At 64.4% G+C, this 56,203-nt stretch carries 53 protein-coding genes (3 of these 53 only partly in view); 35 read left to right on the forward strand and 18 right to left on the reverse strand.

Translation table 11 applies throughout. The features are described 5' to 3' along the window. The 5 genes from ACN9M3_RS12720 to ACN9M3_RS12740 all read left to right on the forward strand — a co-directional run. A protein-coding gene (locus tag ACN9M3_RS12720; RefSeq protein ID WP_426322847.1) for a TonB-dependent receptor domain-containing protein crosses the window boundary here: on the forward strand, positions 1-469 show its 3' end. The gene continues 2,441 nt to the left of window position 1, outside the view; only the last 469 of its 2,910 coding nucleotides appear in the window; its start codon lies beyond the left edge, outside the window; the stop codon is at positions 467-469. A 1-nt stretch (position 470) separates the two neighbouring features. After that, entirely contained in the window at positions 471-4,241 is a 3,771-nt protein-coding gene (locus tag ACN9M3_RS12725; RefSeq protein WP_426171191.1) for a pectinesterase family protein, read from the forward strand. Next, the gene (locus tag ACN9M3_RS12730) at positions 4,238-6,052 is read left to right on the forward strand and encodes a glycoside hydrolase family 28 protein (RefSeq protein WP_426322849.1); all 1,815 of its coding nucleotides are present in this window, start codon (positions 4,238-4,240) and stop codon (positions 6,050-6,052) included. Before ACN9M3_RS12725 ends, ACN9M3_RS12730 begins: the two co-directional genes overlap by 4 nt. Continuing rightward, a complete protein-coding gene (locus ACN9M3_RS12735) occupies positions 6,049-7,608 on the forward strand; it encodes a DUF5060 domain-containing protein (RefSeq protein WP_426322851.1) in 1,560 nt (519 codons plus the stop codon). Before ACN9M3_RS12730 ends, ACN9M3_RS12735 begins: the two co-directional genes overlap by 4 nt. A 122-nt stretch (positions 7,609-7,730) precedes the next feature. Next, entirely contained in the window at positions 7,731-8,822 is a 1,092-nt protein-coding gene (locus tag ACN9M3_RS12740) for an SMP-30/gluconolactonase/LRE family protein (protein ID WP_426322853.1), read from the forward strand. Here the strand turns inward: ACN9M3_RS12740 and ACN9M3_RS12745 are convergent. Beyond that, positions 8,795-9,043, reverse strand: a complete 249-nt coding sequence (locus tag ACN9M3_RS12745) for a hypothetical protein (RefSeq protein WP_426171196.1) — start codon at positions 9,041-9,043, stop codon at positions 8,795-8,797. The genes ACN9M3_RS12740 and ACN9M3_RS12745 overlap by 28 nt on opposite strands. Positions 9,044-9,125: 82 nt before the next feature. Here ACN9M3_RS12745 and ACN9M3_RS12750 point away from each other — a divergent pair, with 82 nt between their 5' ends. Genes ACN9M3_RS12750 through ACN9M3_RS12760 form a run of 3 tightly spaced genes read left to right on the forward strand, consistent with a single transcriptional unit; the run spans position 9,126 to position 13,522 of the window. Then, the gene (locus ACN9M3_RS12750) at positions 9,126-11,024 is read left to right on the forward strand and encodes a TonB-dependent receptor plug domain-containing protein (protein WP_426322855.1); all 1,899 of its coding nucleotides are present in this window, start codon (positions 9,126-9,128) and stop codon (positions 11,022-11,024) included. Between the two features lie 24 nt (positions 11,025-11,048). Beyond that, positions 11,049-11,645 carry a YfiR family protein gene (locus tag ACN9M3_RS12755; RefSeq protein WP_426171199.1) on the forward strand — a complete coding sequence of 199 codons (597 nt, stop codon included), beginning with the start codon at positions 11,049-11,051 and terminating at the stop codon, positions 11,643-11,645. Further along, complete coding sequence (locus ACN9M3_RS12760) at positions 11,645-13,522, forward strand: ATP-binding protein (protein WP_426322857.1); 1,878 nt, start codon at positions 11,645-11,647, stop codon at positions 13,520-13,522. The genes ACN9M3_RS12755 and ACN9M3_RS12760 overlap by 1 nt, the downstream gene beginning before the upstream one ends. A gap of 152 nt (positions 13,523-13,674) precedes the next feature. On the opposite strand, the gene ACN9M3_RS12765 is transcribed toward ACN9M3_RS12760, so the two are convergent. Then, a complete protein-coding gene (locus ACN9M3_RS12765; RefSeq protein WP_426171203.1) occupies positions 13,675-13,860 on the reverse strand; it encodes a hypothetical protein in 186 nt (61 codons plus the stop codon). A 174-nt stretch (positions 13,861-14,034) separates the two neighbouring features. Here ACN9M3_RS12765 and ACN9M3_RS12770 point away from each other — a divergent pair, with 174 nt between their 5' ends. The 14 genes from ACN9M3_RS12770 (at position 14,035) to ACN9M3_RS12835 (ending at position 26,634) form a co-directional block, all read left to right on the forward strand. Beyond that, positions 14,035-14,172: a hypothetical protein gene (locus ACN9M3_RS12770; RefSeq protein ID WP_426171205.1), complete on the forward strand. Its 138-nt coding sequence runs from the start codon at positions 14,035-14,037 to the stop codon at positions 14,170-14,172. 67 nt (positions 14,173-14,239) lie between these two features. Next, on the forward strand, positions 14,240-14,599 hold the full coding sequence (locus ACN9M3_RS12775) for a hypothetical protein (protein ID WP_426322860.1): 360 nt from the start codon (positions 14,240-14,242) through the stop codon (positions 14,597-14,599). A 5-nt stretch (positions 14,600-14,604) separates the two neighbouring features. Continuing rightward, positions 14,605-15,468, forward strand: a complete 864-nt coding sequence (locus ACN9M3_RS12780; protein ID WP_426171208.1) for a class I SAM-dependent methyltransferase — start codon at positions 14,605-14,607, stop codon at positions 15,466-15,468. Positions 15,469-15,624: 156 nt separating this feature from the next. Then, positions 15,625-15,762 (forward strand): hypothetical protein, encoded by a 138-nt coding sequence (locus tag ACN9M3_RS12785; protein ID WP_154668206.1) that lies wholly within the window; start codon positions 15,625-15,627, stop codon positions 15,760-15,762. An 82-nt stretch (positions 15,763-15,844) separates the two neighbouring features. Beyond that, complete coding sequence (locus ACN9M3_RS12790) at positions 15,845-16,819, forward strand: TOMM precursor leader peptide-binding protein (RefSeq protein WP_426322863.1); 975 nt, start codon at positions 15,845-15,847, stop codon at positions 16,817-16,819. 3 nt (positions 16,820-16,822) lie between these two features. Next, a complete protein-coding gene (locus ACN9M3_RS12795; protein WP_426322865.1) occupies positions 16,823-18,151 on the forward strand; it encodes a YcaO-like family protein in 1,329 nt (442 codons plus the stop codon). Then, a complete protein-coding gene (locus tag ACN9M3_RS12800; RefSeq protein ID WP_426322867.1) occupies positions 18,148-19,014 on the forward strand; it encodes a SagB/ThcOx family dehydrogenase in 867 nt (288 codons plus the stop codon). The genes ACN9M3_RS12795 and ACN9M3_RS12800 overlap by 4 nt, the downstream gene beginning before the upstream one ends. Then, positions 19,011-21,335: an ATP-binding cassette domain-containing protein gene (locus tag ACN9M3_RS12805; protein ID WP_426322869.1), complete on the forward strand. Its 2,325-nt coding sequence runs from the start codon at positions 19,011-19,013 to the stop codon at positions 21,333-21,335. The genes ACN9M3_RS12800 and ACN9M3_RS12805 overlap by 4 nt, the downstream gene beginning before the upstream one ends. Continuing rightward, positions 21,332-22,441: an ABC transporter permease gene (locus ACN9M3_RS12810; protein WP_426322871.1), complete on the forward strand. Its 1,110-nt coding sequence runs from the start codon at positions 21,332-21,334 to the stop codon at positions 22,439-22,441. Before ACN9M3_RS12805 ends, ACN9M3_RS12810 begins: the two co-directional genes overlap by 4 nt. A gap of 23 nt (positions 22,442-22,464) precedes the next feature. Continuing rightward, complete coding sequence (locus ACN9M3_RS12815) at positions 22,465-22,908, forward strand: DUF2141 domain-containing protein (protein ID WP_426323744.1); 444 nt, start codon at positions 22,465-22,467, stop codon at positions 22,906-22,908. Then, a complete protein-coding gene (locus tag ACN9M3_RS12820; RefSeq protein ID WP_426322873.1) occupies positions 22,908-23,582 on the forward strand; it encodes an ABC transporter ATP-binding protein in 675 nt (224 codons plus the stop codon). Before ACN9M3_RS12815 ends, ACN9M3_RS12820 begins: the two co-directional genes overlap by 1 nt. Continuing rightward, positions 23,579-24,808 (forward strand): ABC transporter permease, encoded by a 1,230-nt coding sequence (locus tag ACN9M3_RS12825; RefSeq protein ID WP_426322875.1) that lies wholly within the window; start codon positions 23,579-23,581, stop codon positions 24,806-24,808. The genes ACN9M3_RS12820 and ACN9M3_RS12825 overlap by 4 nt, the downstream gene beginning before the upstream one ends. 3 nt (positions 24,809-24,811) lie before the next feature. Further along, positions 24,812-25,522 carry an outer membrane lipoprotein-sorting protein gene (locus ACN9M3_RS12830; protein ID WP_426171219.1) on the forward strand — a complete coding sequence of 237 codons (711 nt, stop codon included), beginning with the start codon at positions 24,812-24,814 and terminating at the stop codon, positions 25,520-25,522. Then, positions 25,519-26,634, forward strand: a complete 1,116-nt coding sequence (locus ACN9M3_RS12835) for a hypothetical protein (protein WP_426322877.1) — start codon at positions 25,519-25,521, stop codon at positions 26,632-26,634. The genes ACN9M3_RS12830 and ACN9M3_RS12835 overlap by 4 nt, the downstream gene beginning before the upstream one ends. An 85-nt stretch (positions 26,635-26,719) precedes the next feature. On the opposite strand, the gene ACN9M3_RS12840 is transcribed toward ACN9M3_RS12835, so the two are convergent. Further along, positions 26,720-28,102 carry a M16 family metallopeptidase gene (locus ACN9M3_RS12840; RefSeq protein WP_426322879.1) on the reverse strand — a complete coding sequence of 461 codons (1,383 nt, stop codon included), beginning with the start codon at positions 28,100-28,102 and terminating at the stop codon, positions 26,720-26,722. A 3-nt stretch (positions 28,103-28,105) separates the two neighbouring features. Beyond that, on the reverse strand, positions 28,106-29,422 hold the full coding sequence (locus tag ACN9M3_RS12845; RefSeq protein WP_426322881.1) for a M16 family metallopeptidase: 1,317 nt from the start codon (positions 29,420-29,422) through the stop codon (positions 28,106-28,108). 98 nt (positions 29,423-29,520) lie between these two features. Here ACN9M3_RS12845 and ACN9M3_RS12850 point away from each other — a divergent pair, with 98 nt between their 5' ends. Both ACN9M3_RS12850 and ACN9M3_RS12855 read left to right on the forward strand, forming a co-directional pair. Further along, entirely contained in the window at positions 29,521-32,415 is a 2,895-nt protein-coding gene (locus ACN9M3_RS12850) for a CheR family methyltransferase (RefSeq protein WP_426322883.1), read from the forward strand. Positions 32,416-32,443: 28 nt separating this feature from the next. Further along, entirely contained in the window at positions 32,444-32,926 is a 483-nt protein-coding gene (locus ACN9M3_RS12855; RefSeq protein ID WP_426171228.1) for an acyl-CoA thioesterase, read from the forward strand. A gap of 60 nt (positions 32,927-32,986) precedes the next feature. Here the strand turns inward: ACN9M3_RS12855 and ACN9M3_RS12860 are convergent, their stop codons facing one another. From ACN9M3_RS12860 to ACN9M3_RS12870, 3 genes are all read right to left on the reverse strand, one after another. Next, positions 32,987-33,178 (reverse strand): hypothetical protein, encoded by a 192-nt coding sequence (locus ACN9M3_RS12860; protein ID WP_426171229.1) that lies wholly within the window; start codon positions 33,176-33,178, stop codon positions 32,987-32,989. A gap of 19 nt (positions 33,179-33,197) precedes the next feature. Next, entirely contained in the window at positions 33,198-36,068 is a 2,871-nt protein-coding gene (locus tag ACN9M3_RS12865) for a bifunctional diguanylate cyclase/phosphodiesterase (protein WP_426322886.1), read from the reverse strand. Between the two features lie 61 nt (positions 36,069-36,129). Continuing rightward, positions 36,130-36,903 carry a transferase spermidine synthase gene (locus ACN9M3_RS12870; RefSeq protein ID WP_426322888.1) on the reverse strand — a complete coding sequence of 258 codons (774 nt, stop codon included), beginning with the start codon at positions 36,901-36,903 and terminating at the stop codon, positions 36,130-36,132. Positions 36,904-37,057: 154 nt separating this feature from the next. On the opposite strand from ACN9M3_RS12870, the gene ACN9M3_RS12875 reads away from it, so the two are divergent. The 7 genes from ACN9M3_RS12875 to ACN9M3_RS12905 all read left to right on the forward strand — a co-directional run bounded on the left by ACN9M3_RS12875 (position 37,058) and on the right by ACN9M3_RS12905 (position 42,534). Further along, a complete protein-coding gene (locus ACN9M3_RS12875) occupies positions 37,058-37,333 on the forward strand; it encodes a hypothetical protein (protein ID WP_426171234.1) in 276 nt (91 codons plus the stop codon). Positions 37,334-37,354: 21 nt separating this feature from the next. Next, positions 37,355-38,524: a GGDEF domain-containing protein gene (locus ACN9M3_RS12880; protein ID WP_426322890.1), complete on the forward strand. Its 1,170-nt coding sequence runs from the start codon at positions 37,355-37,357 to the stop codon at positions 38,522-38,524. A gap of 65 nt (positions 38,525-38,589) precedes the next feature. After that, positions 38,590-40,044, forward strand: a complete 1,455-nt coding sequence (locus tag ACN9M3_RS12885; RefSeq protein WP_426323746.1) for a Ppx/GppA phosphatase family protein — start codon at positions 38,590-38,592, stop codon at positions 40,042-40,044. Positions 40,045-40,086: 42 nt separating this feature from the next. Continuing rightward, positions 40,087-40,599 carry a hypothetical protein gene (locus tag ACN9M3_RS12890; protein ID WP_426322892.1) on the forward strand — a complete coding sequence of 171 codons (513 nt, stop codon included), beginning with the start codon at positions 40,087-40,089 and terminating at the stop codon, positions 40,597-40,599. Between the two features lie 83 nt (positions 40,600-40,682). Continuing rightward, on the forward strand, positions 40,683-41,438 hold the full coding sequence (locus ACN9M3_RS12895) for a GNAT family N-acetyltransferase (RefSeq protein ID WP_426171239.1): 756 nt from the start codon (positions 40,683-40,685) through the stop codon (positions 41,436-41,438). 71 nt (positions 41,439-41,509) lie between these two features. After that, positions 41,510-41,980, forward strand: coding sequence for a DUF1348 family protein (locus tag ACN9M3_RS12900; protein WP_426322894.1), 471 nt, complete (start codon positions 41,510-41,512; stop codon positions 41,978-41,980). 2 nt (positions 41,981-41,982) lie between these two features. Next, positions 41,983-42,534: a TetR/AcrR family transcriptional regulator gene (locus ACN9M3_RS12905; RefSeq protein WP_426322896.1), complete on the forward strand. Its 552-nt coding sequence runs from the start codon at positions 41,983-41,985 to the stop codon at positions 42,532-42,534. 67 nt (positions 42,535-42,601) lie between these two features. Here ACN9M3_RS12905 and ACN9M3_RS12910 read toward each other — a convergent pair whose 3' ends face one another. From ACN9M3_RS12910 to ACN9M3_RS12935, 6 genes are all read right to left on the reverse strand, one after another. Beyond that, positions 42,602-42,889, reverse strand: a complete 288-nt coding sequence (locus ACN9M3_RS12910; RefSeq protein WP_055934583.1) for a hypothetical protein — start codon at positions 42,887-42,889, stop codon at positions 42,602-42,604. 135 nt (positions 42,890-43,024) lie between these two features. Beyond that, on the reverse strand, positions 43,025-43,705 hold the full coding sequence (locus ACN9M3_RS12915) for an ABC transporter ATP-binding protein (protein ID WP_426322898.1): 681 nt from the start codon (positions 43,703-43,705) through the stop codon (positions 43,025-43,027). 3 nt (positions 43,706-43,708) lie between these two features. Next, entirely contained in the window at positions 43,709-44,497 is a 789-nt protein-coding gene (gene phnE / locus ACN9M3_RS12920) for a phosphonate ABC transporter, permease protein PhnE (protein WP_426171246.1), read from the reverse strand. Then, on the reverse strand, positions 44,494-45,339 hold the full coding sequence (locus tag ACN9M3_RS12925; RefSeq protein WP_426322901.1) for a PhnE/PtxC family ABC transporter permease: 846 nt from the start codon (positions 45,337-45,339) through the stop codon (positions 44,494-44,496). The genes phnE and ACN9M3_RS12925 overlap by 4 nt, the downstream gene beginning before the upstream one ends. A gap of 3 nt (positions 45,340-45,342) precedes the next feature. Then, entirely contained in the window at positions 45,343-46,164 is an 822-nt protein-coding gene (locus ACN9M3_RS12930; RefSeq protein ID WP_426322903.1) for a phosphonate ABC transporter ATP-binding protein, read from the reverse strand. A gap of 3 nt (positions 46,165-46,167) precedes the next feature. Further along, positions 46,168-47,034, reverse strand: a complete 867-nt coding sequence (locus ACN9M3_RS12935) for a putative selenate ABC transporter substrate-binding protein (protein WP_426322905.1) — start codon at positions 47,032-47,034, stop codon at positions 46,168-46,170. A 109-nt stretch (positions 47,035-47,143) separates the two neighbouring features. Here ACN9M3_RS12935 and egtD point away from each other — a divergent pair, with 109 nt between their 5' ends. Both egtD and egtB read left to right on the forward strand, forming a co-directional pair. Beyond that, positions 47,144-48,148 carry an L-histidine N(alpha)-methyltransferase gene (gene egtD / locus ACN9M3_RS12940; protein ID WP_426322907.1) on the forward strand — a complete coding sequence of 335 codons (1,005 nt, stop codon included), beginning with the start codon at positions 47,144-47,146 and terminating at the stop codon, positions 48,146-48,148. Further along, positions 48,141-49,325 carry an ergothioneine biosynthesis protein EgtB gene (egtB, locus tag ACN9M3_RS12945; protein ID WP_426322909.1) on the forward strand — a complete coding sequence of 395 codons (1,185 nt, stop codon included), beginning with the start codon at positions 48,141-48,143 and terminating at the stop codon, positions 49,323-49,325. Before egtD ends, egtB begins: the two co-directional genes overlap by 8 nt. A gap of 94 nt (positions 49,326-49,419) precedes the next feature. Here the strand turns inward: egtB and ACN9M3_RS12950 are convergent, their stop codons facing one another. From ACN9M3_RS12950 to leuA, 4 genes are all read right to left on the reverse strand, one after another. Beyond that, complete coding sequence (locus ACN9M3_RS12950; protein WP_426171255.1) at positions 49,420-50,037, reverse strand: hypothetical protein; 618 nt, start codon at positions 50,035-50,037, stop codon at positions 49,420-49,422. 19 nt (positions 50,038-50,056) lie between these two features. Continuing rightward, the gene (locus ACN9M3_RS12955) at positions 50,057-51,124 is read right to left on the reverse strand and encodes a HAMP domain-containing protein (RefSeq protein ID WP_426171257.1); all 1,068 of its coding nucleotides are present in this window, start codon (positions 51,122-51,124) and stop codon (positions 50,057-50,059) included. Positions 51,125-51,385: 261 nt separating this feature from the next. Then, the gene (locus tag ACN9M3_RS12960; protein ID WP_426322911.1) at positions 51,386-53,014 is read right to left on the reverse strand and encodes a methyl-accepting chemotaxis protein; all 1,629 of its coding nucleotides are present in this window, start codon (positions 53,012-53,014) and stop codon (positions 51,386-51,388) included. Between the two features lie 106 nt (positions 53,015-53,120). Further along, positions 53,121-54,818, reverse strand: coding sequence for a 2-isopropylmalate synthase (leuA, locus tag ACN9M3_RS12965; protein WP_426322913.1), 1,698 nt, complete (start codon positions 54,816-54,818; stop codon positions 53,121-53,123). Positions 54,819-55,095: 277 nt separating this feature from the next. Here leuA and ACN9M3_RS12970 point away from each other — a divergent pair, with 277 nt between their 5' ends. Both ACN9M3_RS12970 and ACN9M3_RS12975 read left to right on the forward strand, forming a co-directional pair. Further along, the gene (locus ACN9M3_RS12970) at positions 55,096-55,545 is read left to right on the forward strand and encodes an Lrp/AsnC family transcriptional regulator (RefSeq protein ID WP_426171262.1); all 450 of its coding nucleotides are present in this window, start codon (positions 55,096-55,098) and stop codon (positions 55,543-55,545) included. A 29-nt stretch (positions 55,546-55,574) separates the two neighbouring features. After that, on the forward strand, positions 55,575-56,203 hold the 5' portion of the coding sequence (locus ACN9M3_RS12975) for a hypothetical protein (protein ID WP_426322916.1). The gene runs 10 nt beyond the window's last position; only the first 629 of its 639 coding nucleotides appear in the window; the start codon lies at positions 55,575-55,577; its stop codon lies off the right edge, out of view. Continuing rightward, positions 56,191-56,203, reverse strand: partial view of a flagellar brake protein gene (locus tag ACN9M3_RS12980; RefSeq protein ID WP_426322918.1) — the end only. It continues 656 nt past the right edge of the window; only the last 13 of its 669 coding nucleotides appear in the window; its start codon lies off the right edge, out of view — the gene reads right to left on this strand; the stop codon is at positions 56,191-56,193. The genes ACN9M3_RS12975 and ACN9M3_RS12980 overlap by 23 nt on opposite strands.

Here is a 56,203-nt window from a genome sequence, read left to right on the forward strand (position 1 = left end):
GAAACTGGACGGCACTTATATGGACAAGTATGAGTTCCAGTCCGAGAAAAACGGTGCTTGGCTGAGCAACGTGGGCATCATCACCAACGATGGCCGCTACGGCGGCTCGGGTCCGAACGCCGGCCTGGCCGGCCTGCCGCAGATCAACCCGCGCTGGAAGCATACCGCCTCGGTGACCTACACCAACGGCGCCTGGGCCAGCACGCTGTCGCAGCGCTATAACTCGAGCGTGACCGACGTCACCCCGCGTGCCGGGTCCACCCTGACCGAAGTGGAGGCCTACAAGCAGTACAACCTGAACGTGAACTACACTGGCTTCAAGAACACGACCCTCAGCTTCGGCGTCAACAACCTGACCGAGGAATGGCCGCCACTGACCTCCAACAGCACTTATAGCGGCGGGTACGTGACTTCGATGGCCGACATGCTGGGCCGTGTGTATCGCTTCTCGGCGGAGTTCAAGTTCTAAGATGCTGCTGCGTTGCCTGCTGCTGGCCTGCGTCCTGCTGTTGTCGGCAGCGGCGCAAGCCGATCCCGTGGAACAGTGGGGCACGGCCGAGATCGAGCTGGCCGGGCCCCGCGACGGCAACCCTTTCCTGGACGTGCAACTGGCGGCCACGTTCAGGCAAGGGGGCCGCAGCGTCCCCGTGGCAGGCTTTTACGACGGCAACGGCAGGTACAAGGTCCGCTTCATGCCGGACAGCGTCGGCACCTGGGAGTATGAAACGCGCAGCAACCGGGACGCCTTGTCCGGCAAGACGGGCAAGATCCAGGTGGTTGCGCCGAGGCCGGGCAACCGCGGGCCGGTGCGCGTGCACAACACCTGGCATTTCGCCTATGCCGATGGAACGCCGTTCTGGCAGGTCGGCACCACGTCCTATTCCTGGACCAACCAGCCGGCGGCCTTGCAGGAGCAGACCTTGCGCACGCTGGCCACGGCACCGTTCAACAAGCTGCGCATGGGTGTGTTCCCCAAGCGCTATGAATTCAACAAGAACGAGCCGCCGCTGTATCCATTCGAGGGCAAGGCGCCTTCGCAGTGGAATTTCAGCCGCTTCAATCCGGCCTTCTTCCGCAATCTGGAGCAGCGCGTCGGACAGTTGCGCGATCTCGGGATCGAAGCGGACATCATCCTGTTCCACCCTTACGACAAGGGGCATTGGGGCTTCGACGCCATGCCGCAGGAGGCCAATGAGCGCTATCTGCGCTACATCGTGGCGCGCCTGGCGGCCTACCGCAACGTGTGGTGGTCGATGGCGAACGAGTTCGATTTCATCAAGTCGAAGTCGATGGCGGACTGGGACCGCTACTTCCAGCTCGTGCAGGCGAGCGATCCCTACCAGCACCTGCGCTCCATCCACAATGCATTCGAGTTCTATAACCATGGCAAGCCCTGGGTGACGCATGTCAGCGTGCAAAGCGGTTCTCTGGCCACGGATTACGAACGTGCGGTGCTGTTGCGCGATGTCTACAACAAGCCGGTGGTGTACGACGAAGTCAAATACGAGGGCAACTTCCCTCAGCGCTGGGGCAACCTGACGCCGCAGGAAATGGTGCTGCGCTTCTGGGAAGGGGCGATTGCCGGCACCTACGTCGGACACAGCGAAACCTACACTTCGCCGGACGAGGTGGTGTGGTGGGCCAAGGGCGGCGTGCTGCGTGGCCAGAGCCCGGCACGGCTGGAGTTCTTCCGCAAGATCCTGGCGGAAAGCCCGGCGCAGGGCCTGGAGCCAATCGACAAATGGCAGGGCTTCCCGTTCGCCGGGCGGCAGGGGCAGTACTACCTTGGCTACTTCGGCCGCGAGGCGCCGGTTTCCTGGCCGGTGGTCCTGCACAACAAGGGACTTGCCGAAGGCACGAGATTGCGGGCGGAGGTGATCGATACCTGGAACATGACCGTCTCGCCGGTGCCGGGAGTGTTTGAAATGCGCAAGCGCGATACGTACAACTTCGCCGACAAGGACGGGCGCAGCATTGCACTTCCGGGACGGCCCTACATGGCTGTGCGGCTGGTGCGCGTTGGCGAAGGGGCTGCTTGCGCCGGCGGAGCGGCGTGGTGCCGCGGCGAACCCTGGCTGGTTTCGCCTGCCGCGCCGACGGCTGCCGCGGCGCTGGTGCCGGCTGCGGAAACCGCGGCGGCGACCAGCGCTTCCTACTATGTCGAGGCGCGCCTGAGGCCTGCGCCGGGATCGGCGGCGACCGACGCGAAACGCAGCGGCTACGTCATTGCGCGCTACGCCGACGACCGTAACTGGCTTGGCTTCGGCCTGGAAGCTGCGCCGGGCGGCAGGATGGCGGTCAATATTCTCCGCATGATCGACGGCCAGCCGAAATTCCTGAAGCAGGTGCGCATCGAGCCGGATGCAGGCGAGGCGTTCTACACGATCCGCGTCGACGTCGACGGTGCGGCGCTTACTGCCTACCTGAACGGCACGCGCCTGATCGGTGTCGACGAAGCCAATTCGCTGCCGCCGCGCATCGGCGTGCTGGCGCAGGGCGGCCGGTTCGAGATCGATGGCTTGCGTGCGGGAAGCATGGCGCAGCCGCCGGCCAGCATCGGCCTGGCCCATCGGCACAAGCAGCTTGCCTTGCAGGCCGGTGATCCGCCCCAGCGCTTTGCGGTACGCGCCGCGAGCCGCGGCGGCCTTCGTGCCCTGCGCTTTGCCGCCAGCTCGAGCGATGCCTCGGTGCTTGATGCCAGCGTGGACGGCGATGAGCTCGTGCTGGCGCCCCGCAGCGCCGGCTTTGCGGCAGTCACGCTCGCCAGTGCGGAAGATCCGAACGTGGCAGCGACGCTGGCGGTCCGCGTGGGGGCGGCGTTTGCAGCCTCTTCGCGCAGCGGCGCACTGGCTACGGGCAGAGCTTCGCCGGCGGCCGGTGAGCGCGACGTCCCGGTCGACACGCGGCTGCAGCTTCGTTTCGACCAGGCGCCGGCTCTCGGCGACAGCGGTTCGGTCCGCATCGTCCGCGCCAAAGACAATGTGACGGTCGACGTCATCCGCCCCGGCCTGGAACTGGACGAAATCGGCGCCAGCCGGGACGGCGTGCAGCGCGTCGTCCGCTACAAGGCGATCACGCTCGATGGGGCTACTGCCACGATCCGTCCACATGACGGCAAGCTGGCATACGGCACCGACTACTACGTGCTGGTGGACGGCAAGGTGTTCACAGGCGCAACCCTGGCCGAGGTCCCGTTCGAAGGCATCGCGAAACCGGCCGGATGGACCTTCCGCACCCGCGACCGCGCGCCGCAAGGCACGGCGCTGCGCGTGGCGCCGGCAGGCAATGCCGACTTCCGTACCGTGCAGGGCGCGCTGGACCACGCAATGCAGAACATCCCGCGCGCGACTCCGGTTACCATCAGCCTCGCCAACGGCAAGCACGACGGCCTGCTTTACCTGCGCGGCAAGGACAATGTCACGTTGCGTGGTGACAGCCGCCATGGCGCCATCATCGCCGGCGAAAACAGCGACGGCGTCAATCCTGGCAGCGGCAACGGCCAGCTGCCGCTGGCACCCGGGGCCGGCGGAGGCCGTTCAGTGTTCCTGGTCGAGGATGCGGACCTGCTGCGCCTCGACAGGCTGACATTGGTCAACACGACATGGCGCAGCAAGACCATTGGGGCGCAGGCGGAAGCGCTCAACTTCAACAGCGAAGGGCGCCTGATCGCCAACGAGGCCGATTTCCTCAGCGAGCAGGATACGATCCAGGTCAAGGGCTACGCCTGGTTCTACCGCAGCCTGGTGGCGGGCAACGTGGACTTTGTGTGGGGCTATAACCGTGCCGCCCTGTTCGAAGAATCCGAGATCCGCTCGGTAGGCGACAGCGCCAACCCCTCGAGCGGCGGCTACCTGGTGCAAGCGCGCACCGTGGCTGAAGACGATCCCGGCTTCGTCTTCCTGAACAGCCGCCTGACGCATGGACCCGGGCCGGCCGGCAACGACGTGCCGCCCGCTGCGACCTTCCTGGCGCGGCCGGGCGTGGCCACGGCCTGGGACAATGTGCGCTTTATCAATTGCAGCGTCGGGCCGCACGTCAATGCCGCAGGCTGGCATGGCAAGCCGCGCGCCGGCAAGGGCTGGGAAGAGGGCGGCAGCACCGATCTGGCGGGCAGGCCGCTCGACCTTTCGCAGCGCGCAGCAGGGCGCGTGCTGGCGCCCGCCGGCGCCGCCCGTTATGACAGCCGCGCCAAGGTCTTCGCCCAATACGCAAACGGGAAAGGATGGAACCCTCAGCCATGAGTAAAAATGTCCGGCATTCGGCGCGCCGCCGCAGGCTGTTGCAAGGTGCCGCCGCCGCGGGCGCGCTCGGTTTTGCCAGCGCCGCATCGGCCGTTGCGGCGTCCGATCCGTGGTCGCGGGCGCAGGATATCCGGCGCCGCTTCGCCGTGCCGCTCCGCTTTCCCCAGCGCGACTACCTGGTGAGCGACTTTGGCGCCAGGCCCTGCGAACTGGCGAAGGTACACGGCTATCCCACTATCCACGCCAAGGGCGAACTGGAGACGCAGGCGCCGGGATCGCATGACAGCCACGCCGCGGTCAAGGCTGCCATCGCAGCTGCGCACAAGGCGGGCGGCGGCCGTGTCGTCATCCCGGCGGGGAACTGGTACCTGAGAGGCCCGATCACGCTGCTGTCGAACGTTCACGTCCACCTGCAGGCCGGCGCGCATATCCTGTTCAGCGCCAACCCTGCCGACTTTGCGCGCGATGGCGACTATGACTGCGGCGGCAACGGCAAGCTGGTGCTCACGCGCTGGCAAGGCAACGACTGCCTGAACTTCAGCCCCATGGTCTATGCGCGCGGCCAGCAGAACATCGCCCTCACCGGCGAAGACTGGAGCAGCATCCTGAACGGCCAGGCCGGCGTTCCCTTCGAGGACGGCGGCGGCAACTGCTGGTGGGGCATGAACCCGAAAGGCGCCTTGCCCGGCGCCGTGCACCAGTCCGTTCCGAACCCGGCCAATCCGGCTTCGCTGGCGGAAGTGGCGCCCCAGCTCGATGCCGCGGCGCGGGCCCGGATACAGGGAGCGGGCGAGGGCTGGCGCGCAGACGCAAGCCTGTTGCCGGCGCTTTCCGAAGCCGGCGTTGCGCCGGAAAAGCGGGTATTCGGCCTTGGCCATTTCCTGCGTCCTTCGATGATCCAGTTCGTCGACTGCACCAATGTGCTGATGCAAGGCTATATGGTCGTCAACACGCCGATGTGGATCCACCATCCGCTCAACTCGCGCAACGTGCACATCAAGCGCGTACGCATGGACAGCATCGGTCCCAACTCCGACGGCATCGACCCGGAGGCCTGCGACACGGTGCTGGTCGAAGGCTGCGAATTCAATACCGGCGACGACTGCATCGCCATCAAATCCGGCAAGAACCGCGACACCCAATACGGCCCGACACGCAATATGCTGATCCAGGATTGCGTGATGAACAGCGGCCATGGCGGCATCACGCTGGGCAGCGAAATGTCGGCCGGCATCGAACATATCTATGCGCAGGACATCGAGTTCCGCAACGCGCACTGGGCCAGCGACCCGCTGTGGACCGCGATCCGCCTGAAGACCAATATGAACCGCGGCGGCTACCTGCGCCACCTTCACGTGCGCAACATCACGCTGCCAAATGGCGTGCAGACCACGCCACGGCCGTACAAGCCCCTGCCGGGCAACAGCCTGGGCGGCAAGCTGCCCTCGACCGGCGGCGGCGCGGTGCTGACAATCGACTGCGACTACGCCCCCGCGGACGACATCGTGCGCAGCCGGCCGCCCAGGGTGTCCGACGTCCACCTCAGCGGCATCCGCGCCAGCAACGTGCAAGGCCCGGACGGAGCCTTCTCCTGCAACCAGGTCATGGTGGTGCTGGGCCCTGTGCCGGGCAGCTATAACGGGCCGCCCGGCACCCCCGTGCTGCCGCTACGCGATATCTCCATCACCGATGCTGATTTCGGCACGCCGCGCAATGCCGCCGATCCCTGGTTCGTTTTCAACGCCAGGCGCATCAGGCTTGCCAATGTACGGATAGCCGGGAAAACCATCAACACGGAGCTGAACGCATGAAGAACATCCTCGCGCTGCTGGCGGCAGCCCTGTTCGCAGCAGCGGGGGCGCAGGCACAGGACGCCGGCCTGGTCGAGCGCTGGGCCAGCAAGGAAGTTTCCCTGAGCGGGCCATGCGACGGCAATCCCTTCACCGAAGTGGAAATTTCAGCCACCTTCCGCCAAGGGACGCGCCAATTGACAGTGGAGGGTTTTTACGACGGCGATGGCCAGTACAAAGTGCGCTTCATGCCGGATACTGTCGGCGAATGGGAGTACGAAACCCACAGCAATCGCGCGGCGCTCGACGGCAAGCGCGGCAAGTTCACGGTCGTTGCCGCGAAGGCCGGCAACCACGGTCCGGTGCGGGTGAAGGGCGTGCATCATTTCGGCTATGAGGACGGCACGCCGTTCTGGCAAGTCGGCACCACCAGTTACGGCTGGACCCACCAGCCGGAATCCATCGAGCGCCAGACCCTGGCGACCCTGGCGGCGGGGCCGTTCAACAAGATCCGCATGCTGGTATTTCCGAACCAGGACGTCAGGCACCAGCCGCCGCGCTTCCCCTTCGAAGGCACGCCGCCGAAAGAGTGGGACTTCACGCGCTTCAATCCCGAATTCTTCCGCCACCTGGAGCAGCGCATCGGCGACTTGCGTGCTCTCGGCATCGAGGCTGACGTCATCCTGTTCCATCCCTATGACAAGGGCTTCTGGGGCTTCGACCAGATGCCGGCCGAAGTCAATGAGCGCTACCTGCGTTATGTGGTCGCGCGGCTGGCTTCCTACCGCAACGTCTGGTGGTCGATGGCGAATGAATTCGACTACCTGGTGAAGAAGCAGATGCCGGAGTGGGACCGCTACTTCGAAATCGTCCAGCAGCGCGATCCCTACCGGCACCTGCGCTCGATCCACAATGCCATGGTGCTGTACAACCACACCAAGCCCTGGGTAACGCACGTCGGCGTGCAAAGCGGCGCCATTGCGGAGGACTTCGAGCGCGCCGTGCTGCTGCGCGACGTGTACTCGAAGCCCGTGGTCTACGACGAGGTGAAATACGAGGGCAATATCGAGCGCCGCTGGGGGCAGCTGTCCGGGCAGGAGATGGTGCTGCGATTCTGGATGGGGGCGATTGCCGGCACTTATGTCGGTCATAGCGAAATCTTCAAGGACCCTGGCGACATGTCCTGGCTGGGCAAGGGCGGGACCATGCGCGGTGAAAGCCCGCCGCGGCTGGCGTTCTTCCGCAAGATCCTTTCCGGCAGCCCGGCCGAAGGGCTGGAGCCGATCGACAAATGGCAGGAGTATCCGTTTGCCGGCAAGCCTGGCCAGTACTACCTGGGCTATTTCGGCCGCCAGGCGCCTGTTGCCTGGCCTTTCGTGCTGGCCAAGCCAGGCCTGGCGGATGGCATGAAATTCAAGGCCGAGGTGATCGATACCTGGAACATGCTGGTCACGCCGGTGGAGGGCACGTTCGAAATCCGCAAGCGCGACAACTACAGCTTCGCCGACAAGGACGGCCGCCGCATCGCGCTGCCCGGCCGTCCCTACATGGCCTTGCGCATCACGAGGCTGCCGTGAAGCGCGGCGCCGTCGCCTCGTGGCCGCTGCCGGCGGAAGCCACGGGCGGGGAAAATGCAGCCGCAGTTCGGGCAGGGCCCATTAGTTAAAATGTCTGCCATCATTGTTATGGGGAGACTTTCTTGGAAAGCTCGAAGAGACACAAGATCGCGGCCGGCGCCGGCCTGACGCTGGCTGGGTTACTGGCCTACCTGCTGCTGTGGCCAGTGCCCGCTGAACCGGTTTCGTGGACGCCACAACAGGCCCCGGGATACCTTGGCGCGCATGCGCCAAACACGAAGCTCGCCGGCCTGCAGAAAATCGACATCGGAACCGAGCAAGGCCCTGAGCACCTGGCCATGGGACCGGACGGCAAGCTGTACGCCGCCGTCGCCAGCGGGAAAATCCTGCGCATGGCGCCTGATGGCAGCGAGCGCGAAGTCTTCGCCAGCACCGGCGGACGGGTGCTTGGCTTCGACTTCGACGCCGGCGGGCGCCTGATTGCAGCCGACGTGATGAAAGGCCTGCTGGCGATTGCCCCGGACGGCAAGGCCACCGTGCTGGCCGCGCAAGTCGCGCAAGGCGATCCAATCCGCTATGCCGATGGCGTCGTGGTGGCGCCCAGCGGCATGATCTACTTCACCGACGCCTCGACCCGCTTTGCGCCCGCCGAGTGGGGCGGCACGTTCGAGGCCAGCGTGCTGGATATCCTCGAGCAATCGGCAACCGGCCGCGTGCTGGCCTACGACCCATCGAAGGGCAGTACGCGCGTGCTCGCCGGCGGTTTTTCGTTCGCCAACGGCATCGCGCTGTCGGAAGACGGGCGCACCCTGTTCGTCAGCGAGACAGGCCGCTACCGCATCTGGAAAATCGACGCGCAAAGCGGCAAGCGCGAAGTCCTGCTGGACAACCTGCCAGGCTATCCCGACAACCTGATGCGCGGGCGTGACGGCAAGATCTGGGCCGGCCTGGTCAAGCCGCGCAACCCGACCATCGACAAACTGGCGCAAAAGCCCTTCATGCGCAAGCTCACGCTGCGCTTGCCGCGCGCCCTGTGGCCGGTGCCGAAAGCCTATGGCCACGTGTTCGCCTTCAGCGAAGAAGGCAAGGTGCTGGCCGACCTGCAGGATCCTTCCGGCGCCTACCCGGAAGCCACGGCAGTTCTGGAAAGCCAGGACCGCCTTTATATCCAGAGCCTGCACGCAGCCTATATCGGCTGGATGCCACGGCCCTGACCGGCCGGCGCGTCGTCTGGCACCGCCGGCAGGGGCGCCTGCGGTGCCGGCGTCGGCACGACGATCGTCGTGGTATCGACGGCGCCGGTGACGCGCTGCTGGACGACCTGCATGGCGACTGCCTTGCGCGGCGGTTCGGGCCGGGGCGGTTTCGGGAACATGGCTTCTCCTGTCTGTGCGGTCCGGCCCATATTGGGCGCCCCTGTCAAATTTACAAGCACATACTGTTGCCAATATGGTCACAGCGAATCGTGCGCCGGATAGTTGTGTCTATAATTCCCTACGACAATTTTCCTCTTCGCCATGTACAGGAATCCCACTCCCTTGCTGTTGCTGGCCGTACTGTCCCTGGCGCCCGGCGCGCGCGCTACGGGCCTGGCCGATGGCGACATCGCCGACCTCACGCTGGAACAACTGAATGAAATTGTGGTCACCTCGGTCTCGCGGCAGGAAGAAAGGCTAAGCAAGGCCGCCGCTTCACTGTTCGTCATCAGCGCCACCGATATCCGCCGCAGCGGCGTGCGCTCGCTGCCGGAAGCACTGCGCCTGGCGCCAAACCTGCAAGTGGCGCGCATCGACGCGCGCAACTATGCGATCAGCGCGCGCGGTTTCAACGGCGCGTTCGCCAACAAGCTGCTGGTGCTGATCGACGGCCGCAGCGTCTACTCGCCATTCTTCTCCGCCGTGTTCTGGGACGCCCAGTCGGTGGTCATGGAAGACATCGAACGCATTGAGGTGATCAGCGGCCCCGGCGCCACCATCTGGGGCGTGAACGCCGTCAACGGCGTGATCAACATCATCACGCGCAGTGCGAAGGACAGCCAGGGCACGCTGCTGTCGGTCGCCGCGTCGAGTGGGGAGGGCGACGCCAGCCTGCGCTTCGGCGGGCGCCTGCCGCACAATGGCTACTACCGCGCCTACGCGCAAGCCATGGCTTCCGAAGACACCGAGACCGAAACCGGCCTCAATACCTACACCGGCATGCAGCGCCGCCAGGCCGGCTTCCGCGCCGACTGGGGACTGGAGCAAGGCAGCTTCGCCGTGTCGGGCGACGCCTACCAGGCCAACCTGGGCCAGCTCGGCACGCGCGATATCCGCCTGTCCGGCGCCAACCTGGTGGCGCGCTACATGCGCCAGCTGGCCGAAGACAGTGCGCTGCGCCTGCAGCTCGTGCTGGACCACACGGAACGCAACCAGCCCAACGCCTACGTCGACCGGCTCGATACGGTGGAGCTGGAAGGCCAGCACGACGTGCGCTTCGGCCTCCACAAGCTGTCGTGGGGCGGCGGCTATCGCCATTCGCGCGACGACAATACGCCCGGGCCGAACTTCGGCTTCTGGCCCTACGAGCGCAATATGCATTGGGGGAACCTGTTCGCACAGGACGAGGCGGCGTTGTCGCCGAACCTGCGCGCCACCGCCGGCGTGAAGGTGGAGCACAACACCTACACAGGCTCCGAAGTGCTGCCCACGCTGCGCCTCGCGTGGAGCCCGGATGCCAGGCAAACGGTCTGGGGCGCGCTGTCGCGCACGGTACGGGCGCCGGCGCGCGCCGACCGCGACTTCGTGCAGCCGCCCACGCCGGTCATGATCGGCGGCGTGCCGCGTTTCGCAGTCGGCGCCAGCCCCGAGTTCGAATCGGAGGTGGCCAAGGTGCTGGAACTGGGCTACCGGGCGCAGCCGGGGCAGAACTGGTCATACTCGGCCACGGCCTGGTACGCCGATTACGACAAGCTGCGCACCCTGGAGCCGAACGCCACGGCCGAACCTTACCGCGGCATCTTCGAATTCCGCAACCTGGCCGAAGGGCGCACGCGCGGCATCGAACTGTGGGCGCGCTGGCAACCGATGCTGCGCTGGCGCCTGAATGCCGGCTTGGTGGTGCAGGACATCGACACCAGGCTCAAGCCAGGCAGCAAGGACGCCAGCAGCATCGGCATCCTGATCAACGACCCGCACAGCTACTGGCAGTTGCGTTCTTCCCACGAAATTGGCGAACGCATCCAGTTCGACTGGACATTACGTTACAACGGCAGCATGCCTAAACCCCATGTTCCGTCGTATCATGAGCTGGATACGAACCTGGTCTGGAAAGCCAGCATATTGACGTCGCGCTCGCCGGACAGAACCTGCTGCATGCACGGCATGGCGAGTGGGGCGGCTACCCCGGCCGCAATGTGTTCGAACGGCGGGCGGTCCTGAAATTGACGATGCGATACTAAGGAAATGGTAAGCGCAAGCCTTACTTTATGGGCCGCGCCGCCGCTGGCGGCCGGCAGTTGGCGCAACCGCCTGCTGGCGCTGGCGCTGATGCTGTTCGCCTTCAGCTGCCTGGCGGTCGGCTCCCAGCAGAACGGCGCGACGCCGGTGCTCGAGCGCAGCGTCAAGGCTGCTTTCCTGTATAAATTCCTGGGCTATATGGAGTTTCCATCCGATCCCGGGCCGACGCTGGTGGTGGGCGTGCTGGGGGCGGACGAGGTGGCGGCGCAACTGGCGCAGATCAGCAGCGGCCGCAGCGTCGGCAACCGCAGCATCAGCGTGCGCAAGCTGAGCGAGGGCGATGCGCTGGGCGGCCTGAACCTGCTGTTCGTCGGCAGCGATGCCAGCCTGCCAGAAGCGGCGCTGCGCGCGGCGGAAAAGAACGGCACCGTCACGGTCACCGAGCAGGAAGATGGCTTGCAAAGTGGGAGTGTCATCAATTTCCGCCTGGTTGACGAGCGCGTGCGATTTGAAGTCTCGCTGCCGGCGGCCGAACGCTGCAATGTACGACTCAGTTCACGCTTGTTGTCGGTCGCCTATTACGTGCAGAAAGGCGGGCAGTAATGATCACCAGGGCGGCAGGATCAGTTCGCATCAAGCTGATCCTGACGGCACTGGCCACGACTTTTGTCGCGCTGGTGGTGACCACGGTGACCATGCTGGTGTACGACCTGCAAAGCTTCCAGCAAGGCTGGATCGATGACCTGACCACGCAGGCCGAACTGGTGGCCACGGCCTCGGCGCCGGCGCTCTCTTTCAACGATCCGCGTGCGGCGCGCCAGAACCTGGGGCTGCTGCGCGTGCGGCCGCAGATCGAGGCCGGCGCGATCTATGCCGCCAATGGCGCCTTGTTCGCATCCTATGTGCATGCGCGGTCGGAAATATCGGCCCTGCCGCAGAAGCCCGGCCCGCTCGGCTATTCCATCGAAGGCGGGCACATGGTGGTGACCCACCCGATCGTCGAGGAAGGTGAACGCATCGGCACGGTGTACCTGAGCGCCTCCTACCGCCTGCTCGACCGTGTGCAAAGCTATGCCCTGATCCTGCTGGGCGTGATGCTGGGCAGCCTGCTGCTGGCGGCCGTCGTCGCGCATCGGCTGCAGCAGGCCATCACGCGCCCGCTGCTGGCCATGACCGACGTGGCGCGCGCGGTGATGCAGCGCCGCGATTATTCGCTGCGCGTCGGCGAACGTGCCAGCGGCGAGATCGGCACGCTGGTCGACGCCTTCAATGACATGCTGGCCGAAATCGCACGCCGGGCCAATGCGCTGCAGGATGCCAACCTCACGCTGGAGCACGAAATGACCGTGCGCCAGGGCGCGGAGCGCGCGCTGCTGCTGGCTGATCGCCGCAAGGACGAGTTCCTCGCCACGCTGGCGCACGAGCTGCGCAACCCGCTGGCGCCGATCCGCACCGGCCTCGACATCATGCGCATCAATGCCAGCGACCAGGTGGCCTGCGAACGCGCCCGCTCCATCATGGAGCGCCAGTTGAAGCAGATGGTGCGGCTGGTGGACGACCTGCTGGACGTCTCGCGCATCAACACCGGCAAGCTGGCCATCCGCCGCGAGCAGCTCATGCTGCAGGACGTGGTGAACGATGCGCTGGAACTGGCGCGGCCTTTCATTGCTGCGCAGGGACATACCCTGCATGTGCAGGTCCCGGAGCAGGCGGTCTACCTGGTCGGCGATGCCACGCGCCTGGCGCAGGTGATATCCAACCTGCTGCATAACGCCGCCAAATACACCGCGCGCGGCGGCAGTATCGCGCTGGAAGCCGAGGCGCACGCGGGCCAGGTCGAGCTGCGCGTGCGCGACAACGGCATCGGCATTTCGTCGGCGATGCTGCACGCAATTTTCGAGATGTTCATCCAGGCCGACTCCTCGCTCGAGCGCAGCACGGCGGGCCTGGGTGTCGGCCTGTCGTTGGCGCGGAAGCTGGTGGAGCTGCATGGCGGCAGCATCCGCGCCGACAGCGCCGGCGAAGGGCAGGGCAGCACCTTCATCGTCACGCTGCCGGCGCTGGCCGACGGCCATGCCGCAACGCCCGCGGCGCATGCCTTGCCGTCCGATGCGCGCCTGCACCGCATCCTGCTGGCCGACGACAATGTCGACTTCGTCAACGGCATCGGCGGCTTGTTGCGGTCGATGGGCCACCAGGTGCATATCTCGCACGACGGCAAGCAGGCGCTGGCGGCCGCCGAAGCGTTCGCCCCGGAATTCGCCTTCCTCGACATCGGCTTGCCGGAGCTGAATGGCTATGACCTGGCGCGGGCGCTGAAGCGCCTGCCGGCCCTGCGCCATACGGTGCTGGTGGCGGTGACGGGCTGGGGGCAGCAGAAGGACCGCCAGCAAGCGTTCGAGGCCGGCTTCCACCATCACCTGGTGAAGCCGGTCAGTATTGACCAGCTCCAGGAAATCCTGGCTCACGCTGGCCCTTGATATCCGGCGAAAACGCCCGATCTGCTTTGACAGGCAACGTTAATCGAGGAGTAATGCCATGCGAGCGCATATCACACCCGACCCGGAATCCCCTCCGCCCGAGCCGGAAAAAGATCCGCCGCCGGACGACCTGCCACGGCCGGCCGAGCCGCCTATCGAGGAGCCGGTGCCGAAGCCGCCCCCGATGCAGGCTTGACCCCCGCGTCGGGCAGGGGAGGAATCTGGCGAATCTGCTCGTCGGTATCCTGTTCGCCCGGCGTTTTCTCGCCGCTGCCAATGTCGGCTTCTTCAATGAAATGGCGGCCTTTTTCAGGCTGCGATTTTGCTGGCTGTTCCATGCTGGATCCTCCTTGTTGCCGATGCTACCAGCGCCCCACACCTGCTGTCGCTTGCTTGCTAAAAGGAAATAAGTGTTGTGCGCTGAGAATATATTTTGCGCTGTCACGAAAGCGTCACGATCCGCTATCTATAATAGGTCATCGACACACGCTTTTTCTTCGTCGGAGGCCGCGATGGGCAATTCCCTGCACAACAAGATCTACCTCAAACGCCGTATTGACCTGCACAGCCGCCGTCTCCAGGCGCTGGTCTGTGCGACTGCCGTGACGGGGCTGGCGCTGGCATGGCTGGCGCTGCGCGCGCTCAAGTAAGCTTGCCGCCTCCGGTGCAGGCGCGTACCATGATGGGTTGCAAAGGCACCATCATGGAATACGAGCAATGAAAAACGAAAAACTGAGCACCGACGAATTCAACGCGCTGGAAGAGATTGCCCGCGGCATCAAGGGCAAGCCCAGCGCTTGCGTCGGGCGCAACAGCAAGCGCCTGTCCGGCATCAAGTTCATCAAATTCGAGCGCAGCGGGGCCATCATCCTGACCGATGCCGGCCGCCAGCAGCTGTTCCTGCGCCGCTGCGTGATGGCCTTGCGTGCGCTGGCCGTGGCGCCCGGTGCGGTGGCGGACAAGGACGTAGCCCTATTCCTGGGCAAGAAGTCGCACATCGTGGCGACCGACGACGGTTTTGCCATCACTGAAAAAGGCCGCGAGTCGCTGGCCGATATCGAAGCGCAGGGCATGTAAGCCCCATGTCCAGCCACCTGCTCAGCGAAGGCCAGCCCAGCCGCAGCGCGCTGATGGTGGCGCGCTTGCGCGCAGCCCACCAGCTGCTGGACACGCCGGCCATTTTCGACGACCCGCTGGCGCTGCCGGTGCTGGGGCCGGAAGACTGCGTGCAAGTGCAGTCCAATGCGCGCGTCTACGACGCCGGCTTCAGCCGCATCCTGCGCGCTGCCATGGCCGTGCGCAGCCGCTTTGCCGAAGATGAACTGGCGCGCGCCGCTGCTGCCGGCGTGCGGCAATACGTGGTGCTGGGCGCGGGCCTGGATACCTTCGCCTGCCGCCGCCAGCATGACGCGGCGCTGCAGGTGTTCGAAGTGGACCACCCTGCAACCCAGGCGTGGAAGCGCAAGCTGCTGGCGGCCAGCAGCATCACCGTGCCGGACAGCCTGCGTTTCGTGCCGGTCGATTTCGAACGCGATGCGCTGGCCGATGCGCTGCGTGCGGCCGGCTGCCGCCTGGACCGGCCCGTGTTTTTCTCCTGGCTCGGCGTCACCCTCTACCTGACCGAACAGGCCATATTCGACACCCTGGGTTTGGTCGCCAGCCTGCCTTGCGGCAGCGGCATCGTGTTCGATTACGGCATCAAGCCGGAGCTGCTCGATACGCTCGAGCGGGCCGGCGTCGAGTACTTCGCGCGCCGTTATGCCGAGCAGGGCGAGCCCTGGCTGTCGTATTTTGATCCTGCCGGACTGTGCGCGCGCCTGCGCGATTTGGGATTTTCCGCAGTGCAAGATTTTGGGCGCGATGCCCTGGAAAGCCGCTATTTTGCTGGGCGCGGGGACAATTTGCGCCTCGGCGGCGGCACGCATTTAATGCTCGCTAGCAACTAAAAAGTTAATATTTTTGGAATGTTTCTTCTACTAGATGTAGTTTAGTTTCATGCTACCTTCCGGAGCGGTCGTGCCCGATGCGGAATCCGCATTTGCTTATGCTGGTTTCGCATATGGTGCGGCCATTCTCTTAAAAACTCAAAAGGAAGCAGAGAAATGACCATTCTGATTGAAACCACCCACATCCAGATCACCGACTCCACCGAGCCGGAATACCTGATGGACGACATGAGCGGCGCCCTGGCCGACGTGAGCGTCTCCTGCTGCACCTGCTCCTGCTCTTGCTGCTGCTAAACGGTTAAGTCCCGACACCGGCGTCGTTGCCTCGTGCAGCCGGCGCCGGTGCCACGCCTTTTTTCTGAGATTGGTTAAGAGAATGAGTGAGTCCCTGTACATCTCGCCGCTGGCCGAAGTGACCACGCTGGGCGAAGACAAGATTGCCATTTCCGTCGTCGGGCGCCGCTTCACGGTGGAAGACCGGGTCGGCATCCTGAAAAGCATCCTGGCCGACGCCGCGCAAGGCGTCACGCTGAAAAAGCTGCTCGACGACCGCGCCGAGAGCTTCCCGCCCGAGGCGGTGGAAGCGGCGGTCAACGCCCTGGTCGAGGCGCGCGTGCTGCTGAAGCAGAACGGACGCAGCGGCGGCGATGCCACCTTCCACCACCTGCAGCACCGCCGCGAGCAGGACGGCATGTCCGGCCCGGCACAGCGCCCGCACTACGACAAGTCCAACTGGGTGCTGGCGCTGGCAGGCACCGGCTCCTGCGCCGATGCGCTGGCCGCTTCGCTGACCGAACTCGGCGTGCAGGTGGAGCGCGTGGTGCGCGACGGCCCCTTGCCGGACAAGGGCGAACGCCGCGCGCTGCTGCTGGTGGCGTCCGATTTCGACGACATCGCGCTGTTCCGCGCCATGAATGCCACGGCCGTTGCTGCCGGCTGGCCGGCGCTGTTCGTCGGCATCGACTGGAACACCGTGCATTGCGGCCCCCTGGTGCTGCCGAAAGCCACCGGCTGCTACGAATGCTATTTCCACCGCGTGCGTTCGACCCGCAAGTTCGTGGCGGAATTCGACATGCGCAGCCAGTCGGAGAACATCCTGTACCACGCGCTGCCAAGCCGCCTTGCCGTCCAGTTCGGCGTGGCCGAGGCGTCGCGCCTGGCGCTGCAGTTCCTGGCCGGCACGCTGGAAGGCCTGCAGCAAAGCGTGTTCAGCGAAATCGACAGCGCAAGCGGCGAGATCGTGCGTTCGCGCGTGCTGCGCTTGCCGCGTTGCCAGGTGTGCGGCACCGCCAGCACCGAGCGTCCGGTAGGCAGCGTATTCCAGCAGGCGCTGTTGCGCCGTCGGGCCTGAGCCATGGAGCGCCTGTCCGATGCGGGCCAGCTGGCCCTGGTGCACGACGCCCTGGTGCATCGCCGCCACGGCATCATCACGTCGCTGCTGGAAGAAACCGAGCACCCCGATGCACGCGGCCTGTTCGTCTTTAATGCCTTGATGGTCGACATCAAGAGCATGATGGTCGACCCGGCGCGCGGCAAGGCGAACAACCCGAACACCGATCGCGCCAGCCTGGCCGGTTCGGGCGCTGCGTTCGATCGCACCTCGGCCATGTGGGCGGCGTTTGGCGAAGCGGTGGAGCGCTATGCGGCGGCCGCGCATTTCGACGACCAGTTGCTGTATGCCTCGCAGGATTCCCTGGGCGACGCGGCGGTCGGCCCTGGCCAGTTCATCCTCTTCGCGCCGGAGCAATATGGCGAGGGCTTCGAATTCGCGGCCGACGACACGTCGGTGGTGCGCGCCTGGGCGCCGGCTGCCGACCTGATGGACCCTGCGCGCGAGGCCTATGTGCCGGCGCAGATGGTCTACCTCGGCATGCAGGTCAAGGACAAGCGCGAGATCGTGATGCAATCCTCGTCCACCGGCCTGGCAACGGGCATGGACGAAGGCAGGGCCTTGCTGAGCGGCCTGGCGGAAGTGATCGAGCGCGACGCCTTTGCTGCCATGTGGCAGATGAAGCATGCGCCGCGCAAGCTGCTGGTGGCCCCGTCCACCATGGAACGCCTGCTGCCCGGCGTGCGCCGCCAGCTGGCGCACCCCAGCCTGGACGTGCATCTGTGGGACATCACGACCGATGTCGGCATGCCGGTGGTGCTGTGCCTGGCGCGTAGCCGCAACGACGGCACCATGTCGCTCGGCGCCAGCGCCCACCTCGACGTCGCCACGGCCATCAACAAGGCCGTGGTGGAAGCCTTCCACGGCTATGTGTGGGGCAGCTCCATCCTGGCGGCGGGCACGCCGCTGCCGGAGCAGGGCGCGATCCGCAACCCGGGCGACCATTTCGCCTTTTTCCTGGATCGTTCGCGCCAGGGGGCGATGGACTTCCTGTTCACCAGCGAGGCCACGGTTTCTTCCGACGCCCCCGCGCTGCGCCAACTGGCCGGCATGGGCGACTTGCTGGCACGGCTGAAGGTCATGGGCCTGCGCGCGCTGGCGGTGGACGTGACTTCCGCCGACGTGGCCAGCCTTGGCTTCTGCGTGCTGCGCGCCTTCATTCCCGGCCTGCATCCGCTGCTGTTCGGCGACGGCCTGGTGAGCCGCGATGAGCGCCGCCTGCGCGCCATCGCTGCACACTGGGGCTTGCCGGGCGTGCCTGAACCTAACCTCGAACCGCATCCGTTCCCATGACCAAGACACTCCAGGAATTGCTGCCGCCGCAGGCCATGGCGGGCCAGTTCGACATCGACGACCCGGCCGAGATCCTGCATGAGCAGACCAAGTTCCACCGCGCCACCCTGATGGGTCAGGTGAAGAACATTGTGCGCTTCCTGCGCCATCCGGCGTATATCGCGCGCGGCGCGGCGGGCTATAACGCCTATCCGTCCTGCCCGGCGATTGAATTGCCGGAACCGGTGCTGGCGCTGGGCGAACTGGCGCAGGCCTTGGCGCAGCGCAAGAGCGCGCGCGCCTTTGCCGGCGCCATGACGCTGCAGGAGCTTTCCAGCCTGTTGCACCATTCGCTGCGCGTGCGCCGCATGGCCAAGAGCGATATCGCGCCGCATGTCAAGCTGGCGTTCCGCTCCTATCCGTCGCCGGGCGGCCTGTACCCGACCGAGTTCTATTTCTTCCTTAACCAGGTAGAGGGCATCGAGCCTTGCATCGCGCATTACGATGCGCGCAACCACTTGCTGCGCGTTTTGAAACCGCAGCAGGGCGACGCCTTCGGCAGCACGGAAGTGAAGTCGGGCGAGTCGGGCGGGTCGGGCGTCCAGGCGCCGGTGGTGTGCGTGATGACCAGCGTGCCGCAGCGCGCGACCGCCAAGTACGGCGCGCGCGGCTATCGCATGTCGCTGCTGGAAGCCGGCCACGCTTCGCAGAACCTGTGCCTGGCCGCGCAAGGGCTGGGGCTGGGCTCCCTGGTCTACGGAGCCTATTATGACGACGAGCTGGCGGCCTTGCTTGATATCGATGGCGTGACGGAAACCGTGGCTTCCGTCATGCTGCTCGGCCGCGAAGCGCCGCTTGCACCTGCCGCCAGCGAGGACGAATGAACGACGCGCCGGGTTGGCAGGATAGTGAGTTGTGGCTGCGCGATGCGGCAGGTGCCGTGCTGCGCTTGGCCACGGCTGGCGATCGGGATGGCGCAGGGGATGCGCTGGAACGCCTGTTCGCGCTGCGCGGGCGCTTCCATGCCTATCCGGTCCTGCAGGACATCCTGGCCGGGCGGCGCGCCTGGCGTGCTTGCGGCAGCGTTTATGCGCTGGGCGAGCACGAACCGCCGCCTGCGCTGCTGCGCAATTTCGACGAGGCGGCTGCAGCCTGTGCCGCTTTTCTCGGCCTGCCGCCGCCATGCATCCTGCTGCAATGCGTGCCGTCGGAGCGCGACATGCACTTGACGATGGAGAGCTTGCCGGGGCTGGCCATGGTGCGCCTCTCCACGCAAACTGAAGGCTATTCCGATGGCCTGCGCGCGGTGGTGTTCCATGAAGTCGCGCATTGCTTCCTGACGTGCGGCGTGCGCCTGCTCGACGAGGGACTGGCGCAACTGTTTGCCAACCGGTTCGGCGGCGCCACGCCGCTGCCGCAGCGGCCGGAACTTGCCCCGCCATTGCGCAGCATGCTCTCGCGCGACGGCGATGCCATGTTCGCTGCGTCGACAGGTGCCGGCATAGACGCCTACCGTGCTGCCTGCCGCCTCGGCGCCGACCTGCTGGATGCTGTCTGTGCCCGTGGCGGTGCGGCGGCGATTGTTTCGCTGTTCCGTGCCGTCGCGCGCGCCGCCAGCGACGCACAGATCGCCGGGCTGGTGGAACAGGCCAGCGGCCTGGCGATTCCCGCCGCGCATGTTCAGGCCGTACAGCGGCCGGGGAACGACACCACTGCCCAAGTGCAGCAAGCGATTTTCTCCGCGTGGAACAGCAAGCGCGCCGAAGACCTGTCGGCCGGCATTGCTTTGCTTGAGGCGGAAGCGGTATTCACCCAGCCCGTGCTGCTGGACGCCTTGCTCAGCGCGCGCCTGAACCAGGCGTTGCTCCAGGTCCACGGCGGCGCCAAGCTGCCGGCCGAGCAGGAGGCAAGCATTGACGCGCTGCTCAAGGCTGCCGATATCCTCCCGGCGGGCCGCCAGTGGCTGTGGCGGGGCGTGCGCGCCATCCTCGCCATCCTGCTGGCCCAACCCAACATCATCAAGGTCGCGACGGCAGGGCAGAACGCCTTGCACGCCTTCGGCAAAGCGCAGGAATTGATCGCCGGCGACCCGGACCTGCTGATTCATCATGCTTCGCTGCTGTTGCATGCACCGCCCAATTACGGCGGTGATCGCGACCGCGGCGCCGGCATGTTGCGGCAAGCGATGCAGCACCCGCTGTACCGCGCCCACGCGCGCGAAATGCTGCTCGATAACGGCATCGATCCCGGCGACGAAGTCGTGGCCATCGCACCGTCGATACCCGAACCGGCGCCTTCCGCGACCGCGCATGCGCGCGAGCCCGCCGCCATCGCCCTCGAAGCGCTGGGCATCACGTTGCAGCTCCCGTCCGGCTTCAGGTTGAAACCAGGCGACCTGGCCCTGCGCAAGGGCGAGCGTGTCGCCATCGTCGGCCCCAATGGCAGCGGCAAGACCATTCTGCTGGAGACCCTGCTCGGCCTGCGCGCGCCCGACAGCGGCCAGATCCAGCTGGCCATCGGCGATCCGCGCGACGCCAGGGCAAGGCAGAAGCTGGGCGGCCTGCTGCAAAGCGCCGACCTGCCGGGCCAGATGCGCGTCAGCGAAGTCATGTCGCTGCACGAAACGATCTACGCCCGCACGGAATCGGCGGTGACCCGTGCCCTCGGCATGGACGAACTGCGCGGCAAACTCTGGCAGCAACTCTCGCGCGGCCAGAAGCAGCGCGTCATGCTGTGGCTCGCGCTATCCCACGTACCGGAACTGGCAATACTCGACGAACCATCGCTCGGCCTCGACGAATGGCATGCCCGCGCCTTGCGCGAGCTGTTGGCCGGCATGCCGACCACCGTGCTGCAGATCTCCCACGTCCCCGCCGACCTGCTCGGCATGGACCGCATCCTCTGCATGGAAAGGGGGGAACTGGTCGACGGCGGCACCCTGGACGAACTGCAGGCGCGCCGCGTCGGCCGCTTCAAGGCCCGCATCGGCCAGGCATTGCCCGGCGAGGCGGAACAATCCATGCACGCGCTGCCAGCGCTGCTGCGCGCTGAAGCAATGCAGGGCGGCTGGCTGCTCCAGGGCGCGCAAGGCTTCGACGCGGGATTCCGCCGCTTCATCGAGCAGCAAGGCATCGCCAATTTCAGTCTCGAAGCTTCGACCATCGAAGACTTCCTGGCCGACCTCACCAAAGGTGGAACCGCATGAAAAACCTGCTGCACCTGGTGCGCGCCGACCTGGCGCTCTTCCTGCGCGGCCGGCTGGCCTTATTCTGGACCTTTGCCTTTCCCTTGCTGATGCTGATGATGCAGATGGCGCTGTTCGGGCAAGAGGCGAAGCTGGGTCCCGTCACGCTGGTCATCCATGACATGGACCGCAGCACGGAAAGCACAAGTTACGCCAGCGAGCTGTCGCGCGGCCTGCGCCTGCAAAACAGCGTTGAATTCCGCGTGGTCGCGCCATCCCGCACGGTAAAGCCCGACCTGGAGCTCACCATCCCCGCCGGTTTCGCCGAAGCCGTGCGCGCGGGCCAAAGCACCGAGATGAAGCTCGAAACCTCGCTCGCCGCCGGCCCTACGCTGGAAGCCAGTTACGGCATGCTGCGCGGCTTCAGCGACGGCTACAACCTGGCCGGCCTGCAGGACGAACCGCGCGTCGTGATGCCACCGCCGCCGGCGCCGGCCGCCGGCGCACTGGACTACCGCCTGTTCCTGGTCAGCGGACTGGCCGGCCTGGTCATCCTGTCCACCAGCCTGATGGGATTCGCCGGGCCGCTGGTCGCCGCCCGCGAAGGCGGCATGTTCCGCCTCTACCAGCTGTTCCCGATGCCGACAGGCGTGGTGGTGCTGGCCTGGTGCCTGTCGCGCCTCGTCATCATCGTCCTGGCCAGTGCCACCATGTTTGCCGTGGCCTGGGCTGTCTATGGCGTGAAGCTGAATGCCGGTCCCGCCGGCATCGCGGCAGCTGGCGGCATGCTGGTCCTGGGCTGCGCCGCCTTCCTGGCATTGGGACTCTTGCTGGCCGCAGCGAGCCGCAGCGTGGCGGGCGTGACCATGGCCAGCAACCTGCTGTACTTCCCGCTGCTTTTTTCCGGAAACCTCATGATCCCGCTGGGCGGCTTGCCGCCGTTGCTGCGCGACGCACTCGAATTCCTGCCGCTGAATGCGATGATGGCCAGCATCCGGCGCGCGCTGACCGGAAGCATGAGCTGGAAGGGCGACGCCTACAGCATCGTGGTACTGGCCGCAATGATGTGCGCCTGCCTGCTGCTGGCTGTGCGCCGCTTCGGCTGGACGCCGCGTGACCTGCACTGAGAAGGAGTCCTGGATTGAAGAAGATGAATATCCTGATGATCGCCGGCGTGCTGGCACTGGCCGCTGCCGCTGCCGCCTATGCCTTCGGCAACCGCCAGCCCTCGGCCTCCGGCACGGCAACGGTGAACGTGACCCTGGGCGGCGTCGCAGGGCAGAAGGGCGCGTTGATGGGCGCCATCTGCAACAAGGATTCCTTCCTGAAGACCTGCCAGTACTTCGCAGTGGAGCCAGCCATCGCAGGCAATGTGCTGAGATTCCCCGGCGTGGCGCCCGGCAGCTACGCCGTGATGGTCTACCACGATGAAAATGCCAACGGAAAGCTGGACAAGTCGGCCAACGGCATGCCGCTGGAAGGCTGGGGCTTCTCCCGCAACGCGCGCGGCCATTACGGCCCGCCGGCCTTCGACGACGCCCGCATCGACATCAAGTCCGGCGCCAACGACATTGCATTGGACATGGTGTATTGATGGCGCCCATTGTCGACGTCAGGCAGGTCAGCAAGCATTACCGGCGCGGCGAAGAAAGGATCGCCGCGCTGGACAGCGTTTCCTTCCAGATAGGCGGGCCTTCGGTCGTGGCCATTGCCGGCCCCTCCGGCAGCGGCAAGACTACCTTGCTCGGCATGCTGGCGCGCTTCGAACAGCCGGACAGCGGCAGCATCCACCTTGACGGCGCCGCGCTGGACGCCTTGCCGGACCACGAACTGGACACTTTCCGCAACCGCAAGCTCGGCTTCGTCTTCCAGAACTTCAACCTGGTCGGCACCCTGACTGCGCAGGAGAATGTGGAACTGGCGCTGGCCACGTGCGCCTTGCCAAAGCGGGAACGGCGCAAGGCGGCAGCCGAAGCCCTGTCCCTGGTCGGCATGGAGCACCGCCTCGGCCACACCCCGGGACAACTGTCCGGCGGCCAGCAGCAACGCGTTGCCATTGCGCGCGCCCTGGTCAATCGCCCCAAGCTGGTGATTGCCGACGAACCCACCGGGAACCTGGACAGCAAGACCGCGGAACAGATGCTGGAGCTGGTCGATCGCCTCCACCGCGACCTCGGCACGACCTTCATCATCGCCACCCACGACCAGCGCGTGATGGATATGGCCGGCCAGGTGCTGCGCCTGGAAGACGGCAAGGTGACGGCATGACACAATGGCTGGTGCTGGCCCATCGCAACGTGCTGCGCAACGGGCGCCGCTCGCTGCTGCTCGGCGGGACCATCGCCATCGGTACCCTGGCCTTGCTGCTGTTCGCCGCCTACATCGCCGCCTCGCTCGATGGCCTGCGCGAAAGTACTATTCGCGGCGGCCTGGGGCATGCCCAGGTCAGCGCGCTCCCGCCTGCTGACGGTTACGTGGAACAGCAGCTCCAGTATGGGCTGGACGGTGCCGAGCGTAGCCGCATCGAGACGCTCCTGGCGAAAATGGACGGCGTCCGGCGCGTCGCCCCGCGCCTGCAATTCAGCGGCCTGGTATCGAACGGACCGCGCACGCTCACCTTCGAAGCCCAGGGGGTGGACCCGGTGCGCGAACTGCAGGCATTCGGCACTTTCCAGTTGCTGGCGCAAGGCGCACCGCTGCGCGCCGGCGACGAGGGGCGCTACCAGGTCCTGGTCGGCCGGGAAATGGCGCGCCGCCTCGGCGTTCGCCCCGGACAATCGTTGACGCTGATGACCACGACGGTGCAGGGCAGTGTGAACGCGATGGATGTCGAAGTCGCGGGCCTGCTCGCCACAGGCATTCCGGAGCGCGACCTGTATGCGCTGCAGATTCCGATCGAGACCGCGCAGGAGCTGCTGCGCACCAGGAAGATCTCCCACCTCTCCGTGCTCTACCAGGACACGGCCATCGCCGATGCGCAATCGGCCGCCATCGCACAGGCAATCGGCGGCAAGGTACGCCTTCAGCGCTGGCAGGAACTGGCGCCGCTCTATCCGCAGGTGATGGCCCTGTTCCGCAACCAGTTCATCGTCTTCGGCGCCATCATCGGCCTGATCGTCTTCCTTGGCGTGGCAGCGATGACCCTGGCCACCATCTATGAGCGCGGCAAGGAGATCGGCACGCTGCGCGCAATGGGCATTCCGCAAGCGATGGTGCGCCGCCTGTTCATGTTCGAAGGCCTGCTGCAAGGCGCCTTCGGCGCTCTGGCCGGCGGCACGGCTGCATGGCTTGCCACGTTGGCGATCAACGCCGCCGCCATCGAACTGGCGCCGCCGCCCGGCCGCAACGTCGGCGTGCCCCTGCACCTGCTATGGCTGTTCCAGCCAAGCCTGGTGATCGTGCTGGTATTGCCGCTGCTTGCGATGGCGGCAGCCTGGCTGACCAGTCGCCGCATCGGCCGCATGCCGGTGAAAGCCATCCTGACTTCCAACTAGACCATGCTGAAACGATTCCTGATCCTGATGGTGTACGCCGGTGCGGCACAAGCATCGCCGCCGGGCGCCACCGAAATCCTGCAACAGGTAGACCAGTACCGGATGCCCGTCAACAGCTTTGAAGCGAACGTGCGCATCGAAGCCGGCGACGGCCAGGAGCCAGGCACCTATGTGATCCGGGGCGCCAATTACAACCAGGTGCTGGTGGAAGCGACCAGCGTCGACCAGCGGGGCCAGAAGTTCCTGACTACGGACAGCGGACTGTTTTTCTATGCGCCACGTACGCGGCGCGCCATTCGCCTGACCCCCTTGCAAACACTGCTCGGCAAGGCAAATATCGGCGACCTGTCGCGCATCCGCTTCAGCCATGATTACGACGCTACCGTGCTGGAAGGCGAGACCGAGGGTTGCCCGGCGAAGTCCTGCATCGCGCTCGAACTGCGCAGCCGCAACGAAGCCGCCACCTATGCCAGGATCAAGCTGCTGGCCGCAAGGCAGGACGGGCGTTATGTGCCGCTCAAGGCAATGCTCTACGTCGCCAGCGGCAAGCTGCTGAAGATCGCCACTTTCGATGCAGCGCATGGCGGCCTGCCGCCGACCACGCGCTATGCCGACCCGCAACAGCCCGGCGGGGAGACGAGGGTGGTGTTTGAAAAGGTGAGGGCGGCTGAATTCCCCGCCAATATGTTCAACCCGCGCACGCTGGAGCAATGAAGCGCCTGCAATGCCTGCCGCTGGCGGCGGCCGTCGCTGCCGCCGCTCCAGGCGACGCCTCGGCCGGCGAAGACTGGACCGGCGGCTTCGTTCTGGGTGCGCAAGAGCGCACGATCTTGCAGAACACGCCGCTGAATCGCGACAACTTCCTCGGCATTGCAGGCAGCGGCACGCGAGCCGTCGCATTATTCGAGGGGCGCCAGCAGGACTTCACATGGCGCCTGCGCACCGAGGCGCTGCATACGGAGCGCGATGGCATGCGCGGCAAAGCAGTGCTGCAGGAACTGAACCGCGTGCTCGACCTTGGCGCAGGCGCATCGCTCTCGCTCGGCAAACGCCTGTATGCACTGGATCCCTCGTACATCAACCAGCCGCTAGGCTTCCTGCAAAAGCGCACGGACCTGAGCGACCCGCTGGACACGCTCGGCAATTCCGAAGGCATCCCGATGGCCGTCCTCTCCTGGAGCGGCGCGCGCGCCAGTGCATCGGCCCTGCACGCCCGCGAAGCAGGCGGCCGCGTGCAAACCATCCTCAAATTCGGCTACGAATTCGACGCCATCAGCGCCGGCATGGTGCTGCGCCGCGCACATGACGAACATGCCGGCATAGGCGCCACCTTCAGTGCTGCGCCCGCCGATGCCCTGTCCTGGTACGCCTCCGCCTACCGCGCCGGCGGTGCGGCCCGCTACACCCGCGCCACCGCAGGCCTGGTGCTGACACCCGCGGCCCTGCCGAAGCTGCAACTTGAATACGCCTACAATGGCCGGGGCATGCCGGACGGCGAATTCAAAGTACTCCAACAGCAAGCGCAATCAAGCCTGCCGCCCTATGTGCTGGCAACACTGGCGAGCCGCCTGCCCAGCCAGGGCGCAAGGCAGCACTACGCCAGCCTCACGATATCGAAAGCAGCAGGCGCCTGGGATGCCGGCGGTGGAATGTACCTGGGACTGGATGACAGCAGCAGGGTGTGGCACAGCCAGGTCGACTATGCCTTCAGCGCACGCACGCACCTGATGTTGTCAGCGATGCGCCAGCAAGGAAAGAACGGCAGCGAGCGAGCGCTCTCGCCGGTAAAGGAAACGCTGGCACTACGGTTACGCCATGCATTTTGAAAGTCGGGGTCAGGTCTGGCAATCCGCCACAAAACGCACGAACGTGCGTTTTGTGGCGGATTGCCAGACCTGACCCCGACTTTTATTATGGTTGGAAGCCGTCGGCGGTGATGTCGAGGTTGCTGACCTCGCCGTATTTGGCGGCGATCTTGCCGATCTCGGATGCTTTGCCTATCAGTACCATCTGCAGGTTCTTGTGCGGGAAATGTTTGTCTATCAATTGCCTGGCGCGCTCGGGCGTCAGGCTGTCGACGTCTTTCATGAAGTTGTCGATCTGGCTGCGGCCTACGTCGTTGGCATACATGTCGCCGAGCAGCGATGCCAGCTGTTCGCTGGTCTCATAGCGCGGCGGGAACTGGCCTTTCACGTAGGCCTTGGCGGAATCCAGCGTCGCCTTGTCGATGCCTTTGCTCCACAAACGGTCGTAGGTTTTCAGCGCCAGGTCCAGCGCGGCTTCCGTCGTCGGCAGTGCGGTGAAGCTGGAGATCGAGAACGTCCCGGTTTGCGACAGCGTGTTGAAGCCGGAATTGGCGCCGTAGGTCAGCCCGGAGTTCACGCGCAGTTCGTCGTTGAGCCATGAAGTGAAACGGCCGCCCAGCACGGTGTTCAGCACTTGCAGCGGCACGTAGTCGGGGTCGTTGCGCGCAATGCCGGCGCCGCCGATCAGGAACGTGGTCTCGATCGCATCGGACTTGTTCACCACCCAGACGCGTGCCTTGTCCGCTTTCACCGCTCCGTAATCGGCGTGTTGCGGGGCGGGGCCTTCGGCTTTCCATTGGCCGAACAGTGTTTCGACTTTCCTGCGCATCTCTGCCGGATCGAAATCGCCGACCACCACCAGCGCTGCGTTGTCCGGGCGGAAGTAGCGCTTGTGGAAGGCTTTCACGTCGTCCTGCTTCAACCCCGCCAGGCTGTTGACTGTGCCCGAGGGGGGATTGGCGTAGGGCGCATGACCGAACAGCATGGCGCGGTAGTAGTTGCCGGCCACCATGCGCGGGCTTTCCTTGGCCTGTTTCAAGCCGTCGACCTTGCGCGCACGCAGCTTGTCCAGTTCCGCGGCATCGAAGCTTGGCTCCTGCACCAGTTCTGCGAACAGCGGCAGCAGGGTATCGGTGTCTTTGCGGGCGAAGTTGGCGGCGATGGTCGATTGCTCGACGCTGCCGCCACCTGCCAGGACGGCGCCGCGGAAGTCGAAGGCCTGGTCGATTTCGGCCTTGCCATGCCTGGCGGAGCCGAGCAGCACGCCGTCGCCGGTCAGGTTGGCCAGGCCGGCCTGCGTGCCGTCGTTGACGGCGCCAGCTTTCACCACGGCGCGCACGGCGACCAGCGGCACGTCGTGGCGTTCCATCAGGTAGACGGTCAGGCCGTTTGGCAGCCTGGCGGTTTCAAACGCGGGCAGCTTGAATTCGGCGCCTTGTGCGGAGGCGGCAATTGCGCCGGTGAGCGCGATGGAAATCAGTTTCTTCATCAATCAGTCCTCCTTCGCGGCCAGCACGCCGATGGTGCGCTGCGATTTCTTAAGGTACTTGGCCGCGGCGGCCTGGATGTCGGCGGTCGTCAACTTTTCGTAGGCGGCAGGGGCGTTGAAGGCTTTCCTGTAGTCGCCGTTGAAGACTTCGTAATTGCCCAGCAACTGCGCTTTGCCGTTGATGGTTTCCTGCAGGCGGTAGATGCCCAGCAGGCGGGAATTCTTCACCTTTTGCAGTTCTTCCTCGCTCACGCCTTCCTTCACGACCTTGTCGATCGCTTCCAGCATCGCCTTCTCGATCCTGGACGGTTCGACGCCGGCGGCGGCCACTGTCATGATGTACAGCAGGCCGGGATCGAATCCGTCGCTGCTGTTGGCGCCGACGCTGGTTGCCAGCTGGGTTTCCACCAGGGCTTTGTACAGGCGCGACGTCTTGCCTTCGGTGAGCACGGATTGCAGCAGGTCCAGCGCGTAGGTGTCGGCGGAAGCCCGCTGCGGCACTTTGTAGGCCACGATCAGGTTGGCCGAAGTCGCGGACGGCTTGGCGACAAACAGGCGGCGTTCGCCTTTCTGTTCCGGCTCCACGGTGCGCACGGCGGGCGGCGCTGCGCGTTGCGGAATGCTGCCCAGGTATTTGGTGGCCAGCTTTTTCACTTCGTCCGCCTTCACGTCGCCGACGATCACGGACACCGCATTGTTCGGCGCATAGTAGGTGCGGAAGTAGTTCTCCAGGTCCTTCTGGGTCCAGGCCTTGATATCCGATTCCCAGCCGATGGTGGGAATCGCATAGGGGTGGGCCACGAAGGCGACGCTGTCCAGGTCTTGCATCAGCATCTGCACATTGGAGTTTTCCAGGCCGGTGCTGCGCTCGGACAGTACGACACCACGTTCGCTGTCCACCATCTTCGGATCGATCGAGAGGTGGCCAATGCGGTCGCCTTCCAGCTTGAAGATGGTCTCCAGCGAAGAGGCGGGGAACCAGTCCTGGTACACCGTCACATCGCTATTGGTATAGGCGTTGTTGGAGCCGCCATTGGCTTCCATGGTGCGGTCGAACATCTTCGGCCCGTAGTGCTTCGAGCCGTTGAACATCATGTGCTCGAAGAAGTGCGACAGGCCGGTAATGCCCGGCGCTTCATTGCGCGAGCCGACCTTGAAGTAGGTGTACATGGTCGCATTCGGAATGCTCGAGCTTTCCAGCACGATGAACTTCATGCCGTTCTTGAGCGTGAAGGTCTTGACCTGGTCGGCCGTCAGTGCGGCCTGGGCGTGCGAGGCGGCCGCGCAGGCCAGCACCGTTGCCAGCATTTTCAACCTCATCTGGGTTTCCTTTTCATGACAGAGTTGCCGAAAGAGTACTAGATCCATAGGGGAAATGCCATTTTTTCAGGAAGGGCTAGAATGGGCCAGGAGCTGAGATGCCGATGAATGCGCCGAATACACTGAAGGCTGAGATGGGCATGGCCAGCGTAACCTTTCCGCTAGTCGGGATTGGTGCGTCGGCGGGCGGCTTGGCGGCGCTGGAACGTTTGCTCCCAGGCCTGCCGGCGCAACCGGGTTTTTCCATCGTGGTCATCATGCATCTGTTGCCGGACCATCCGAGCCAGTGCGCCGAAGCCTTGCAGCGCTTCAGCAAGCTGCCGGTGTCGCAGGTGACGCAGCACCCGACCGAAGTGCTGGTCAACCACATCTACGTCATTGCGCCCGGCACGCTGCTGAAGGTGGAAGACCGCTACCTTTTCATCGATGAAGCCAACGCCGGGCATACGACGCTGGGCGCCATCGATTATTTTTTCCATTCATTGGCCTTGTCGCACCGCCAGCGCGCTGTTGGTGTGCTGCTGTCGGGCATGGGGGACGACGGTTGCGGCGGGCTGGCGGCCTTGCGCGAGCAGGGCGGCAGCACCATCGTCCAGTTGCCGCAGGACGCGCAGTTCGGCACCTTGCCGCAGGCGGCCATCAAGGCCAGCCAGGCCGACATCATCCTGCCGGCCAACGATATCGCGGCGCGCCTGCTAATGCTGTGCAATGCCGCTGCCAGCCCCGTACTGGTTGGCGACGGCACGGAAGCGGAAGCCGAGGCGCAAGCCTTGCAGGAAGTGCTGGAGATGGTGCACCGGCACACCGGGCACGATTTCCGCCATTACAAGCGGCCGACCATCCAGCGCCGCCTGGAACGGCACCTGCATCTGCATGGGGTGCACAATGTGGCGGCCTATCGCACGCTGATGGCCAATGATGGCGACGAAGCGCGCAGGCTGATGAAAGACCTGCTGATTGGCGTGACCGGTTTCTTCCGCGACCGGCAGGCATTTGAGAAGTTGCGCGAGACGGTGCAGCCGGCCGTGCTGGAGGCGCGCACCAAAGGCGAGTTCCGGGCCTGGGCTGCTGCCTGTTCGACCGGACAGGAGGCGTATTCCTTGGCCATGCTGCTGGCTGACGCGGCGCGCAATATGAGCGATCCGCCGCGCATCCACATTTTTGCTTCCGATATCGATGAACAGGCGCTGGGTGTGGCGCGTGCCGGCCTGTATCCGGCAACGATCCAGGACGAGGTGCCGCAGGAGAGCCTGGAGCGCTATTTTGTACGCTCCGGCAAGCAATACCGCGTGCGCCAGCCCTTGCGCGAACTGATCACTTTCGCCAGCCATAACCTGCTGCGCGATCCGCCGTTTTCCGACCTTGACCTGGTGAGCTGCCGCAACTTCATGATCTATCTCGACCGCGCGATGCAGAGGCATGTGCTGCAGCGTTTCCACTTGAGCCTGGGCCGCGGCGGCATGCTCTTTCTCGGCAGTGCCGAAACGGAGGGGGGCGTGCCGGAACTGTTTTCACCGCTTGACCGCACGCACCGGATATACCGCGCGCGCGTCATCAAGAAGCTCGCGCCGGTGACGGAACCAGGCGGCGAGGTGCTTGCCGCTGTCGAACCGCCGTTACCGCCTTTGCAGCACCGCGTCAGCTTTGCTCACGTGCCAAATGGCGCCGGCGCCGCGCTTCCGCTGCATCTGTCGCTGGACGAGTTGCGCGACCGGCTTTCGCTAGCGGAAAGCGGCTGCGAAGAACTGCAGTCGCACAACGAGGAGCTATCCACCGTCAACGCCGAGCTCAAGGCGCGGCTTGACGATAGCGGCCGGGCCCACGACGACCTGGCCAACCTGATCGCTTCGGTCGACCTGGCCACCATCTTTGTCGGCCCCGACCTGACGGTCAAGCGCTTTACCCCGCGCGCTGCCGGCATCTTCAACCTGATCCCACGCGACGTGGGGCGCAGCCTGCTGGACATTACGAATCGCCTCGATTATCCCCAGCTCAAGGAGGACGTGGCCGCCACTTTTGGCAGCCTGCAGCCGCTGGAGCGGGAAGTGGCCGCGACCGACGGCAATCACTACATTGTGCGGATGCGGCCTTACCGCACCGGGGAAGACGTCATCGCCGGCGCAGTAATGACTTTCTTCGACATCAGCCTCCGCCGCGCGGCGGAGGATGTGGCGCGCGCCCTGGCCAGCGACCAGGAATTCCTGCTGCAGTTGGGCGACATCCTGCGTCCCCAGTCGGACCCGATGCAGGTGCTGGCGCTGGGCTGCCGCTTGCTGGGCGAACGGCTAGCGGTGCCGCAGCTGGCCTTCGCCAGGATCCAGTCCGGTCGCTATGCCGTGCTGCCGGGCCACGCGGCCGGCGTGCCAGCGCTGCACGGCGAAGGCGAGGTGGAGGACCTGGGCCAGCAGGCACTGGCCTGCTGGCGCGCTGGCGAGACAGCGGTGGAGGCGGACCTGTCGCGCGCCAGCGCCGGCGGCCTGGCCGAACTGGCCGGGGGGCGCGGCGCCTTGCTGGCGACCGCCTGCCGCAAGGGCGAGCAGTGGCTGGGCTTCTTCCTTGCCTGCCAGGCGGCTGCGCGCGAATGGAGCGCGACGGACGTTGCCTTGTTTTCCGAGGCGGTGGCCCGCATCGGTGTTGAATTCGAGCGTGCCCGTTCGCAGGCCGCCTTGCGCGCCAGCGAAACCCGGATGCGCGACCTGCTGCGCGGGATCGCCAAAGTGTGCTGGGAAGCCGATGCCAGTGGCAAGGACAGCGAAGCCTGGCTCGCGGCTATCCATCCCGATGACCGTGCCCGCGCCCAGGCCATGTGGCGCGAGGCCGTGCGTACTTGCAGCAGCCGCGAAGCCGAAGTCCGGCTGGAAGATGCCGGCGGCTGGAGCCGGGCCAGCGTGCTGGCCAACCCTTTGCTGGACGAGCAGGGCGATGTGCGCAAATGGACTGGCTGCATCATCGATCTCGATGAGCGCACGGCCGCGCCATCGGGTAGCATATAGCCATCTATAACTCCCCCTGGCAATAGCAATGGAAAATACGATGCACTGGTCGGCGCACGAGCTGTCGATGACGGTTCTGATGACGCCCGACATGGCAAACTTCTCTGGGAATGTGCACGGCGGCGCCATCCTCAAGCTGCTGGACGGCGTGGCCTATGCCTGCGCCAGCCGCTATTCGGGCAGCTATGTGGTGACGCTGTCGGTGGACCAGGTGATGTTCCTGCAGCCTATCCATGTCGGTGAACTGGTCACTTTCCTGGCCTCGGTCAACTACACCGGCACCAGTTCGATGGAAGTGGGCATCCGCGTCGTGGCGGAAGACATCCAGAAGCGCCTGGTGCGCCATGCGAACAGCTGCTACTTCACGATGGTGGCGGTGAGCCAGGACCGCAAGCCGCAGGCGGTGCCGCCGCTGGTGCCGCAGACGCCGGAACAGATCGCGCGCTGGGAAAAGGCAAAGCTGCGCAAGGCCGCGCGCCAGCAAGTGGCGGGCGCGGCCAAACAGGCTTAATTAAAAGCGACAGTAAAACCAGGCGGGTCTGGCCCTTGGGTCAGACCCGTCCAATCTGGCCTAGAGCGCGCGGCGGTGGGTCGGGTAGACCAGCGTTCGCAGCGCAATCGGCTGCGGCACGCCCATCGCGAACAGGAATTCGGCGGCGCGGCGCAAGCCCACTTCGGGCAGGGCGGCGACGGCCTGGTTGATGATGTCGCGCGTCCGGTGGTCGGTGCGCACTTGCTGCCGGTGCAGGTCTACGCTGTTCATGTCCACTCTCCTTATCTCCTCAGGCTCGCAGTCGGCGGGGCGCCGCGCTGGCTAGGTGCTTGCCTTCCTGCAACATCTGGCGCATGGCCGATGCGTCCACAGGACGGCTGAAATGAAAACCCTGGATCTCGTCGCAGCCATGGCGGCGCAGGAACTCAAGCTGCTCTTCAGATTCTACCCCTTCCGCAATCACGCGCAACTCAAGGTTGTGCGCCAGGGCGATCACCGACACCACGATGGCCGCATCGTCGGCGTCGGTGGCGATGTCGTTGACGAAGGAACGGTCGATCTTCAGCACGTCGATCGGGAAATTGCGCAGGTAGGACAGGCTGGAATAGCCGGTGCCGAAATCGTCGATCGACAGCGCCACGCCCAGTGATTTCAGTTCGTGCAGCAGGTTCACGCCTTGCGCCACGTCGTGCATGAACAGGCTTTCGGTCAGTTCCAGTTCCAGCGCGGAAGGCGGCAGGCCGGATTGCTCCAGCGCAGCGGCGATGGTGGACACCAGCTCCGGCTGCGCGAACTGGCGCGCCGACAGGTTGACCGCCATGCGCAAGTCCCTGAAGCCGGCATCGCGCAGCGTACGCGCCTGCTGGCAGGCCGTGCGCAGCACCCAGGCGCCGATCGGCACGATCAGGCCGGTTTCCTCGGCCAGGCTGATGAAGCGTGCCGGCGGCACCATGCCCAGTTCCGGATGCTGCCAGCGCAGCAGGGCTTCCATGCCGACGATCGCGCCGGAGGCCAGGTCCACCTGCGGCTGGTAATGCAGCACGAATTCATCGCGCTCCAGGGCATTGCGCAGGGCGCTCTCGATGCGCAGGCGCTCTTGTGCCTCGTCGTTCATTGCCGGCTGGTAGAACTGGTAGGTGTTGCGGCCCAGCTTCTTGGCCGAGTACATCGCGATGTCGGCGTGCTCGATCAGGTTCTGCGCCGGCGTGCCGCCGGCATCGTAGACCGCCACGCCGATGGAGCAGGTGACGAAGAATTCCTTGCCTTCCAGGAGCACCGGCTGCGCCAGGGCCTTCATCACCCGGTCGATGATGGCCGGCGACAGTTGCTCGTCCGGGTACTGGCTCAGGATCGCCACGAATTCGTCGCCCGACAGGCGCGCCACGGTATCGCTCTCGCGCACGCTCGATTGCAGGCGGCTCGCCACGGTCTGCAGCAGCTGGTCGCCGGCCTTGTGTCCCAGGCTGTCGTTGACGAACTTGAAGCGGTCCAGGTCGATCAGCACGACCCACATCGGCAGGCCGCTGCGGTTGGCGTAGGCGATGGCTTGCTGCAGGCGGTCTTGCAGCAGTACGCGGTTGGGCAGGCCGGTCAGCACGTCGTGGTGGGCGATGTGCTGGATGCGCTGCTCGGCTTCCTTGCGCTCCGTGATCTCGCTGCCGGTGCCGCGGTAGCCCTTGAATTCGCCCTGCGCGTCGTACACCGGCTCGCCGCTGGTGTTGAACCAGCGCGTCGCGCCGTCATGGCCGACGATGGCGTACTCGAAATTCGAGAAGGGCAGGCGGGCCTGTACCTTGTTGATGTGGTCGCGGCCGGCGCTGCTGGTATACAGCTCCGGCGTGCATTCCCAACGGGTGCGGCCGAGGAAATTCTCCTTCGCCACATGGCCTTTTTCGAAGAAGCCGCCGGTGATATGGGTGAAGCGGAACTGCGTGTCCTGTTCCCAGTACCAGTCGGAGGACAGGGCCAGCAGGCGGCGGAAGCGGTGCTCGGATTCCTGCAGCGCGCGTTCGGTGCGCTTGCGCGAAGCGACGTCTTCGGCCAGGCGCTGGTTGGAGCGCTGCAGGTCGGCGGTGCGGGCATCGACCAGCCATTGCACGCGGCGCGAGCGTTGCACCAGGGTGTGCACGAAAGCCGCAGCCAGGGCGCTGAACAGCAGGCCGCCAAGCAAGGTGCCGAGCGAGCCAAGATGGTCGGCCAGGAAGGGGCGCGGCAAGTCGTCGCTGCGGATATGCCAGGTGCGGCCCAGCACGTCGAAGCTGCGCATTTCGCTGCCGTGGTAATCGAAGTCCAGCCAGCGATGCAGCCAGTGCTGCTTGCGGTCCGCCGGCAACGGGCCGTGGCGGTAGGCCAGGGTGCCGTTCTCAGACGGGTCGCCGGCGTACACGCTCAGGCCCAGGCTTGCGTCGTCCAGCAAGCCGTTCTGCTGCAGGATGGTATGCACCAGGTGCGGCGTGCGGATCACGGCTGCCGTATCGCCAACCCAGGCCGCATGGCGCTCGTCGCGCGTGCCGGTCGGCATGCCGGGGCGGTACACCGGCATGATCATGATGAAGCTGTTGTGCTGGGCCGGGTCCTGTGCCAGTTGCAGCTGCTCGGTGGCGGAGGGGCGGCCGTTGTGCAGGATGCGGTCGATGGCGCCGCGCACATGCACGTTGTTGCCGGTATTCAGGCCCAGTGCAGGCTCGTTGCCGCGCATCGGCTCCAGGTATTCAACCACGTTGTAATAAGGCCGTTCCGGAGCGGGCACGGTCTTGCCTTCGGCAGAAAGCTCGGTGATCTGGAAGCCGGGGAAGCGCGCTTGCATGGAGGCTTCGAAAACCGGGCGCTCGGCTTGCGTCAGCACACGGTGGTAGTTGAAGGCCTGGATGAAAGGGTAGCGCTGCAGCAGCGGTGCCGAGAAGGTGTGGAATTGTTCACGGCTCACCGGTTGCACGGTGCGGAACAGTTCATTGATGACATTCAGTACTTCTTCGGCATCGGCCAGTCCGCGCTCGATGGCGGTCATGCGGGCATTGGCGCGCTGCTGGAAGCCCAGTTCCATCTTGCCGAATTCCAGGGCGCTGACGGAGACGAAAAGAACGGCAGTGGCCGCCAGGCCTGCGCCGAGCGTGAGTGCGGCTGCACCGTAGTGCGATAGTCTCCTGCGCCGACCTGCCATGGTGTCCCTTGCATAAAAAATGTAGTTTGTCACAATTCTCATGGCTTTGGGGCAATACCCATTAATTTCCCGTCAAATCTCCCTTGCGCAGGCGGGCAACGGTGTAAATTGCCAACAGTCGATTGGCCAGGCCAAAGCCAAGCCCGGGCGTTGGGCTGCCCCAGGCGGCCACGCGGCGCTGCATGGTGCTGGCCAGCGCACCGGGCGCGCGTCCTGGACGAATCGCAAACAGGATGTGGTTGTTGCCGGCGATGCCAGTGAACTGGCAGATGCGGTCATGGAAGGCATTGGACAGGCGCACCAGCACGCTGCGGTACTTGGGGTCATAGCTGAACACATTGGCCGCCAGCACGCCGTCCGGCCGCAAGGCGCGCCGGCAGTCGGCGTAGAAGTGCTCGCTCGCCAGGGCATTCGGCAAGCCGTCGGCATCGAAGCCGTCCACCAGCAGCACGTCGGCGCTGTCCTTCAATTCCTTCATGTAGCTGGCGGCATCGCAATGGATGACGCGGAAGCGCTCGCTGTCCGGCGGGATGGCAAAGCGTTCGCGCAGGGCGATGACGTCGGCGCGCAATTCGAGCACGGTAATGCGGGTGCGGGGCAGGTAACGATGGCAGAATTTGGCCAGCGAGCCGCCACCCAGGCCCACCATCACGATATGCTCCGGGTTGGGCTTGAACAGGACAAAGCACATCATGGCCCGGGCGTAGGCCAGCACCAGCGCGTCAGGATCGGCCGGATCCATCTGGCTTTGCACTTCGCCGGGCGTGAATTCCAGCGACAAGCGACCGCGCCGGTGGCGAACCAGGGGACGGTGGTGGTCGGGGATGGAAGTCATTTTGTCAACTTGTTACGAGCCGTGATGATCTGCTAAGCTGCCGGGCTCCGGTTTCGACCCCAGTGTACCGGATGAGCACTGCGTTTGGGCGCTCGCGTTTACATCGGCAACTTTTATAGGTACATTGCCAACATAGGCAGCTTGGAGACGATAAATGTTCTTAGACCATCCAACCATTACAGCGACCAACAGTTTTACCGAGCCGGATCGCATCGAGCGCCTGACCCGCGTGTATGGTTACGTGGCCGCACTGGCCGACCACGCCGGCAAGCAGCAGTTCATCGAAAAGGTCAGCCAGCTGCATGACCATAAAGGCACGCTGATCGTGTTCTGGCACGACGCGCCGACCGAAGACGAAAAAGAGTTCTTTTCCAAAGCCTGGGCCAGCAAGATCGGCGACGGCAGCAGCAACGTCGAACACGAAGTCTGATCGCGGCCCGTCCGCCAAGCAATGGATATCAAAACCCTGGTTCTCGCCCTGGCGCTGGGCAATCTCAGCCTGTGTGCAGCGCTGTTTTTCTTCGAGTACGAGAACAAGAAGTCGCTGACCCTGTCCACCTGGGCCATCGCGAAGCAGTGCCAGGCCGTGGGCTGGATCCTGCTGTATTTCCGCGGCGTGGTGCCGGAACTGCTGGCCGGGCCGCTGGCCAATACGCTGCTGCTGGCCGGCTTCGCGCTCGATGCCGGCGCCCTGTGGGAAGGCGTGGGCCGGCCGCGCTGGCGCAACATCCTGTACCCGGCGCTGTCGCTGGCAGTCGGCACGCTGCTGGCCTTCCACATCCTGGATACCTCGCCGGCGATCCGCATTTCTGTGGGTTCGCTGTTCGTCGGTTTCTTCTTCCTTGCCGGCGTGCTGGCGCTGGCGCGCGCCTGGCGCGGCGGCAGCATGCTGCGCCGGTACCTGGTGGTCGCCATGTTCGTGCTGGCGCTGGTGATCGTCGGGCGCGGCCTGCTGGCGGCGGCTTACCCTGAAGGCCTGTCCTGGATCAGCGCCAATGCGATGCAGCTGTTCGGCTTCGGCGGCTTCTACCTGATGATGCTGGTGAACGCTTTCGGCTACCTGCTGCTGTCGCGCGAAAAGCTGCAGATGGACCTGGCCCGCCTGGAAACCACCGATGCCCTGACGGACGTGCCGAACCGGCGCGGCTTTTACCAGGCGCTGGCGCCGTGGATGGCGCTGGCGCGCCGCCCCGGCCAGCCGACTGCCATGATCATCCTGGCGCTGGACCAGTTCAAGCGCGTCAACGACAGCTACGGCCACGCGGCGGGCGACGCTGCCCTGAAATCCATGGTGGAGACCTGCAAGAAGCAATTGCGCGATTCGGACCTGATGGGCCGCCTGGGCGGCGCCGAATTCGCCATCCAGCTGCCGCGTACCGAGCAGGAGGCCGCCATGCTGGTGGCCGAGCGCATCCGCCGCGCCATCGAGGCGACGCCGGTAAAGACCGAGCGTGCGATTATCAAGCTGACCGCCAGCATGGGCGTCACCACCATCCGTGCCGACGACAGCACGGTCAGCCTGTTCAAGCGCGCCGACGAAGCATTGCAGGCGGCGAAACTGCGCGGCGAAAACCAGGTGGCGCAGCCGCCGGAACCGCAATCCCTGGAGGCATTGTCATGACAGCGTAACACTGACGGCGTACTGTGCTACCATTTTCGTTATAAACGATATAAATGGATTCCTCGATGTACGCCGCAGTGGACCTGGGCTCCAACAGTTTTCGACTCTCCATCGGCCAGCACGATGGAGGCAAGATCCGCGTGCTTAACAGCATGCGCGAACCGATCCGCCTAGCCGCCGGCCTGGATGCCGCCGGCAACCTCACCGACGAAGCCCTGCAGCGGGCGCTGATCTGCCTGAAGAACTTCCGCGTGGCGCTTGCCGCCTACCAGTTCGACGGCGTGCGCGTGGTTGCAACCGCCATCCTGCGCCAGGCGCGCAATGCAGCGGATTTCCTGCCGCAGCTGGAGCAGGCCATCGGCTACCCGATCGAGATCATTTCCGGCGAGGAGGAGGGGCGGCTGATCTACATGGGCGTGGCCAATGCGCTGGGCCAGCCGAACGAGAGCCGGCTGGTGGTGGACATCGGCGGCGGTTCGACCGAACTCATTCTCGGCCGCGGGCTCGATATCGAGCGCGTGGAGTCGTTCAGCGTGGGCAGCGTCAAGCAGAGCCTGTCCTTCTTCGTCGGCGGCCGCGTCGATGCGCGCTCCTTCGAAGCAGCCGTGCTGTCGGCGCGCTCGCATTTCGAGGATGGCGCACCGCCTTATCATCCGGAGTACTGGAAGCGGGCTTATGGCTCCTCCGGCACCATCCGCGCCATCGGCGAGATCATCGAAAAGAACAAACTGGGCGAGGGCATCACCCTGGCCGCCCTGAATGCAGTGCGCAAGCGCTTCATTGAATTCGGCCAGGTGTCGAAGATCGACATGCCGGGCCTGCGGCCGGACCGCGCCAGCACCGTCATCGGCGGGCTGGCAATCCTGATTGCGGTAGTGCAGGAGCTGGGCATCGAAAAGCTGGAGCCGATCGATGCCGGCCTGCGCATGGGGGTGATGTGGGACCTGTACCTGCGCTCGACCCGCCGCGACCGGCGCGACGAATCGGTAGGCGAGTTCCTGGCGCGCTTCCATATCGAATCGGAACGCGGCGTTCGCGTGTCGGAGGCGGCAACCATCCTCTTCCAGCAGATGAAGCCCGCCAGCGATGCCTTGCTGCGCCACCTGTCCTGGGGCGCCCAGTTGCACGAAGTAGGGCTGGTGGTATCGCAAACCGGCTACCACAAGCACTCGGCCTACATGATCGAGAACGCCGACTTGCCGGGCTTCACTACCCGCGAGCAAAAGCTGATGGGGCGCCTGGTCCTGGCCCAGAAGGGCAACCTGCGCAAGGTCAGCGAGCACCTGACCGACAGCGATTTCGCCAAGGCTGTCGTGGCTTTGCGCCTGGCCATCGTGTTCATGCACTGCCGCATCGAAGTCGACGATCGCGCCGTGCGCTTGCGCATGAAGAACCGCATTGACCTGGAATTGAAGCGCGACTGCGTTACCAGCCATCCGACCCTGTCCTACTGGATGGAGAAGGAGCAGGAGTTCTGGGATGAAATCGGGGTTGACTTCAGTGTTCGTGCCGTTGCGTAATAATCGTATATACTGTTTATATTATTCAATAATGGAGTATCCATGAACGCAACCAAAGCGAAAGCCCCTGCCGCCAAGCCGGCAATCAGGACCACGGCCAAACCCGCCGCCAAGCGCGCGCCAGCCGCCGCGAAGGCCGCCGCAGCCGCCAAGCCGGCGCCAGTCAAGGCTGCAACCAGGCCGGCGGCAACCAAGCCCGCCGCCGCCAAACCGGCCTCGAAGGCTGCCGCCAAGCCTGCCGTGAAGCGCGCAGCCGCCCTCAAGCCCGCTCCAGCCCCGGCGCCAGCCGCCAAGCCGGCCAAAGTAGCCAAGGCCGAAAAACCAGCCAAGCAGCACAAGGAAAAACTGGTGCGCGACAGCTTCACCATGCCGGAATCCGAATACGCGGTGCTGGGCCAGGTCAAGAAGACCTGCCTGAAAAACGGCGTGGAAGTCAAAAAATCCGAGCTGTTGCGCATTGGCGTCGCCCTGATCAGCCGCCTGGACATGGCCACGCTCAGGGAAGTCCTGGCCTCCCTGCCGCAGCTGAAGACCGGCCGTCCGAAGAAGGCTTGATGTCATATTACTGACATGGAGTTGTCATGTTCGTGCAGCAATAGCGCAGCAAACTGGCTTCGTCACTACAGAAAGGACGAAGCATGCAAACTACGACGATTGCTACCGCCGAACAGCGGGTTTCCACCCCGCGACTGGCATTGAGCATGGCAGCCACCCCGGAAGAGGTGCGCGAAGTCCAACGCCTGCGCTATAAAGTCTTCATCGAAAACCAGGGCCTGACCGCCCTGGCGACGCCGGATGGCCTGGATTGCGACGAATTCGACGCCGCCTGCGACCACCTGATCGTGCGCGACACCGCCACCCTGAAAGTAGTAGGCACCTACCGCCTGCTGAACCCCGCCGGCGCCCGCAAACTGGGCCGCCACTACTCCGAAAACGAGTTCGACCTCGGTCGCCTGAAGCACCTGCGCAGCCGCATTGTAGAAGCTGGCCGCGCCTGCATCCACCCGGATTACCGTGGCGGCAGCGTGATCATGCTGCTGTGGTCCGGCCTGGCCGAATACATGCGCCGCCACCAGTGCGAATACCTGATCGGCTGCGCCAGCATCAGCCTCGCCGACGGCGGCCACAATGCAGTTGCCGTGTACCAGCAACTGCGCGAGAAGCACATGGCGCCAATGGAATACCGCGTCACGCCGCACCTGCCTTTTCCGGTGGAGAAGGTGGAGTCGGCACGCGCGGCCCAGGTGCCGGCCCTGCTGAAAGGCTACCTGCGCTCCGGCGCCTGGATTTGCGGCGCACCGGCCTGGGATCCTGATTTCGAAAGCGCCGACCTGTTCGTGATGATGCCGCTGGCGAACCTGGACGGCCGCTACGCCCGCCACTACAACGTTTGAAAAAACGTGCTATTCTTTCTGTACCGATCGGTAAATTGTGATCCGATCGGTACATTTGAAAGGATAAAACCATGTCGGTCCGACCACCTGTACCACCCTTCACCCGCGAAAGCGCCATCGAAAAAGTCCGCCTGGCCGAAAACGGCTGGAATACCCGCGACCCGGAAAAGGTCTCCCTCGCCTATACGGAAGACAGCTGGTGGCGCAATCGCAGCGAGTTCGCGCAAGGCCGCGCCGCCATTGTCGCCCTGCTGAAACGCAAGTGGGCGAGCGAACTGGAATACCGCCTGATCAAGGAATTGTGGGCCCATGACGGCAACCGCATCGGCGTGCGCTTTGCCTACGAATACCATGATGACTCGGGCCAGTGGTACCGCGCCTACGGCAATGAAAACTGGGAGTTCGACGAAAACGGCTTGATGCACCACCGCCACGCCAGCATCAACGAGCACCCGATCAAGCCTGAAGAACGCAAGTTCTTCTGGGATCGCAGCGGGCCGAGGCCTGACGATCATCCCGGCCTGACCGAGTTGGGGCTGTAAGCATGGCACGCGTTGTCGCAGAACGGGAAGACGTCATCCCCCTGGTGGCGGAAGTGTTCCGCACCTATGGCTTTGAAGGCTCCAGCCTGTCCCGCATCACCGAGGGGACGAAGCTGGGCAAGGGCAGCATCTATCACTTCTTCCCAGGTGGGAAGGACGAGATGGCCGCGGCCGTGCTGGAGGAAATCGACCAGTGGTTCCGCCTGCACGTCTTCGAACCGCTGCTCGAGAGCGCAGATGCAGGGCAGGGCATCGCCGCCATGTTTGCGGAGGTGGAGCGCTATTTCCTGTCCGGACAACGCGTGTGCCTGGTGGGCGTGTTCGCGCTTGGCAATGAGCGCGACCGCTTTGCCGAAGCTGTGCGCGACTACTTCGAAGAGTGGATCGAGGCGCTGGCGGCAGCGCTGGTGCGCAGCGGGCGTAAAGGCAAAGAGGCCACGGCGCTGGCGGAAGAAGTCGTGGGCGGGATACAGGGGGCGCTGGTGCTGGCTCGCGCGTTCAACAGGCCGGCGACGTTTAGGGCGGCGTTGAAGCGCTTGCGGGAAAGGTTGTAGAACAGCCTGAAATGGCGCCGGTGAATGCGATGCCGGCGCCTGGCATCTATCTCAGTGTGGACCGAGCTCAGTGTACTGAGGCATTCGACAGCTCTTTGAGCTCACGGATAGAGAGCTCGGATTTCTCATGCATGCGCAGCAGGATGGTGGCCCCGACTGCGAGCTTGCGGTGACGGATCTTGCTGATAATGGGCGGTTGCACTTCCAGCACCCTGCAGAGTTCCGCATCATTCTTCAGGTGCATCTTCTCGATTAGCGTGTCGAGCAGTTTATTTGGTACGAAACTGGATGGCTCCAGCGCGCGCGCCCTGTTCATTGCCTCGATTAGTTCGAGTTTCTTCTGCCTGACGCTCATTTGCTCCTCCTTGACGTTGTTAACTACGTGGATAGAAAAAGCAGGCTTGCATCTTGTATTGATAACGAAGCAAGTTAATTAAATAATACTCCGCTTACCAAAAAAGCCAAGAATTTGTGAGAAAAATAATGAGTTTTATTGCGTGGCAGGGTTGACGACTGTTGTAACTTTGAGTCCATTTTTAGTGAGGCGCAGAACTTTGTCGGCGCGCGCAGCGGCGGCCGGCGAATGCGTCACCATGATGGTCGTTGCTCCGCTGGATTTAAGTTCCTGGTGCAACAGTTGCAGTATGGAATTTGCCGTGTCTGGATCGAGGTTGCCGGTCGGTTCGTCCGCCAGCACAAGGGCCGGGCGGTGCACCAGGGCACGAGCTATTGCAACCCGTTGCATTTCACCGCCGGAAAGTTGATGGGGGTAGTCGTGGCCGCGGCCGCCGAGGCCAACGGCGTCGAGCATCTCGCGCTCGCGCCCATGCGGCATGCCGTTCAGCAGCAGTGGCAGGGCCACGTTTTGCTGCAAGGTCAGGTGGGGCAGCACATGGAAAGCCTGGAAGATGAAACCCATGCGCGCCCGGCGCAGGCGCGTGGCCGCGTCGTCGTCGAGCGAGGCGAGGGGCGTGCCATCGACGATGATCGCCGGCTCCTCGCTTGGGTCGGGCTGGTCAAGGCCGGCGATCAGGTTCAGCAACGTTGATTTGCCGACGCCGGAGTCGCCCATGATGGCGATGAATTCGCCGGGCTCGAAAGTCCAGCTCAGGCGATCGAGGACGCGCCGTTCGTTCGAGTAACTCTTGGTCAGGTTCTTTAACTGGAGCATGATTTAGCGGGTCAGGGAACGGCGCAGCGCAAAACTCAGGGCATCGACCACGGCCACCAGCAGCAGCATGGCCAGGATCACGGTGGCGGCGCGTTCCATCTGGAACAGGGACAGGTGATACTTGAGCATTTGCCCCAGGCCTCCGGCGCCCACCACGCCCAGCACTGCCGCGGCACGAATATTGTTCTCCCACCGATAGAGCGTGTAGGACAGCATCTGCGGCAAGGTTTGCGGCAGCGTAGCGTAGAAGAAGGCCGCCATCGGGCTGGCGCCGTTCAGGCGCAGGCTTTGTTCCGGCAGCGGCGGGGCATTTTCCAGCGCATCGGCGAACAGGCGGCCCAATACGCCGGCGGTGTGCGCGGCCAGCGCCATGGTGCCGGCGAATGGCCCAAGGCCCGCCGCCACGAGCAGGATCGACGCCCACACCAGTTCTGGGATGGAACGCAGTACGTTCAGCATGCCGCGCACCAGCGCACGCGGCGCACGCCCAAAGCGCCCAGCGCCGGGAATTGCCAGCAACAGCCCGCCAGCAACCGCCAGCAAGGTGCCGAGCGCCGACATGGCCAGCGTTTCCATGGTCGCGATGCCGGTCTTGCGCAGGAAGCCGCTGGCCATCTCCGGCGGGGCGAAGCCGGCCAGGAATTCGCCCATGCTGCGCATGGCTTCAATGGTGAACAGGTCGCCCAGCTTGAGCGACAGCGTGGCGAAGCTGGCGATGACCAGCGCCATGAGCGCGGCGGCAAACAGCCAGCCGGACCAGTTGCGTGCAGGCGGTGCGGGCATATGGCTCATCCCAGCCTCCTGCGCAAGAACTTGGACACCAGGTCGGCCGCGGCAACCAGCAGCACGAACACGATCAGCATGGTGGCCACTTCACCGCCGGCCAGCATCTTGGTCGATTCGTCCATTCGCTGCCCCAGGCCGCCAGCGCCGACAAAACCCATGATCACCGAGCCGCGAATCGCGCACTCCCAGCGATAAACCGTATAGGAAACGAGTTCGGAAGCCGCCTCCGGCAGTGCACCGTACAGCAGGGCTGCCAGCCGCCCGCTGCCGTTTTGCAGCAGGACTTCGCTGGCGTGATGGTCGGTCGATTCCAGGATTTCGGCGTACACCTTGCCCAGCATGCCGGCATAGGTCAAGGCGATGGCCAGCACGCCGGCGGTCGGCCCCAGGCTGAAGATGCGCACGAACAGCAGCGCCCACACCAGCTCCGGCACGCTGCGCAGCAGGACCAGCAGCCAGCGCACCAGCTGGCGCACGGCGCGCGGGAAAGCAGCGATACGGCCGGTGCCGATGCGCGAGATCGACAAGCGCTCGGTGACGATCAGCGTTGCAGGGATCGCGCCGAGCAGCGCGAGCGTCAGGCCACAGGTGGCAATGGCCACCGTCTTCCATGCTTCGCGCGCCACCATGGCAAGGAATTCCGCGTCATGCGCCGGCTTCAGGAAATCGGACAGGAAGCGCCAGGTGGCCTGCAGGCTTTGCAGGTCGAACAGCGTCCACGGGTAGAACTCTGTCGCCACCACCAGCGGCCAGAGCAGCACGATGCCGACAGCAATAGCCGCCAGGCGCTGGCGCCACGCTGGATCGGGATGGTGGGGCGAAAGGGGAACGGCAGGAACGTTATGCATCGCTTACAGGCAGGCCCCAACGGCCAGCTTGGCTGCCATTTCTTCCGGTTGCGGCGAATTCGCTGGCGGCAGTTCGCCGAGATAGAGCTCATCGATCATGGCTTGCGTGACTTGCTCGCGCGGCAAGTCGAAGCCGACGCGGCCGTTTTTCAATGCCACGATGCGCGGGAAATAGGCCAGCGCCAGGTCGACCTGGTGCAGGCTGCACACCAGCAGCGCGTTGCGCTCGCGCGCTTCCTGCTGCAAGGTGTTCAGCGTCAGTTGCGACAGCGCCGGATCGAGCGCGGACAGCGGCTCGTCGACCAGCAGCGCCTGCGCTGACGACAGCAGCAGGCGTGCCAGGCCGCAGCGCTGGCGCTCGCCGCCGGACAGGCGGTCGACGCGCGAATACAGCTTGTCGCCAAGGTTGAAGCGCGCCAGCGCGCGGTAGGCCGCCTCCGGATCGGAGGGCTTAAACAGCGACAGCAGCGCCTGGCCCAGGCTCCACTTCGGCAGGCGTGCCGCCAGCACAGCCGTCACCACGCGCTGGCGCGGCGGCAGCGGCGGCGTTTGCGGCGCCAGGAAAAGGCGTGCCCGCATGGCGTGGCGCCCGGCGTCCGTCAGAAGCCAGGGATCGGTGCCAAAGGCCTTGAAAGCGCCGCTATCGGGGCGATGCGAGCAAGCCAGGGTGGAGAGCAGGGTGGTCTTGCCGGCGCCCGAAGGACCGATCAGCGCCACCTGTTCGCCAGGCTCGAAGTTCAGCGAGATGTCTTGCAGCGCAAGGCCGCGCGAACCGCCGATATGGCGGACCGAGAGGCCTTGCAGTTCGTACCAGGCAGAAGACATTGATTACTTCAGCAGGCCGGCGTTCTTGGCTGCCGCTTCGATATTGGTGTAGTTGGCAGCCTTGGTCGGGATGAACTTCGACGCGCGCTGCAGGTCCAGGATCGCCTTGTCTTCAGGCTTGGCGCTGTCCAGCGCCAGGAAGGCGTCGGTGATCTTCTTTTTCAGCGCTTCCGGCATGTCGGAGCGGACGGTCCAGTTGTAGTCGTAGTAGGCCGGGGTGGTGTAGAACACGCGCACCACGGATGGGTCGACTTTCTTCTGTTCGTTCAGCTTTTCCCACACCGAGATATTCAGTGCGCCGGCATCGACCTTGCCGCCGGCAACGGCTGCCACGGTTGCATCGTGCGCACCGGAGAAGGAAATGCGTTTCAGGTCGGTGTCCGGGTCGATCTTGGCCGCCAGCAGGAAGGAGCGCGGCATCAGGTGGCCGGAAGTCGAGGACTCGGAGCCGAAGCTCAGGGTCTTGCCTTTCAGGTCGGCCAGCGAGTTGATCGACTTGTTGGTGGTCACGAAGACGGAGCGGAATTTTTCATCTTCCACACGCTGCACCAGCGGCACGACCTTGCCCTTGCTCATGTGGTTGGCCTGCACGAAGGTGAAGCCGCCGAACCAGACCATGTCCAGTTTGCCGTTCACCAGGCCTTCCACCGAAGCGGCGTAGTCGGTCACCGGGGTGAATTCCACTTTCATCGCCAGTTTCTTCTCGAGGTATTCGCCGAGGGGCTTGAATTTACGCTGCAGCTCGGTTGGCGCTTCATCAGGAATCGCGGAAACGCGCAGGACTTGCTGGGCTTGGGCGGCGGCAGCGGCGAAGAGCACACCGGCTGCAAACAGGGCCGATTGAATGGTGCGGAGGGAAAACAGGGACATGGAAGATCCTTTTTTATGTTAATGACGAGCCGCACGCCTCGGGCGAGGGTCCGGTACCTGGTCTTGGATATTCAGCTATGATAGCAAAAATGTCCCTGGAGCCTGAGCCATGACCTTGTCACGCACGGCTGCGATCCGCGTGGTCGCACCGGAAACGAGCAGTGTGTTGTCCCCCAGAACCGCCCACGGCGATGCCGCAACCATTGCAGAGATCAGCGCAGGGCTGCTGGCGCCGCAAGCTTCCACCTCGCCCAAATACTTCTACGACAGCCTCGGTTCGCACCTGTTCGAAGCCATCTGCGAATTGCCCGAGTACTATCCGACCCGTACCGAAGCAGCGATCTTCGCCCGCCACGGCGCCGACATGGCAGCACGCATCGGACCCGGCATGACGCTGGTCGACCTGGGCGCCGGCAATTGCGCCAAGGCTGCCAGCCTGTTCCCCTTATTGCAGCCAAGCCAATACGTGCCGGTCGACATCGCCGGCGAATTCCTGCAGCAGGCCGCCGCGCAACTGCGCCAGCGCTTTCCCGCCATCGAGATCACGCCGCTGGTGATGGACCTGTCGCAGCCCTTAATCTTGCCGCCGTCGTTGCCGGCAGCGCGGCGCCAGTTCTTCTATCCCGGTTCATCGATCGGCAACTTCACGCCCCACGATGCGGTAACCTTCCTGCGCCAGGTGCGCGAGAACGTGGGCGCGGACGGCGGTCTGCTGATCGGCGTGGACTTGGTCAAGGACCCGGCGGTGCTGGACGCGGCCTATGACGACGCGATAGGCGTCACCGCCGCCTTCAACATGAACCTGCTGCGCCACCTGAACCATCTCGCCGGCGCAGACTTTGATCCGGCGCAGTGGCGCCACGTGGCCTTCTTCAATGACGCGGAAAGCCGCATTGAAATGCACCTGGAAGCGCGCTGCGCATTGAGCGTGCACTGGTGCGGCGGCGAGCGCAGTTTCGCCCAGGGCGAGAGGATTCATACGGAGAACAGCTACAAATACACGCTGGAAGGCTTCCGCAGCCTGCTGTGGGAGGCCGGCTTCCGCGTCGACGGCACCTGGACGGACGATGCCCACTGGTTCGCAGTGATGCACGCCGCGGCGGCATATGCGTGACGCCAGCCCCTGGACCGAACGCTACGCGCAAGTGCGCGCGGCAACCATGGCGCTGGCCGCGCCGCTGTCCGACGAGGATTGCGGCGCGCAGTCGATGCCCGATGCCAGTCCGGTCAAATGGCACCTGGCGCATACCACATGGTTTTTCGAGACCTTTATCCTGGAACGCTTCGAGCCCGGCTTCCAGCCTTTCCACCCGGCGTTCAGGGTACTGTTCAACTCTTACTACAATGGCGTCGGCGACAAACACCCACGGCCGCATCGCGGCCTGCTGACGCGGCCCTCGATGGCCGAAGTGCGCGCCTATCGCGCCAATGTCGACGCCCGGATCGCGTTGCTGGCAACGCGGCTCGCGGCCACGGATTCCCGCCTCGCCGCGCTGCTGACGCTTGGACTGCAGCACGAACAGCAGCACCAGGAACTGATCCTCACCGACCTCAAGCACCTGCTGGCGCAGAATCCGATGGCGCCAGCCTACCTGCCCGGCCCGGGGCCGGCCGCGCCCGCTGCTACAGCCCTGTCCTGGCACCGCTTCGAAGGCGGCGTACAGGAAATAGGCCATCATGGCGACGGCTTCTGTTTCGACAATGAGCTGCCGCGCCACAAGGTCTTCATCGCCCCGTTCGAACTATCCACGCGCCTGGTGAGCAACGCGGAATACCTCGCCTTCATCGAGGCCGGCGGCTACCGCGACCCGAGCCTGTGGCTGGCGGAAGGCTGGGACTGGATTCGCGCCCAAGGCATCGAAGCCCCGTTGTACTGGCGGCGCGGGGAGGGGAGCGCAGGCTGGACCGCCTACACCCTGCATGGCCAACAGCCGCTGGAGATGGGGGCGCCGGCAAGCCACATCTCCCTGTTCGAGGTCGACGCCTATGCCCACTGGTCCGGCGCCCGCCTGCCGACCGAAGCGGAATGGGAGCACGCAGCCGGCGCCGGCGCACTCACGCAAATGTTCGACCATTGCTGGCAATGGACCAGCAGCAGCTACGCCCCATACCCCGGCTTCCGCCCGGCCGAAGGCGCCATTGGCGAATACAACGGCAAGTTCATGGTCAACCAATACGTACTGCGCGGCTCCAGCGTGGCGACCCCGCCAGGCCACGCCCGCCCCAGCTACCGCAACTTCTTCCCCGCCAGTGCACGCTGGCAATTCACCGGCATCCGCCTCGCAAAATAAAAGTCGGGGTCAGGTCTGGCAATCCGCCACAAAAGGCACGCATGTGCCTTTTGTGGCGGATTGCCAGACCTGACCCCGACTTTTTAGTTGCGAGTTACAGGCGGATGCCGAGGGCCTGGACGATCTCTGCCTTGAACTTGGCTGCCTGGTCGGCGTTAGGAATCTCGCCGGCCAGTTTCAATGCCAGCAGGCGCACGTCGGTGATCTCGTCGAAATAGTCCCCGCAGACGATCGCTGCCATCGGACCAATGTAGGTGGCCAGGGTGTTTTCGAAGATGCTGCGCTGCGCTTCCGTCAGTGCCGGCTTGCCGGCAGGCTTGCTGGCGGGGGCCGCTTCCGGTGCTGCTGCCGGGCGGCGTGCGACGCCGGCCAGCAGGGTGGACGCCGGGGAGCTGCCTTCCGGCAGTTCAGTGATGCTGCCGTACAGGTAGTCGAGAATCGCTTCGGTCGACCATGGCAGAGGCTCGTTATTGCCCACGCTCGGACGGTCCATGCTCATCCGTGCGCGCTGGATGGTGCGCAGGATGTCCAGGCCGTCACGGCCGCGGCGGCCGCGGCACAGGACGAACACGATGCGTCCGTTGTCGAGATGGATCTGCGCCATGCGGTTGTCATCGCTGACCAGCATGATGGTCGCGGTGTCGCCCTGGGCGCAGAAGCCGGCGATCTTGTCGAGCAGCTCTACGAAGGGAGTGAACTCTGGCTGTGCCATATCAGTTCGCCTTTATCAATTATTTCTTACGCAGGCGATCCATCGCCATCTGGATACTCACGCCCAGGCGTTCCACAGCACGCGCCAGCGAACCGATTTCGTCGCCGCGGCTGGTCTGTGGAATGGTCACGTCGAGCTGGCCCTTGCTGAGCTTCTCGGCGATGTCGGTCAGGTGGTTGATCGGGCGGGTCAGTTGCTTGCCCAGCACGAACGCCAGGGCGCCAACCAGGACGATAACGATGATGATCAGCAGGCGCGCTTCGCTGCGCATCTTGGTCATGGCAGCATAGGCTTCGTCGTAGCGCTGTTCAACCAGCACGGTCCAGCCTTGCGGCAGGTTGCGCACGAAGCCCACCATCTTCACGTCACCGTCCATATAGACTTTTGGCTCGTCGGTGATGCCTTCCACTTGCAGGGCAGGGTGCTTGCTGAAGTCTTGCAGTGCGGATTTGATCTTGCTCGCATCGCCGTGGGCGATGACTTTCTTGTCGCCGTCCAGCAGGATGGCGTGGCCGGTTTCGCCGATGCGGATGTCGGTGACGGTGCGCGATACCACGCCCAGGTCCATCGCCATCGCGAACACGCCGACGATGGTGCGGTTTTCATTGCGGATCGGGACGCCGATGTTCAGCGATGGCTTGCCGCTGGTCTTGCCGATGGCCACCAGGCGGCCTTCGTTCTTGCCGGACATGATGGCTTTGAAGTACGAGCGGTCGCCGTAGTCGAGCATGGCGCTGCCGTCGCTGCGTGCCACGTCCTTGCCGGTGGTGTCCAGGGTGTGGATCAGGTACACCCATTCGTAGGACGCGGCGGTTGCCATCAGGACCGGGGTCTGGCGGCCGGTGTTCATGGAAATGACGTCGTCCAGGCGGGCGGCCTGGCGCATGGCGCGCATATTGGTGTCGTCCCAACCGTTAACGCCAGTGGCCACGGTGTCCGTGGTGGCGATCAGGTTTTCCGAAATTTTCGTGGTCAATTCCTGTTCGGCGGAAGAATTGCCCAGGTACCAAAGGGCAAACAGTGGCACGAGGGTTACCACGAGCAGGGTGATCAGGACTTTTTGAAAGATATTAAGAGACAGTTTCATTTTTATAAATCATTCGTAATAATCGAGCTGACACAACCGCATTCAGAATACGGACAACGTCTGCATTATGGCTGATTTCGAGGCAAAGCTGATGACTTGCCCGAGGCGGTTCGCAGCGCCAAGCACGCTACTTCGGGCATATGCCTGAGCAACTTATTGTGAACTCACAGGCCGCTTCTGGGCCCTTGTTGGCGTGATTTCGCTGTTGCTCAGTTTATAAGTACACGATTATACATCAGCCGCTTTCCATGCGGAAATGATTTATGTGTCGCGCGAATTGGCCAGGCGCGGCGTGTTGCGCGCCTGCGCCGGCAGGGCCGGGCGCTGGCGTTGCTGGCCAGCTTCCCCGGACAGGCGGAATTGGCTGACCAGGTTCTCCAGCCCGACGGCCTGGTCGCTCATGGCCGCGGCGGCGGCCGCAGCTTGCTCCACCAATGCGGCATTCTGCTGCGTGGTCTGGTCCATCTGCATGATGGCCATGTTCATCTGCTCGATGCCGTCGGTCTGCTCGCGCGTGGCCAGGGAGATCTCGGCGACGATGCCGGTGACGCGCTGCACGGCCGACACCACTTCTTCCATCGTGGCGCCCGCCTGCGCCACCAGCCTGGCGCCGGCATCGACCTGCTCGACCGAGCTGGAAATCAGTTCCTTGATCTCTTTGGCGGCGCTGGCCGAGCGGGCTGCCAGGTTGCGCACCTCGCTGGCGACCACGGCGAAGCCGCGGCCTTGCTCGCCGGCGCGCGCCGCCTCCACCGCGGCATTCAGGGCCAGGATATTGGTCTGGAAGGCGATGCCGTCGATCACTGCGATAATGTCCACCACCTTGCGCGAGGAATCGTTGATCGAGCCCATGGTCGTCACGACCTGGGACACCACTTCGCCGCCGCGCTGGGCGATGGTCGAGGCGGAGCTGGCCAGCTTGTCCGCTTCGCGTGCATTGTCGGCATTGGCCTTGACGGTCGACGTCAGTTCTTCCATTGATGACGCGGTTTCTTCCAGCGCGGACGCCTGGTTCTCGGTGCGCGCCGACAGGTCCATATTGCCGGTGGCGATTTGGCCGGAGGCCGAGGCAATGGCGACCGTGCCATTGCGCACCTGGCCGACGATCTGCGACAGTGCATCGTTCATCTCGCGCAGGGCTTGCAGCAGCTGCCCGGCTTCGTCCTGCGAATGGGCCTTGATATGGCTGGTCAAATCGCCGGATGCGACGGTGCGCGCCACCTGCAGGGCATAGTTGATCGGACGCGTAATCGAACGGGTAACCCAGTATGCGCACGCAACGCCCAGCACCAGCGCCGCCACGCCCAGCGCGACCATCATGACCTGGGCGGAGCTGATGTGCTGCTTGATCTCGGCGCCGTTGGCGGTGACGATGCCGTCCTGCAGGTCGGCGAGTTTTTCCACGGTGGCCTGCAGCCTGGCCAGGCGCGGCATGGTGTCCGATAGTGCGCGCTGCGTCGCCTGTTCGCGCTGGCCTTCCGCGAGCAGATTGAGCACGCCGGTAAACGATTGCACATAGGCGCTGCGCTCGCTGCCCACTTGCGCCAGCAGTTCGCGTCCGGCGGGCCGGTAGACCAGCTTGTCGAGCGTGGACAGGGCGGCTGTGATGGTGGCCTTGTTCCTGTCGACCTGCTTGCGCAGTTCCGCCGCTTGCGCGGCATCGGTCACCAGCAGCAGTTGCAGCACCAGCGCCGAATTTGCGCGGGTGGTGGCGGCAACGGTGGCGGCCGCATCTGCCTTCGCCCAGTCCTTGTCGATGATGGTGGAACTCAGCTCGCCGATACTGGAGAGGCGCAGGCTGGCTACGGCAATCAGCATGGCCATCAAGGCGAAGACAATCGCGAAACACAAGCCCAGGCGGGTCCCGATCTTCAGGTTGGCAATGCGCATGACTGCTCCTTCCGGCGGCGTGGAAAACGATTTACCAGTATAAATACTTGCCAAAAGGAGATAAATTCGGGGGCGGCGCGCAAGCCGTCCCCGAATGAAAAAGCGCTTAAGCTTCGGCTTGTGCGATGCTAGCCGAGGCCTCGGCCTTCAGCGCGATCTGGCGGTTGATGGCGCTGAGCACGGCCTTGAACGAGGCGGTGACGATATTGCTGTCGATGCCCGCGCCGAACAGGGTAGGGCCGCCGTCCAGGCGCAGTTCGACATAGCAGGCTGCCTTGGCGTTGGCGCCGTGGCCGATGGCGTGCTCGTGGTAGTCCATCAGCGTGACGTCCAGGCCGAGCGCGTCGACGAAAGCGTCGATCGGGCCGTTGCCGCCGCCTTGCAGGGACATTGACGCCTTGTTGTGCAGCAGGCCGATGTCGATCTGCACCGGCTCGTCGCTGGAACTGTCCTCCACCATCTTGTGCGATACGTAGGCGTATGGCGTGCCCTGGGCCAGGTACTCGCTTTCGAAGATCTGGTAGATGCCTTCGGAGGTGATTTCCAGGCCGGTCTGGTCGGCCACTTTCTGCACTGCGCGGCTGAATTCGATCTGCAGGCGGCGCGGCAATTCGAGGCCGTAATCCTGTTCCAGCAGGTAGGCCATGCCGCCCTTGCCGGACTGGCTGTTGACGCGGATGACGGCGTCGTAGCTGCGGCCCAGGTCTTGCGGGTCGATCGGCAGGTATGGGATCTCCCACGGCGCGCCTTCCTGTTGCTTGGCGAAGCCCTTCTTGATCGCGTCCTGGTGCGAACCGGAGAAGGCGGTGAACACCAGGTCGCCCACGTATGGATGGCGCGGATGTACCGGCAGCTGGTTGCACTCCTCGACCACTTTGCGCACGGAGTCGATGTCGGAGAAGTCCAGGCCAGGATGCACGCCCTGGGTGTAGAGGTTCAACGCCAGGGTCACCAGGTCGACGTTGCCGGTGCGTTCGCCGTTGCCGAACAGGCAGCCTTCGACGCGCTCGGCGCCGGCCATGACGGCAAATTCAGCGGCAGCGATGCCGGTGCCGCGGTCGTTATGCGGGTGTACCGAGATGATGATGGAATCGCGGCGCTCCAGCTTGCGCGACATCCATTCGATCTGGTCGGCGTACACGTTCGGCGTCGAGCATTCGACGGTGGCCGGCAAGTTGACGATCATTTTCCTGTCCGGAGTCGGCTGCCAGATGGCGGAGACTGCATCGACGATGTGCTTGGCGAAATCCAGCTCGGTGGTGGAGAAGGACTCGGGCGTGTATTCGTAAGTCCAGTCGGTTTCAGGATGCTGGGCCAGCAGTTGTTTCACCAGCCTGGTGCCGTCCGTGGCGATCTTGGTGATTTCTTCGCGGCTGGCGCCGAACACCACTTTGCGGAATACCGGTGCGGTGGAGTTATACATGTGCACGATGGCGCGCTTGGCGCCAATGCACGATTCAACGGTGCGGCGAATCAGTTCTTCGCGCGCCTGGGTCAGCACGATGATGGTGACGTCGTCCGGAATGCGGTTTTCCTCGATCAGCTTGCGCACGAAATCGAAATCGGTTTGCGAGGCGGAAGGGAAGCCCACTTCGATTTCCTTCAGGCCCACCTTGATCAACAACTCGAAGAACTTGATTTTCTTTTCCACGCTCATCGGCTCGATCAGCGCCTGGTTGCCGTCGCGCAGGTCGGTGCTCATCCAGATCGGCGGCTTGGCGATGACGGCGTTCGGCCAGGTGCGGTCGCTCAAGCCGACGGTTGGGTATGGACGATATTTGGCGGCAGGGTTCTTCAACATCATGGTGATACTCCTGTGTTTTTCAAATTTTGGGAAACCGGGACGTGGCGCGAGGGAGGCCGACGTGGGGTACTGCAGGGGGAAATCAGGCGCGTGCCAGTAGTAGCGCGCCTGGTAGTAGGGCGCCTGGCAGGTGTGCAGAAATGTGCAAATGCGAGGTCATGTCGACCAATGTAAGGCACCGGATTTGACCTTGTCAAGAAAAAATCTCAACAGCAATTTGCGATGTTTTCGCACTTTCTGCTGATAAAATGGTGGTCATGGCGAGGATAAATCGGATATGGATAAGATTGATCGAGAAATAATCGGACTTTTGCGCGATGATGCGAGGATAAGTTTTAAGGATCTGGGCGAGCGCGTAAGCCTCAGTGCGAACACGGTGGCGGACCGCGTGCGGCGCTTGGTGGCCGACGGCGCCATTCTCGGATTCGAGGCTCGCCTCGACCACGCGGCGCTCGGCCTGCACCTGCAAGCCTATATCGACGTCAAGCTGAAGTCGGGCACCAATACCCACGAGTTCGAGGAAATCGTCAAAACCATCCCCGGCGTGCTGGAAGTGGCGCTGCTGACCGGGAATTACGATGGCTTGCTTCGTGTGGCCTGCAAAGACCAGGCCCACTTGCTGCGCCTGATCGACACCTTGCGCGACCGGGCGGGCGTGCAGGATACCTACAGCCGCGTGATCCTGCACCAGACTCCGGTCAGCGCGCCGCTGACTGTGACAGAATAACGGCCCTGATGTTTGATTGCGGAATTCCGATGCAAAAGCTGAATGCAGAATTGACCCGGCTCTATCTCGCTCCACCGGCCGGTGGCACGCGCAGCATTTCCCTTGCGTTCAAGCGGCTGGCGGGCGACGGCGAGGCAGGACATTGGGAGCGCCTGTGCCAGGTGGCGAATGCACTGCAGGCGGAGCTGGGCTTGCCGGCGCCTGCAGTGAGCATTTCGGGCGCCGGCGCTTTCGGGCTCTGGCTCTCGCTGGAAAAGCCGGTGACGGAGGCGCAAGCGCAGGAGTTTGCGGCGCTGCTTTGTTCCGAGGCCGAATCCGCTGCGGCAGCGCTGCCGCCATACCTGGACCAGGCGAGCGGTAAATGGGCGGCATTCATTCACCCTGGCATGGGGGCGTCCTTTGCGGGCGATGAGGGCCTCGATATGCAGCCGCCGGAAGCGGGGCAGGTCGCCTTGCTGGAAGGGCTTGAGAGCATCGGCCCGGCCCCGTTTGCGCAAGCGCTTGACCAATTGCGGCGACCTGTTGGCATCGCGCTTCAGCCGTCCCCGCCAGCGCCCGAGGCCAGCGCCACGCCAGGAGGTTTGCTGTTGAAGGACGCGACGCTGGAAGACATCGTCAACTTCCTCCATTCAAAGAACATCGAGCCTACTTTCCGCTT

Source organism: Pseudoduganella sp. R-43 (assembly GCF_049913255.1).
Taxonomy (GTDB): Bacteria; Pseudomonadota; Gammaproteobacteria; order Burkholderiales; family Burkholderiaceae_D; genus Rugamonas.

Bases quoted from the DNA above. Each gene is read 5' to 3' on its own strand.
- ACN9M3_RS12930 (WP_426322903.1), bottom strand. From the start codon at position 46,164: ATGTCTTCTGCCTGGTACGAACTGCAAGGCCTCTCGGTCCGCCATATC.
- ACN9M3_RS12790 (WP_426322863.1), top strand. From the start codon at position 15,845: ATGAGTGAGTCCCTGTACATCTCGCCGCTGGCCGAAGTGACCACGCTG.
- ACN9M3_RS12955 (WP_426171257.1), bottom strand. From the start codon at position 51,124: ATGAAACTGTCTCTTAATATCTTTCAAAAAGTCCTGATCACCCTGCTC.
- ACN9M3_RS12810 (WP_426322871.1), top strand. From the start codon at position 21,332: ATGAAAAACCTGCTGCACCTGGTGCGCGCCGACCTGGCGCTCTTCCTG.
- ACN9M3_RS12860 (WP_426171229.1), bottom strand. From the start codon at position 33,178: ATGAACAGCGTAGACCTGCACCGGCAGCAAGTGCGCACCGACCACCGG.
- ACN9M3_RS12865 (WP_426322886.1), bottom strand. From the start codon at position 36,068: ATGGCAGGTCGGCGCAGGAGACTATCGCACTACGGTGCAGCCGCACTC.
- egtD (WP_426322907.1), top strand. From the start codon at position 47,144: ATGACCTTGTCACGCACGGCTGCGATCCGCGTGGTCGCACCGGAAACG.
- ACN9M3_RS12905 (WP_426322896.1), top strand. From the start codon at position 41,983: ATGGCACGCGTTGTCGCAGAACGGGAAGACGTCATCCCCCTGGTGGCG.
- ACN9M3_RS12775 (WP_426322860.1), top strand. From the start codon at position 14,240: ATGAAAAACGAAAAACTGAGCACCGACGAATTCAACGCGCTGGAAGAG.
- ACN9M3_RS12885 (WP_426323746.1), top strand. From the start codon at position 38,590: ATGTACGCCGCAGTGGACCTGGGCTCCAACAGTTTTCGACTCTCCATC.
- ACN9M3_RS12950 (WP_426171255.1), bottom strand. From the start codon at position 50,037: ATGGCACAGCCAGAGTTCACTCCCTTCGTAGAGCTGCTCGACAAGATC.
- ACN9M3_RS12855 (WP_426171228.1), top strand. From the start codon at position 32,444: ATGGAAAATACGATGCACTGGTCGGCGCACGAGCTGTCGATGACGGTT.
- ACN9M3_RS12880 (WP_426322890.1), top strand. From the start codon at position 37,355: ATGGATATCAAAACCCTGGTTCTCGCCCTGGCGCTGGGCAATCTCAGC.
- ACN9M3_RS12815 (WP_426323744.1), top strand. From the start codon at position 22,465: ATGAATATCCTGATGATCGCCGGCGTGCTGGCACTGGCCGCTGCCGCT.
- ACN9M3_RS12935 (WP_426322905.1), bottom strand. From the start codon at position 47,034: ATGTCCCTGTTTTCCCTCCGCACCATTCAATCGGCCCTGTTTGCAGCC.
- ACN9M3_RS12925 (WP_426322901.1), bottom strand. From the start codon at position 45,339: ATGCATAACGTTCCTGCCGTTCCCCTTTCGCCCCACCATCCCGATCCA.
- ACN9M3_RS12835 (WP_426322877.1), top strand. From the start codon at position 25,519: ATGAAGCGCCTGCAATGCCTGCCGCTGGCGGCGGCCGTCGCTGCCGCC.
- ACN9M3_RS12960 (WP_426322911.1), bottom strand. From the start codon at position 53,014: ATGCGCATTGCCAACCTGAAGATCGGGACCCGCCTGGGCTTGTGTTTC.
- ACN9M3_RS12830 (WP_426171219.1), top strand. From the start codon at position 24,812: ATGCTGAAACGATTCCTGATCCTGATGGTGTACGCCGGTGCGGCACAA.
- ACN9M3_RS12770 (WP_426171205.1), top strand. From the start codon at position 14,035: ATGGGCAATTCCCTGCACAACAAGATCTACCTCAAACGCCGTATTGAC.
- ACN9M3_RS12870 (WP_426322888.1), bottom strand. From the start codon at position 36,903: ATGACTTCCATCCCCGACCACCACCGTCCCCTGGTTCGCCACCGGCGC.
- ACN9M3_RS12780 (WP_426171208.1), top strand. From the start codon at position 14,605: ATGTCCAGCCACCTGCTCAGCGAAGGCCAGCCCAGCCGCAGCGCGCTG.
- ACN9M3_RS12800 (WP_426322867.1), top strand. From the start codon at position 18,148: ATGACCAAGACACTCCAGGAATTGCTGCCGCCGCAGGCCATGGCGGGC.
- ACN9M3_RS12805 (WP_426322869.1), top strand. From the start codon at position 19,011: ATGAACGACGCGCCGGGTTGGCAGGATAGTGAGTTGTGGCTGCGCGAT.
- ACN9M3_RS12850 (WP_426322883.1), top strand. From the start codon at position 29,521: ATGCCGATGAATGCGCCGAATACACTGAAGGCTGAGATGGGCATGGCC.
- ACN9M3_RS12750 (WP_426322855.1), top strand. From the start codon at position 9,126: ATGTACAGGAATCCCACTCCCTTGCTGTTGCTGGCCGTACTGTCCCTG.
- ACN9M3_RS12910 (WP_055934583.1), bottom strand. From the start codon at position 42,889: ATGAGCGTCAGGCAGAAGAAACTCGAACTAATCGAGGCAATGAACAGG.
- ACN9M3_RS12845 (WP_426322881.1), bottom strand. From the start codon at position 29,422: ATGAGGTTGAAAATGCTGGCAACGGTGCTGGCCTGCGCGGCCGCCTCG.
- ACN9M3_RS12970 (WP_426171262.1), top strand. From the start codon at position 55,096: ATGGATAAGATTGATCGAGAAATAATCGGACTTTTGCGCGATGATGCG.
- phnE (WP_426171246.1), bottom strand. From the start codon at position 44,497: ATGAGCCATATGCCCGCACCGCCTGCACGCAACTGGTCCGGCTGGCTG.
- ACN9M3_RS12765 (WP_426171203.1), bottom strand. From the start codon at position 13,860: ATGGAACAGCCAGCAAAATCGCAGCCTGAAAAAGGCCGCCATTTCATT.
- ACN9M3_RS12900 (WP_426322894.1), top strand. From the start codon at position 41,510: ATGTCGGTCCGACCACCTGTACCACCCTTCACCCGCGAAAGCGCCATC.
- ACN9M3_RS12890 (WP_426322892.1), top strand. From the start codon at position 40,087: ATGAACGCAACCAAAGCGAAAGCCCCTGCCGCCAAGCCGGCAATCAGG.
- ACN9M3_RS12795 (WP_426322865.1), top strand. From the start codon at position 16,823: ATGGAGCGCCTGTCCGATGCGGGCCAGCTGGCCCTGGTGCACGACGCC.
- ACN9M3_RS12840 (WP_426322879.1), bottom strand. From the start codon at position 28,102: ATGAAGAAACTGATTTCCATCGCGCTCACCGGCGCAATTGCCGCCTCC.
- ACN9M3_RS12735 (WP_426322851.1), top strand. From the start codon at position 6,049: ATGAAGAACATCCTCGCGCTGCTGGCGGCAGCCCTGTTCGCAGCAGCG.
- ACN9M3_RS12760 (WP_426322857.1), top strand. From the start codon at position 11,645: ATGATCACCAGGGCGGCAGGATCAGTTCGCATCAAGCTGATCCTGACG.
- egtB (WP_426322909.1), top strand. From the start codon at position 48,141: ATGCGTGACGCCAGCCCCTGGACCGAACGCTACGCGCAAGTGCGCGCG.
- leuA (WP_426322913.1), bottom strand. From the start codon at position 54,818: ATGATGTTGAAGAACCCTGCCGCCAAATATCGTCCATACCCAACCGTC.
- ACN9M3_RS12915 (WP_426322898.1), bottom strand. From the start codon at position 43,705: ATGCTCCAGTTAAAGAACCTGACCAAGAGTTACTCGAACGAACGGCGC.
- ACN9M3_RS12825 (WP_426322875.1), top strand. From the start codon at position 23,579: ATGACACAATGGCTGGTGCTGGCCCATCGCAACGTGCTGCGCAACGGG.
- ACN9M3_RS12725 (WP_426171191.1), top strand. From the start codon at position 471: ATGCTGCTGCGTTGCCTGCTGCTGGCCTGCGTCCTGCTGTTGTCGGCA.
- ACN9M3_RS12895 (WP_426171239.1), top strand. From the start codon at position 40,683: ATGCAAACTACGACGATTGCTACCGCCGAACAGCGGGTTTCCACCCCG.
- ACN9M3_RS12820 (WP_426322873.1), top strand. From the start codon at position 22,908: ATGGCGCCCATTGTCGACGTCAGGCAGGTCAGCAAGCATTACCGGCGC.
- ACN9M3_RS12730 (WP_426322849.1), top strand. From the start codon at position 4,238: ATGAGTAAAAATGTCCGGCATTCGGCGCGCCGCCGCAGGCTGTTGCAA.
- ACN9M3_RS12875 (WP_426171234.1), top strand. From the start codon at position 37,058: ATGTTCTTAGACCATCCAACCATTACAGCGACCAACAGTTTTACCGAG.
- ACN9M3_RS12785 (WP_154668206.1), top strand. From the start codon at position 15,625: ATGACCATTCTGATTGAAACCACCCACATCCAGATCACCGACTCCACC.
- ACN9M3_RS12755 (WP_426171199.1), top strand. From the start codon at position 11,049: ATGGTAAGCGCAAGCCTTACTTTATGGGCCGCGCCGCCGCTGGCGGCC.